The following is a 54090-nucleotide window of genomic DNA, read 5'->3' as shown; positions in this document are numbered from 1 at the left end:
GTGCGCGTTCGCTGGCCGCTCGCGGCGAAGGCGAAAAGCGCAAGGAACAGACCGTGTCCGACTTCCGCGAAGCCATGCAATGGCTGCGCAGCGAAGCCGACCGCAGCATCTCCAAGCAGCGCTACAAGGGTCTGGGCGAAATGAACCCGGAACAGCTGTGGGAAACCACCATGGACCCGAAGGTGCGCCGCCTGCTGCGCGTGCAGATCGAGGACGCCATCGCGGCCGACGAGGTCTTCACCACGCTGATGGGCGACGACGTCGAACCGCGCCGCAACTTCATCGAGACGCATGCGCTGTCGGCGGGGAATATCGACGCCTGATCGGCGCGCGATCCCGCGAAAATCTGGATTCTTCCTGGGAACTCCGGATTGCGTGAAAAGGGGGGCTGCATCGCAGCCCCCCTTTTTTCTTGGCGCAAGCACGCCGGGTTTTGGGCTCTCGGCCTATCCGTGAACTGCCAGGCTGCGCCGGTGCCCTAGCCCGTCAGGGATGCGCGCCAGCCCTGGCTCCAAGTGCTTCAAAGCTTGGACGTTTGTTCAATCGGCCGCTTCGCGAGGCATTCGACGAGCAAGTCTCCCGTTGCTCGGATGTGCTGCGTCAGGAGGCTGCAGGCGTTGTTCACTTCACCCTGTTTGCACATCGCCAGAAGCTCCCAGTGCTCCTGTTGCGAGCGATCCCGGTGGGTCGTGAACTCCCACGTGTAACGCAAATAGCGTTCGAAGCCCAGACGCAATGTCTCGACCATCGTCAGCGTCCTTGGGCGGTTAGCAGCGGCATATAGCCCCCGGTGAAAGCGGGCATTCAGCAGGATGATTTGATCGACGCTGGTTTCGTTGTCCAGCTCCTTGAGCACGCGCTCGGCTGCTTCGAACTGAACCTCTGTCAGCTTGGGGATGGCCCAAGCCAAGGCTTGCGGCTCGACCACGCTGCGCAACGTCGTCATTTCTTCGGCTTCGTCGGCCGACATGGTCGCCACGCTGACGCCGCGACGAGGTTCCGAGACCAGGAAGCACTCGCGAATGAGGTCCTTGAACGCCTCTCGCACGACGGTTTGGCTGACCCGGAAACGCGAGGCCACGGCATCCTGGCGCAGGCGTTCTCCTGGCTTTAGCTGGCCGTGGATGATTTCTCCGCGCAGGGCGTCTACCACCGCGCCAGCGATCGAACGATCCGCCAGGGCCTGCGCCACCGGCGACGCTTCACTGTAGTCCATAGATTTCCTCCTCTTAGGGATTATACGGACTGATCAGGTATTGCCGATTATCGATTATCGATTATAGTTCACGGACTCCTCACTTTTCATCAAGGTTGCATATGACGCTCCGCCTTTCCGATTTCGATGCCGTGACCTTCGACGTGTATGGCACGTTGATTGACTGGGAGCCTTCGATCGCCAAGTTTCTGACGCGCTGGGCGCGCGAGAACCGCATCGAGGCCGACGCCGAAACCCTGATCATGGCTTTCGATGGCGCCCGCGCGGCGATCCAGAAGGAACGCCCGGCGCACCTCTACCCCGACGTCCTGACCAAGTGCTTCGAGCGCATCTGCGCCCAGTTCAAGGTGGCCGTGGACCCGGATCTGCGCCGCCAGTTCGCGGCCGCGCCGCATACCTGGCCGGCATTCGACGACAGCCATGCTGGATTGGTGCGCCTGCAGCAGTCCGCCAAGGTAGGCGCGTTCAGCAACATCGACCAGGCTTCGCTCAATACCGCGTGCGACAACCTGGACTTCCGCTTCGATCTGGTGGTGACGGCACAACGCGTAGGCGCCTACAAGCCCGATTGGCCGCACTTCGACACGGGCATAGGCGATCTCATGCGCATGGGCATCCCGCGCGAACGGATCCTGCACGTCGGCCAAAGCTTGCGGGCCGACATCACGCCGGCAAACCGGCTGGGCGTCCGTTGCGCCTGGGTCAACCGCCCGGGCAGGCTGCTGGGCTTGTCGGGCGAAGGCGCGGCCGAGGCGAAACCCGACCTGACGGTTTCCAGCCTCGCAGAACTGGTTGCCGCCCTGACCGGCGCCGATCAACCCGTCCCAACGCCGGCGTGACAAAAGGAGTGACTCCATGACCACCACAATCCAGTTCGTGCCCCGCGTCCTGCGCGGCGTCCTAGGCGCAGTCCTGCTCGCAGGCAGCTTGGCGGCGATGGCGCAGAGTACCGATCCCATCCTGGAGCGCATCAAGGCAAAGGGAACCATCACGCTGGGTTATCGCGAATCGTCGATTCCCTTTTCCTATCTGGACGACGCCAGGAAGCCTGTGGGTTACGCCATGGACCTGTGCATGAAGGTGGTGGACGCGGTCCGGCAGCGACTGCAGATGCCGGCATTGAAGGTCGATTACATCGCGGTGAACCCGCAAAACCGGATCGCGCTGGTCGCCAACGGCACGGTCGATCTCGAATGCGGGTCGACGGTCAACTCCCTGGGCCGCCAGGCCCAGGTTGACTTCAGCGCCCCGCACTTCATCTCGACCACTCGGCTGCTGGTGCGCAAGGGCGCGGACATCAAGGAGGTTGAGGACCTCAACGGAAAGGCTGTGGCGCTGCCGATCAACACCACTCCCGAACGGCTGATCAAGGCACTGATCGAAGCGAAGAATCTGCAGGTCCGCATCGTTCCGGTGAGGGACAACTCCGAGGGCTTTCTGGCGCTCTCGACGGGCCGGGCCGACGCTTTCTCCACTGACGACATCCTGCTCTATGGATTGCGCAAGAGCGCGCCGACGCCTGTCGACTTTGAAGTGGTCGGCCGGCACCTGTCGTTCGATCCGTACGGCCTGATGCTGCAAAAGAACAGCACCGTGTTCCTCAGCCTGGTGAACGCCACCATCGCGCGCAGTGTGCGCTCCGGGGAACTCAACGCTTCCTACGAAAAGTGGTTCGCGCCCATGGGCGTTCCGCTGTCGAAGGACCTGGCAGCGGCATTCAAATTGGCCGCACTCCCGGAATGACGCGATCCGCTCGGGGCTCATGATGAACTACGCATGGAATTGGAATGTCCTTTTCGAGGAGCCTTACGCGGGCTGGCTGATCTCCGGGCTGCAAGCGACGGTGCTGATCTCGCTCGCAGCCTGGGCCATCGCCGTTGTGATCGGCCTGGCGCTGGGCGTGCTGGGATCGCTGCCCGGCCGCATACGGTGGTTGTTGACGGCCTACGTTTCGGTATTCAGGAACGTGCCGCTCCTGGTGCAGTTGTTCATCTGGTTCTTCGTGGTGCCGGAACTGCTGCCGGGCGAGGCCGGTCGATGGCTGAAGCGTGATCTGCCGATGCCGGAGATCTGGACGGCGATTGCCGCCCTGGGCTTGTTCACCGCCGCGCGCGTGGCGGTACAGGTCCGTTCCGGCATCGCCGCATTGCCGCGCGGACAACGGCTCGCGGCCTACGCCAGCGGCATGACGCTGGCGCAGGCCTATCGCTACATCCTGCTGCCCCAGGCGCTGCGGCTGGTCCTGCCGCCGATGACCTCGGAGTTTCTTACTGTCTTCAAGAACTCCGCCTTGGCGCTGACCATAGGCGTATTCGAGATGACGGCGCAGAGCCGCCAGATCGAGAGCTATACCTTCAGCGGCTTTGAAGCATTTACCGCCGCCACCCTGGTGTACCTCTCCATCGCGCTATGCGTCACCGCAGGCATGCGCAGCCTGGAAAAGAAGCTGCTGATCCCAGGCACCCAAGGAGGACGGACATGAATGGCGTATTCGACGTCTCGGTCATCGTGAAGGCGTGGCCGTTCCTGCTGGAGGGGCTGGGGCTGAGTCTGCTGCTGACCCTGGTGGCGATGGCCGGCGGCCTCGTGCTTGGCCTGCTGCTGGCGCTTGCGCGCCTCTCCAGGCATGCGCTGCTCGCGGGAGCCGCGGCCGTGTATGTGAACGGCTTCCGCGCCGTGCCATTGATCCTCGTCATCTTCTGGTTCTATTTCCTGGTGCCGTTGATCGTCGGCAAGCCCGTGGGAGCGCTACCCTCGGCATTGATCGCCTTCACGCTGTTCGAGGCGGCCTACTACTCCGAAATCATCCGCGCGGGCCTGCAAAGCGTGCGTTCGGGGCAATGGCAAGCCGCGGCGGCGTCCGGCTTGAGCCGTGCGCAGGCGCTGCGCTTCGTGGTGCTGCCACAGGCGCTGCGCAACATGATGCCCGTGCTCATCACGCAGGCGATCGTGCTGTTCCAGGACACCTCGCTCGTCTACGTCATCTCGTTGCGAGACTTCATGACCTCCACCAGCATCGTGGCCAACCGGGACAACCGATTGATCGAGATGTACCTGTTCGCAGCGCTCGTCTACTTCGTGCTCTGCGCATCCCTATCACTGGCGGCACACCTGGCAGCCAAGCGCAGGAGCGCCGTATGACATCAGAACAGCGAGAAGAAGCGCCCATGATCGAAGTATCCGGACTGCACAAATCCTATGGCGCGACCCCCGTGCTCAATGGTTGCGACATGGCGATCCGCCGCGGCGAGGTGGCCGTGATCTGCGGACCCTCGGGTTCCGGCAAAAGCACGCTGATCAAGTGCTTCAACGGTCTGGAGTCGTTCCAACGCGGCAGCGTGCGGGTCGACGGCGTCGATGTGGGCGCCGCTGCCTCCAATCTGAGCGATCTGCGCAGCCGCGTCGGCATGGTGTTTCAGCATTTCGAGCTCTATCCGCACCTGACCGTGCTCGACAACCTCTGTCTTGCCCCCATGAAGGTACTGGGGCGAACGCGGGAGGCTGCGCACGACCAGGCCCGGGAATTGTTGGGCCGTGTCGGGCTGCCTGGAAAGATCGATGCGTATCCGGCCCAGCTTTCCGGCGGCCAGCAGCAGCGCATCGCGATTGCGCGGGCGCTGGCAATGGACCCCATCGTCATGCTCTTCGATGAGCCCACGTCGGCGTTGGATCCAGAGATGATAGGCGAGGTGCTTTCCGTGATGCTGGAGCTTGCCCAGGACGGCATGACGATGGCCGTTGTCACGCATGAGATGGGCTTTGCCAGGCGTGCCGCGGACAACATCATCTTCATGGATGCCGGGAAAGTCGTGGAGAACACGCCGGCGGACATGTTCTTCGCATCGCCCCGTTCCGCGCGCGCGCAGGACTTTCTGTCGCGGCTGGTATCCCATTGAAGCTATCGAATCCGAAAATCCCCATGACACGAAACAGACCGAAGGCCAGACCTGGCGCGTTCATCGCACACGAGTCACTCGGCAAGATGCGTGTGCCCGCTTTTGACGATGTCCGCGCAGCGCTCGAACGCATCCGGCCTCACGTGGTCTCGACGCCGCTCATGCGATCGGCAGCCCTCGATTGCATCGTGGGCGCGCCAGTCTGGATCAAGGCCGAGAACCTCCAGGTGACGGGATCCTTCAAGGCGCGCGGCGCGTTCAACGCCTTGTTGGGCTTGAGCGAGTCCGAACGGCAACGGGGCGTTGTTGCCTATTCCACCGGCAATCATGGCCAGGCCGTGGCCTGGGCTGCACGCTGTCTCGGCATTCCGGCAACGATCGTCATGCCGGCCGACGCGCCTCGCAACAAGGTCGCTCGAGCACTGGCCCACGGCGCACGCGTGGTGCATTACGACCGGCGACGCGAAAGCCGGGAAGTCATCGGCATGCGGTTGTTGCAGGAGTCAGGCGGCACGCTGATCCCTCCTGGCGATCACCCTGACGTGCTGGCGGCACAAGGAACGGTGGCGCTGGAAGCGCTGGACGCGCTTGCGCCTGCGGCCAGGGAAAATCTGGGTACGTTTGCCGCGCCTTGCGGCGGCGGCGGACTGGTGGCCGGCTGCGGACTGGTGCTGGACGCCCTTCTGCCGAACCTGCGAGTGGTGGCCGTGGAACCCTGCGGGTTTGACGACACCGTGCGCTCGCTCGCCAGCGGAACCCGGGAGGTCAACGCGCCCACGGCGACCACGCTGGCGGATGCCTTGCAAGCGGTGACGCCCGCGCAACTGCCGTTCGAAATCAATCGGCATTTTCTTGATGAAGCCTTGGCCGTGACGGACGCAGAAATTGCGTACGCCATCCGGTTTTCGCTGACGGAGTTGGGCATGGTGGTTGAGCCGGGCGGAGCCGTGGCGTTGGCGGCGGTACTGGCCGGACGGCTGCAGTCAGGCGGCAAGGACGTGCTGATCGTGTTGTCCGGAGGCAATATCGACATGCCGTTGCTGGCGCGATTGCTTCAGGAGAACGATGACACTGTCGAGATCGATCGGGATCGAGCCGCCGAACCATCACAAGTCCCCCATTTTGTTAACACGACGAGAACGCCATGAATGCGATTGAAGAAAAGTTCCTGAAGCTGGGCATTGATAACGCGCCAGGCCAGGAGGTGAGGGAAAGCCACGGCGGCGAAGGTCTGCTGCATGAAGGCGCAAGCCTTCCGGGCGTGGCCGTGGATTTCTCGCACGGCGACGTCAATGCCGATGCGTTTGAACCCACGCCGGGGGCGCTTGACGCTTTCGTCCAAGGCGTTCATCGCGGCGGTTCCCAGGCCTATACCGAATACCGTGGCCAGTCGGCCATCCGCGAGAAGCTCGCGCTCGATCTGGCGGCGTTTTCGGGCCATCCCGTTTCGGGCGCCGAAGAACTCATCATTACGCCCGGAACCCAGAGCGCACTATTTCTCGCCGTCGCAAGCACCGTGACTGCCGGCGAAAAAGTCGCGATCGTGCAGCCCGACTACTTCGCCAATCGCAAGCTGGTCGAATTCATGGGGGCGGAGATGATCCCTGTGCAACTCGATTATCTGAACAACACGGCGCATGCCGGCCTGGATTTGCAGCAATTGGAATCGGCATTCAAGGCGGGCGCCAAGGTCTTTCTCTTCTCGAACCCGAACAACCCCACAGGGGCCGTATATTCCCGCAACGAAATCGGGCAGATCGCGGCGCTGGCCGAGAGGTTCGGCGCAACGGTCATTGTCGACCAACTCTACTCCCGTCTGCTGTATGCGGGGCAGCCGTATGTCCATCTTCGAGGCGCCCCGGAGGCGGGAGAAAACGTCGTCACCATCATGGGACCGTCAAAAACGGAATCGTTGAGCGGCTATCGCTTGGGGGTGGCATTTGGCAATGCCCGCATCATCCAGCGCATGGAGAAACTCCAGGCCATCGTCTCGTTGCGCGCGCCGGGGTACTGCCAGGCTGTGTTGCAGACCTGGTTCTCCGAACCCGCCGGATGGCTGGCCGACCGCATCGGAAGGCACCAGCAGATCCGCGACGACCTGCTGTCGCTGTTTCGCGGCATCGATGGCGTGGCGGTCCGCACACCGCAAGCGGGCAGCTACCTGTTTCCGCAGCTGCCCAAGCTACGCATGACTTTGCAGACCTTCATCCGGACGCTGCGGTCGCGGGCTAACGTCACGGTCACGCCGGGGACTGAATTCAGCCCGCACGCCGGTGACAGCATCCGCCTCAATTTCTCGCAGAACCACGAGGCGGCGGTGGACGCCGTCAAACGCATCGCGACCATCCTTGAAGAACAGCGTCTCGCTTAACCCAAGCCACCCGGAAAAATGATCAGAAAAGCGTATTCCAGCGACTCGACGCCGCCGCCAGCCGGCACCTACAGCGTGGCCATGCAGGCTGGCCAACTCCTGTTTCTCTCGGGCCAGACACCGCGCGATCGCGATAACGTCAGACATGGAGACAAGCCCTTTGCCGCCCAGGCGAGAATGGCGCTCGACAATCTCGAGGCTGCCGCGAATGCGGCAGGGGCTAGCCTGCGCGACGCAGTCAAGGTGGGTGTGTTCTTGAGGGACCTGGCCCATGCGCAGGAATTCGACGCGATCTACGCGACCTATGTTGGGGAACCGCCGCCTGCCAGGACCTTGATCCAGTCCGGTTTCAGCGCGTTCGACATCGAGGTCGATGCGATACTCGTTCGAAGTTTCGCCTAATCATTCAATGATGGCGCGCGCCGGTCCCGACTGGCGCCGCTGCCCCGGCGCAGGCCGGGAGCTGCGGGCCAGCTACACCTGCACATCATTGGCCCAGGGTTCGGCCGTCAAGCGCTCCGCCAGATACTCGATGAAGGCCTGCACCCGGGCCGGCCGGCGGCGCCCCGGCGGCGTGACGATATGCAGGGCGATCGGGTCCACTTGCCAGTCATCCATCACGGTCTCCAGCGCACCCGATTGCAGATCCTTCCATGCCAGGAACTCCGGCTGCAACGCCAGCCCCATGCCCGCTTGCAGCGCCGGCGTCAGGGCTTCGGCGTTGTTCACGTTCAGGTGCACGGGCAAGGACTGCGAGAAATCCCCATGCTTTTCATGGCGGAAACGCCAGCTCGAGCCGTTGCGCGCGTACATGTATTGCAGTGCGGTGTGCTGAGCCAGATCCTTGGGATGCTTGGGGCGGCCCGCGCGCTTGAAGTAACTGGGCGCGCCCACCAGCAGGATGCGCACGGAGCACAGACGCCGCGCCAAGAGCGTGGAGTCCACCAGGTTGGAAATCCGTAGCGCCAGGTCGAAGCGTTCCGAAACCAGGTCCGCCTGCTTGTCGCTGAATTCGATTTCCAGGGCGACATCCGGATTGGCCTGCATGAACGGAGGCAACATCGGCGCCAGGTGCGTGACACCGAAGGACATGGGAGCCGACAGCCTGATCTTGCCGCGCAGGCTGCTTGATTTCTCCGTCACCTCGGATTCGACCGCCTCGCCTTCCTCGAGTATGCGGGCCGCGCGTTCCAGCGCCGCGTAACCGGATTCCGTCAAAGTCATGCTGCGCGATGTGCGATGGAACAGGGTTGTTTTCATCCTGGCTTCCAGACGGCTGATGGTCTTGGAAACCGTGGCCTGCGACAGGGCAAACTCGGCCGCCGCCTTGGCGAACGATCCCGTCTCGGCGACCTTGGCGAAGATCGCCCAACCTTCTAAATCCGGCAGCTTGCTCATCTCGTGCTCTCGGGAAATGCCCGCGCCGATGATAGCCCCTGCCTATGGCATGGACAAGAATGGTGTTGAACGCAGCGCAGCAAAAGACTGTCACGCCATCGTCATCATGCAAGAAATGGAAAGGATGGAATTCCTTGCCGCGGGTTCTCAGGATCGCGGCCTCTCTCTACTATGGACACACCTTGATCGTTTTCCTGAAAGAGAGACCTGCCATGTCCGCCAACAAGTACCTCGAAGTCCTGACTCCGCAGAATAGCCAAATCATCTTCATCGATCAGCAGCCGCAAATGGCGTTCGGCGTCCAATCCATCGACCGACAGACCTTGAAGAACAACGTGGTGGGCCTGGCCAAGGCCGCGCGCACCTTCAACATCCCGACCACCATCACCACCGTCGAAACCGACAGCTTTTCGGGCAACACGTATCCCGAACTGCTGGCCGTGTTCCCCGACCACAAGATTCTGGAGCGCACCTCCATGAACTCCTGGGACGACCAGAACGTGCGCGACGCGCTGGCCGCCAATGGCCGCAAGAAAGTCATCGTCGCGGGCCTGTGGACAGAGGTCTGCAACACCACCTTCGCACTGTGCGCCATGCTGGAAGGCGAGTACGAGATCTACATGGTCGCCGATGCCTCGGGCGGCACCTCGGTGGACGCGCACAAGTACGCCATGGACCGCATGGTGCAGGCCGGCGTGGTGCCGGTGACCTGGCAGCAGGTGTTGCTGGAATGGCAGCGCGACTGGGCCCGCAAGGAAACCTACGATGCCGTCACCGCCATCGTCAAGGAACACTCGGGCGCTTACGGCATGGGCATCGACTACGCGGTCACCCACGTGCACAAGCTGGCTGAGCGCGTCCAGCACGGCGAACGCATCGGCCCCAACCCCGCCAAGTAAACCGCAAGCCGGGCCGGCCAGACAGATTCTGGTCGGCCCGGCATTCTGCTTTTGAACACGGCGGGCGGCGGGACTTGCGGGTCCAACAGCTGCCTGGCGCAATCCAGGAGAGTCCCATGCCAGACCAGAAGAGCAACGCGACGCGCGGCACCTTCGCGCCCTTGCGCCAGTCCGTGTTCGCCGTCCTGTGGGCCGCGACGGTGCTGGGCAATGTAGGAAGCTTCATGCGGGACGTGGCCAGCTCCTGGCTGGTGACCGACCTGTCGGCCAGCCCGACCGCGGTGGCGCTGATCCAGACGGCCGCGACCTTGCCGATTTTCCTGTTGGCGATCCCGGCCGGCGTGCTTTCCGACATCTTGGACCGCCGCCGCTTCCTGATATTCGTGCAGTTGCTGCTGGCCTCGGTAAGCGGCACGTTGTTGCTGCTGTCGCACTTCGGCGCGCTGACCGTCGACTACCTGATCGCGCTGACCTTCGTCGGCGGTATCGGCGCGGCATTGATGGGGCCGACCTGGCAATCCATCGTGCCCGAACTCGTGCCCCGCGAGGAGCTCAAGGGCGCTGTCGCGCTGAACTCGCTGGGCATCAACATCGCGCGCGCCATCGGTCCGGCGGCGGGCGGGTTGATCCTGGCCAGCTTCGGCGCGGCGGTCACCTATGGGCTGGACGTGCTGAGCTACGTGTTCGTCATCGCCGCCTTGCTGTGGTGGAAACGTCCGGCGGCCGTCGACAGCGGGCTGTCGGAGAACTTCTTCGGCGCGTTCCGCGCGGGCCTGCGCTATACGCGGGCCAGCAAGGAGCTGCATCGCGTCCTGCTGCGCGCCGCCGTCTTTTTCCTGTTCGCCAGCGCGGTCTGGGCCCTGCTGCCCCTGGTGGCGCGGCAGATGCTCGGAGGCACTGCCGGCTTCTACGGCGTGCTGCTGGGTGCGGTGGGCGCGGGCGCGATCATCGGCGCCCTGGTCATGCCCAAGCTCAGCGCCCGCCTGGATACGGACGGGCTGGTGCTGCTGGCATCCGTGGCCAGCGCGGCGGTCATGGCGGGGCTGGTGTTCGCGCCGCCCCAGTGGCTGGCGGTGCTGCTGCTGGTGGTGCTGGGCATGGGCTGGATCACCGCGCTTACGACGTTCAACGGCGTGGCCCAGGCCATCCTGCCCAACTGGGTGCGCGGCCGCGGGCTGGCCGTATATCTGATGGTCTTCAATGGCGCGATGGCCGCCGGCAGCCTGGGCTGGGGCCTGGTGGCGCGGGAGATCGGCGTGCCCTATGCGCTGGCGGTCAGCGCAGCTGGCCTGGTGGTGGTGGCGCTGTTGTTCCATCGCGTGCGCCTGCCGATCGGCGAAGCAGATCTGCAGGCGTCGAATCACTGGCCGGAGCCGCTGCTCGCCGAGCCGGTCGCCAATGATCGCGGCCCGGTGCTGGTGCAGGTCGAATACCGCATCCGCCAGGAAGATCGGCCCGCCTTTCTCGAAGCGATGAAGCGCTTGTCGCAAGAGCGTTTGCGCGACGGGGCCTATGCCTGGGGCGTGGTCGAGCACACTGGGGATCCTCAGCGGGTGGTCGAGTGGTTCTTCGTCGAGTCCTGGGCTGAACACTTGCGCCAGCATCACCGGGTGTCCCATGCCGATGCTGATCTGCAAACCGAGGCGCTGCGTTTCCACATGGGGCCGGACAAGCCCGAGGTGCATCACTTCCTGGCCTTGAAGCACTGACGGGCCGCATCGGGAGCAAGCTCATGAACCATACGACGCATGCCGTCGCGATGGACGGCAGCCGGGAAGCGGAGGCGCGCCATGGTTGAGCGCCGTCCTCTTGCGAGCCTGGGCCATGCCCGTCGCGGCTGGCTCGACGTGAAGCACCATTTTTCCTTCGCCGCTTACCAAGACCCAGAGCGCATGAACTGGGGCGCGCTGCGCGCATGGAACGACGAAACCATCGCGCCGGGCTCGGGCTTCGCGCCCTTGCTGCATGCGAATGTGGAAATCATCACCTGCGTGCGGGAAGGCGCGCTTACTCATGAAGACGATCTGGGCAACCGCGGACGCACAGGTGTCGGCGAGGTGCAGGTCATGAGCGCGGGCAGCGGCCTGACGCATGCCGAATTCAACATGGAAGGCGGACCCGCGCAGGTGTTCGAGATCTGGATCGAGCCGGATCGCCGCGGCGCGCCGCCGAGCTGGGGCAGAAAGTCGTTTGCGCGCGAAGCCTGCAAGGGCCGGTTCATCACGCTGGCCAGCGGCATGGACGGCGACGAAGACGCGCTGCCGATCCGCAGCGATGCGCGGGTGCTTGCGCTGGCGCTGAAGGCGGGCGAGGCCGCCACCTATCGTTTTGCGCGCGGCGCGCGGCGCGGCTACCTGGTTGCCTCCAAAGGCAGATTGAAGGTCAACGGCGTGGAGATCGGCCTGGGCGACGGCGCCGCCATCCGCGACGAAACGGAGCTGCGCCTCATGGCCCTGGACGACGCGGAAGTCCTCTTGGCCGATACGCATGCCTGAGCGGCATCCATCCCCATCCATCGACACAACGAGGACACATATGAAGATCTATCTGCTTTCCCTGGGCGCGGGGTTGCTGGTCGGCGTGGTCTACAGCCTGCTGCAGGTCCGCTCGCCCGCCCCGCCCCTTGTGGCCCTGATCGGCTTGCTCGGCATATTGGTCGGCGAGCAGATCGTTCCGGTGGGCCGGCAGCTCCTCAGCGGAACCGCCTTCGTTGCCGCCTGCGACAAGGAAAAGGCCGTGAGCCACGTACTCGGGCAATTGCCCGGCCGCCATCAAACCCAAGACAAGGAACACGGCTGAGCCGGTTTCCGCATCAAAGGAGGCATTGCATGCCTACACGTCGCGATCTCATCGGTGTTGCTTCCGCCCTGGCGCTCAACGGCATGTTGGGGCGCCACGCCATCGCCAGTTCCCAAGGAGAACCCAATATGTCCAACGCTACCCCGGATGTCATTTTCCACAATGGCCGCATCACCACGCTGGATCGCAGCAAACCGCAGGCCAGCGCCGTCGCGATCAAGAACGGCAGGTTCGTGGCGGTGGGCAGCGATGCCGAAGTCATGGCGCTGGCAGGCGCTGGCACGCGGGTCGTCGACCTGAAGCGCCGGGCGGCCTTGCCGGGCCTCTACGACAACCATACCCACGTGGTGCGCGGTGGCCTGAACTACAACATGGAACTGCGCTGGGACGGCGTGCGTACGCTGGCCGACGCCATGGCCATGCTGAAGCGCCAGGTCGCCAACACGCCCGCGCCGCAATGGGTGCGCGTGGTGGGCGGCTTCACCGAGCACCAGTTCGCCGAGAAGCGCCTGCCCAGCATCGAAGAGATCAACGCCATCGCGCCCGACACGCCGGTGTTCATCCTGCACCTGTATGACCGCGCATTGCTCAACGGCGCCGCGCTGCGCGCGGTGGGCTATACCAAGACCACGCCCAATCCTCCGGGCGGCGAGATCATGCGCGATGCCCAGGGCAATCCCACGGGCCTGCTGCTGGCCAAGCCCAACGCCACCATCCTGTATGCCACGCTGGCCAAGGGTCCCAAGCTGCCCTTCGACTACCAGGTCAATTCCACGCGCCACTTCATGCGCGAACTGAACCGCCTGGGCGTGACGGGGGTGATCGACGCGGGCGGCGGCTTCCAGAACTATCCGGACGACTACGCCGTCATCCAGAAGCTGGCCGATGAAAACCAGATGACGGTGCGCCTGGCCTACAACCTCTTCACGCAAAAGCCCAAGCAGGAAAAGGAAGACTTCCTCAACTGGACTTCCAGCGTGAAATACAAGCAAGGCACGGACTATTTCCGCCACAACGGCGCCGGTGAAATGCTGGTGTTCTCGGCGGCCGACTTCGAGGACTTCCGCGTCGAGCGTCCGGACATGCCGCCGGAGATGGAAGGCGAGCTGGAAGAGGTCGTGCGCGTGCTGGTGCAGAACAAGTGGCCGTGGCGCTTGCATGCCACCTACGATGAGACCATCTCGCGGGCCCTGGACGTATTCGAGAAAGTGCATCGCGATACGCCGCTGACCGGATTGAACTGGTTCTTCGACCACGCCGAAACCATCTCCGACAAGTCCATCGACCGCATCGCCGCGCTGGGCGGGGGCATTGCCGTGCAGCACCGCATGGCTTACCAGGGCGAATACTTCATCGACCGCTACGGCGCAAAGGCCGCCGAAGCCACGCCGCCCGTCGCCAAGATCCTGCAGCGCGGCGTAAAGGTTTCGGCCGGCACCGACGCGACCCGTGTCGCCTCGTACAACCCCTGGGTCTCCTTGTCCTGGATGGTCACCGGCAAGACCGTGGGCGGCACCCGCCTCTACCCCGCGCGCAACTGCCTGGACCGCGAAACCGCGCTGCGCATGTGGACCGAGAACGTGGCCTGGTTCTCCAACGAGGAAGGCAAGCGCGGCCGCATCGAACCCGGCCAGCTTGCCGACTTCATCGTGCCGGACAAGGACTACTTCAGCTGCGCCGAGGACGAGACTTCCTTCCTGACCTCGGACTTGACCGTGGTGGGCGGCCGCGTGGTCTACGGCGCGGGTGAGTTCGCGCCGCTGGACGACAACCCGTTGCCGCCTGCCATGCCCGACTGGTCCCCTACCCGGCTGTTCGGCGGCTATGGCGCCTGGGGCGATCCGCAGGGCGCCGGCCGCAACTCGCTGGGCTACCGCAACATGGCGGCCTGCGCATGCGCCAGCTCCTGCGGCATGCATGGGCACGACCATGCCCGCGCGTGGGCATCGAATGCGCCCAGCTCGGACCTGCAGGGCTTCTTCGGCGCGCTGGGCTGCTCTTGCTGGGCCGTTTAAGGGGACCCGCCATGAGTACGCCCTTTCAATGGGAACGGCGGCTGGCCGATCTGGCCCGCCCGCTGTTCGGAGCCTCTGCCGTCCGGTTCCTGGCCTATCTGGGCCTGTGCGCCGCCTATTTGCAGGGAGGGGTGGTGAAGCTCACCGACTTTCCCGGCGCGTTGCGCGAAATGGCGCATTTTGGCCTGTCGCCCGAGCCCTTGTTCGCGGTGCTGGTGATTGCGCTGGAACTGGTGGCCTCCGTCATGATCCTGACGGGCAGGCTGCGATGGCTGGGCGCGCTGGCGCTGGCCGCCTTCACGCTGATGGCGACCGGCATCGCGCTGCGCTTCTGGGAGATGCCGATAGGCCAGGAACGCTTCATGGCGGCCAACTCGTTCTTCGAGCATCTGGGGTTGGCGGGCGGGTTGTTGCTGGTGGCGTGGCTGGATCTCAGGGAGACCAGGTCTGGCGGGGTGGCGTCCTGAAGGCAGGCAACATAGCCTGTCTTGTCGGGGCGGACCAAGGTCTGCGTAACCGGCACACCGGAGAGCACGTCGCAGCCATACGGCTACTTGCTGGCGTTGCGCGAGCAATCCCGGTATTTGGCGCGGGCCGCGTCGCTCGCGATTCGGTCACGGTCCTGGCGCGCGGCCTGCACTTCCGCCTGCAACGTCTCGCGGCACGCCAGGACTTTCGCATTGCGCTCGTCCTCGCGCGCCTTGCGGGCATCCATTTTCTGGCGCGCCGCGGTGTTTCGGTCTTGAATTGCCTGGGCCTCGATGGGGTCCAGGGGAATCGAATTTCTTTGCGCGCGGGCGTCGCGAGCCATTTCGGGGGTGATGATTGCCTTGGCTGGCGATGACTCGATGGCGCGCGCCTGCTTGTCGTCCGGCGGGCATTGGTTGACCCCATGGTCTTTCAGCCGCGCAAGGCCGCCAGGATTCATGGCGAGCAGGATGGCAATGTCCTGTGGCGGCTGGCCCTGCCAGAAATAGAACAGCGAAGTCTCTTCCTTGCGGCCCGCGTACATGCAGCGCAGGATCTGATTTTCAGGCTTGGCGACGCGATAGTCGAATCCTCGCATCATCGGCGTTTCGCCGAAGAACAGGCGCGCGGGTATCGCCGTGCCGGGTTCGATCAGCTTGCGGGCCGCGCCGGTTCGTTGCGCTTCCCAGTCGTCGTGCTCGGCCTGATCCCGCAGGCGCCGGTAGGCTTCATACTCTTTCAGGCTGCCGCTGCTGGCCAACGCGGCTGCGGCCTTGATGGGGTCCGGGGTTATTCCAAGTCCCGACCCCACGCCAAAGCCCACGGCGGAAACCCAGCTGTTGAACGCCTTTCTGGCGCTGGGCGGGATGCCGCCATCCAGCGGGCGGCCATTGTTTCCAAGCGTCATCAGGCTGGCGAAGCGTTGGGCCTGGTCGCCGCTGCCTGCGGCGATGCGCGGCCACGCGATCATCAGGTCTTTCTGGAACAGCAGTTCACCAAACAGGTCGCCGGCTGCGGCGCGGTCCGCGGCGGAGGCAGCGAAGTATGCGCGCCGCGCTTCCTCGACCTGGGCCTCGAACCGCGCCATCTGCTGGCGTAGCTCCGCGTAGCCTTCGACAGCCCGCTGGACGTTGAGGGCCAGATAGTCGCGGGCGGAAGGCCGGCCGATCCAGATGACATCCTGTGCGAAAGCGCTGGCGGCCGTCAGCATGCCAATCAGGATCAGGAGCCAGCGAGGTTGGCGCCAGGCCTTCGGATCCGGCCCCCTGCGGACGTATGCAGGTCCAGGATGGTGCATGGCAAGCTCTCCGAATAGGGTCCGGCACAGGCGTCCGGATGGCAAATGCCGCCACTCCTTACGGTGGAGTGCGAAAAACTATAGGCGAACGGGGGGGAGGCGTCTCTCCACTCTTTGGATGGCGTAGCGGCCCCGCTGATCATGCGCATGGCCAGATCCGGACCTGACGGCTGACCGCGAGAAGTTCGCTGGCTACGGTGAAAGCGCTAGGGAAAATACCCATATCCCCTACTCCTTCGTTGCCGGAAAATCGCAAAAATTGTTCAACAATCCTGGTGCGAAGAATACCTCCCGGTATAGGGCAGATCCAATCTGGCCGCGGCTCTCAGGGCGTTCCATAGGGGAAAACATGTTCACTCAGATTCTGGTGGCGTCGCGCCGCAGCGCCGCTCACGCACTGGCCGCGTTCATGTTGTGCACGGCAACTCCCATGGTGTTTGCCGCCGCCACCATCAAGGCGGACAGCCTGACGGTGGGCTCTGACCTCACCTATCCGCCCTATGCGTACATGGAAGGCGGCAAGCCCGCCGGGTTCGACGCGGATTTCTCGCGGCTGCTGGCCTCCAAGCTGTCGCTGCAGCCGGTATTCGTCGATACGCGCTTTCCTGACCTGATCCTGGGCATGCGGGCGCGCCGCTTCGATACGGTCGCGTCGGCGCTTTACGTCACGCCCGAGCGCACCAAGCTGATCGACTTCATTCCGTACCTGAAGACGGGCGCCTCGCTGCTGGTGCTGACCGCCAGCCAGTACGCACCCGCGGGACCGGAGGCGCTGTGCGGCAAGCGCGTGGCATCGATCAAGGGGGCGTCATGGACGCCGAAGTTGCAGAAGGTCTCACGCGAGGCTTGCCAGCCCAAGGGGCTGGGCGAGATCAAAGTGCTGGAGTTCCCGACGTCTCCCGAAGCGATGATGGCGCTGCGTTCGCAGGCGGCGGACGCAATGATCGAAGACGCGGCGGTGGTGCACGGCATGCTGGCGCAGTCCAAGGACAGCTTGAAAGTCACTTCGACCTCCCTGCTCTATCCGATCGTGATCGGGCTGGGGATCAACAAGGAATCGAAAGAACTGCAGAGCGCGCTGAACGGCGCGCTGCAGCGGGCCCGCGATAGCGGCGAGTACCAGGCGCTGCTGGCCCGCTACGGGTTGGAGGAACCGTCCGCCGCCGAAGTCCAGGCCGCTCTGGCAGGCCCGGCGCGATAAGGCCGCGACGGAATCCGCGACCATGCATTTCGATTGGGACTACGCCGTCAGCCTGCTCTGGGACACCGACTTCTGGAAGGCGTGCTGGGTGGTGGTAAAGCTGAGCACGGCAACGTGGGTGATAGGCGTGGCAGCGGGTTTCCTGCTGGCGCTGGGGAAGCAGGCGAAGAATCCGTTCGTCAGCCGCCTGGCGGGTCTGTACATCTGGTTTTTCCGCAGCCTGCCTCTGCTGGTGCTGCTGGTGTTCATCTACAACCTGCCGCAGGTGTTCCCTGCGGCGGGCGCGCTGTTGTCGGACCCGTTCTACGCCGGCCTGACCGCCCTGGTGGTGAGCGAAACGGCCTTCATCGCCGAGATCCATCGCGGCGGCATCCTGGGCGTGCCGCGCGGTCAGATCGAGGCTGGACGGGCGTTGGGCATACGCTATGCCGGCATCCAGCGCATGATCGTGATTCCGCAGGCGTTGCGGATCGCGCTGCCCGCCCTGAGCAACGAGTTCATCACGATCGCCAAGCTGACCTCGCTGGTATCGGTGATCTCGCTGGCCGAGATCCTGCTGGTCGGGCAACGCTTGTACACGCAGAACTTCCTGGTGTTCGAGACCATGCTGGCAGTGGCGCTGTATTACGTGCTGATCGTCACGCTGTTCGACAAGCTGCTGGGCTGGCTGGAGTCGCATATGAACATTCTGCGACGCGCGCCCAAGCCCCTGGCGCTGGACGAAGCGGCGCGGCGCGAGATCCAGGAAGGGCAGTCCGGAGCGGCGCTGACCGCCGCCGGCAACGCGCCTGCGTTGGAAGTGCGGCAGGCTCGCAAGCGCTTCGGCGACCATGAAGTGCTCAAGGGCATAGACCTGACGGTCAAGGCCGGCGAAGTCATCAGCATCATCGGTCCGTCTGGTTCGGGCAAGACGTCATTGATACGTACGTTGAACGGCCTGGAGACGCTGGACGGCGGCGAGGTGCTGTTGCATGGAAAACCCTTCCTGGGATCGCCGGAGGCCGGCGCGCAGGCGGGACCCGGCGACCGCATCCTTGATATCGGCATGGTGTTCCAGAGCTTCAACCTGTTTCCGCACAAGACCGTGCTGCAAAACGTGATGCTGGCGCCGGAGTACCACGGACGCGGCAGCGCCGGCGTATTGCGCCGCGAAGCGCTGGTCCTGCTCAACAAAGTGGGCATGCTGGATCACGCGCACAAGTATCCGCATCAGCTCTCCGGCGGTCAGCAGCAACGCGTGGCGATCGCCCGCGCGCTGGCCATGCGCCCCTCCATCATGCTGTTCGACGAGCCGACATCGGCGCTGGATCCGGAACTGGTGGCCGAAGTGCTCAAGGTAGTGGAAACGCTGGCGCGCGAAGGCATGACGATGCTGATCGTGACACACGAGATGGGGTTCGCATTCAAGGTGTCCGATCGCGTGGTGTTCATGGAGGCCGGCCGCGTCTTGCTGGATGCGCCGCCGGCCGCTGTGCTGGCTAGCGCGGACCCGCGCGTCAAGGATTTCCTGAGCCATGTCCATGTCTCCTGAGCGGTGCGACATATCCCTGCGCGCGGTGTCGGACTGCCTGAAGCGGGCGTCGGCGGATCCCGCTAGCGCGGCTCTCGCCCTGGTGGCGCGCCGCGACGAGGACGCGCTGGCCGAGGCGCGGGCGCGGGACGCCTTGCGCGCAATAGCGCCGGACGACGAGCCGCTGGCCGGCATGGTACTGGGCGTGAAGGCTTGCTTCGACGTGCGCGGATGGACGACGCACGCGGGTTCACGGGTGCTGGCCGATGCGCCGCCCGCCAGGCGGGACGCTGCGCTGGTGCATGCGTTGCGGCGCGCGGGCGCAGTGCTGCTGGCGCAGAACAACATGACCGAATTCGCCTACGGCGCGCTGGGCCTGAACGCCCGCTACGGCACGCCGCTATCGCCGCTGATGGCTGACGAGCCCTGTGTCGCGGGCGGCTCCAGCAGCGGCGGCGCGGTGGCGGTGGCGCAGGGCATGGTGAGCCTGGCTCTGGCCTCGGATACGAGCGGATCGGCGAGGATTCCGGCCGCGTTCTGCGGCGTCGCCGGCTTCAAGCCGTCCCGCGGCCGCTATGAGGACGCGGGCATGATGTACCTGTCGCCCAGCTTCGATGTGCCCGGCATCATCGCCGCGGACGCTGCGCGGTGCCTGCTTGTGGATAAGGTGCTGGCGCCTTGGGATGCCGCCAAGCCGGCATCGGGCGTACACGGCGCGACGCCGCTGGCGAGCAAGGTGTTCGTGGTGCCGGACCACGTGGAGGACCTGCTGGAACCGGAAGTCAGGCACGCCTTCGCCGGATGGCTGGAATGCCTGATGGATGCGGGCGCCGCGCTGCGCCGCGAACCCATGCCTTGCCTGGCCTTGGCCGGCAAGGCGGCGCGCGACGGCGGCATCATAGCGGCCGACGCGTATGCCTTGCATGCGTCCCGCTTGGCGACGGACGCAGCCCGCTACGATCCCCGCGTGGGGCCGCGCATGCTGTTGGGAGCACAGGTGCCGGCGCATGCCTATATAGCGGCGCAAGGCCGGCTGGCGGACCTGCGCCGGGAGTACGACTGCGCCATCGCGGGCGCGGATGCGGTGCTGATGCCGACGGTGCCCATGCTGCCGCCGCCGCTCGCGCGGCTGGACGACAACGACAGTTATCTGCGCGAGAACGGCCGGGCTTTCAGCCTGACGGAATTCGCCAATCGCCTGGACCTGCCCAGTATTTCCATGCCGGGCGATCCGGCCGCGAAACAAGCGGTGGGGCTGATGGCGACCGGCCTGCGCGGCGGTGACCGGGCCTTGCTGCTGGCCGCCGCGCAGATCGAAGACGCGCTCGTATCGGCCTCGCGCCGCCGGCATTGATTTTTTTCACCCATACGCGGACCTGATCCATGATAGTTATCCACAGCGACGACCTGACCGACACCGAACGCCACGCCCGGGGACCGGGCTGGGAGAGCAAGCGCATCATCGTCAAGCGCGACGGCATCGGGTATTCGGTGCACGAAACCCGAGTTTTCGAAGGCGCCGAGCTGCACCTGCACTACAAGCATCACTACGAGGCGAACTACTGCATGGAAGGCGAAGGCGAAGTGCTGGACGTCGCCACGGGCGCGACGCACGCCATACGGCCGGGCACCCTCTACGCGCTGGATAAGAACGACCAGCATGTGCTGCGGGCCGTGAAGGGAGACCTGCGCCTGGTCTGCGTCTTCAATCCGCCTTTGAGCGGACAGGAGACGCACCGGGCGGACGGCAGCTATGCCGAACCTGAAACGGAGGCGCGCGCGTAGGCGCCTGTCCGTCGACCGCGTCCTGCGGTCCCTATTTGGCCTGCTGCTTGAGGCGGGTCAGCACGGCCATCAGCGTGCGTTCGGAATCGTCGAGATAGTCAGTGAGGGCTTGTGCGGCCAGGTCGCGCCGGCCCTCCACCAGCAGGCCGTGGATGCGGCGCTCGCGTTCGATCCAGTCGGGTGTCTGGATCAGGCTTTCGTCGACCTCGGACGCGAATACCAGCCGCAACTGCGCACAGAGCGTATGAAAAAACTCGTCCAGCAGGCGGCTGCCCAGCTGCGCGACGATGTGCTGGTGCACCTGCAGGCTCAGCGTGCCGACATTGCGCCATTTTTTCTTGGACAGCGCGCGCTCGGCGGCGTCAATGGCTGCAAGCATCTTGTCCAGCAAGGCGGGCTGCAACGGCAGGCTGCCGGCGATGGCCTGCAGTTCCAGGGCGCGGCGGGCCGCGTAGATCTCGCGCAGGTCCTTGCGCTCCATGCGGCGGACCACGACCCCCTTGTGGCGGATGAACGTGGCCAGCCCTTCGCGGCCCAATTGATGCAGGACTTCGCGGATCGTGTTGCGCGATGCGCCATAGTCAGCAGCCAGATCGACTTCGACCAGCTGCGTGCCGGGTGGCAACTTGCCTTCCATGATGTCATCGCGCAGTTGGTGGCTGATGCGTTCGGCGATCGAGATTCCGCTGTCGCGTTCGGCGGGCATGATGGCATGGGCTCCTGGCAAGGCGCCGCGGCGGGGCCGGGCGCCTGTTGTTGTTATTTCCACTCGACCTTTTCAGGGTGCAGTCCGTGGACGCCCTTATACGGTGAAACCTCGGGCGGTGTCCAGCCTTGCAGCAGGGCGGAATCCAGCGCATAGACCTCCACGCCCAGGGGACGGCACACATCGATGGGATCGCGCGCATCGGGGCCCCACATCGGCACGGACAGGTCGCCGCCGGGGCAGGTGGACAAGGCGCAGAGCAGGTCCATTTCGGCGAAGAACTCCAGATAGTCGCCCGGCTTGGCAGGACATGCCTTCATGAAGTACTTGTCGTCGTCGTTCAGCCCGGTGACCTGGAACACGTTGAGAACATCGTGGACATCGAATTCTGTCAGGCCATGCGGCGCCACGGCCCGCGTCAGGTTGGAATGGCAATGGAAGTGGAAGTCCTCGCCGCTGAGCAGCTTGTTGACGTAGGGATCGCAGCGCGTGCCCAGCAGATCGTGCACCCGTCCGCCGTCGCTGTCCGTGCCATAGCCGGCCAGCGTGTCATCGGTGATCGTGACCATGGGGCGCAGGTACGGCAGCGTGGACCAGATGCGGTCGTGGGTGCTCACATGCGCCTGTTGCAGCTGGCGGGTCCGGGATGCCCACATGCGTTCGCGCGGGTTGTGCAGGTTCCACATATTGAAGTCCGCGACTTGCGGGCCTTCTAGTGTGACGATGCGGAAGACATGGCCGGCGGGGACTTTCCAGGCGAAGCCGCTGCGGATGGGAACGACGTGCGATTCAACGAGTTTGCGTCGCGCCGGGTCGGCGACGAGTGTCCGGTAGAAATCCCGGTCCACATTCAATACCGAACCCTTGCTCACCTGGTACGCCGCGGGGTAATTCGACATGGCCTGCCTCCTGGAAACGCTCCTGGATCCAATGCCAGGATTGTTGAACAATTGTGAGGCAGTATACAGGAGAGGGAAAGGCCAGGAACCCTATTTTTACGGGGTCGAGGAAGCCTCCGCGGGCGTGCCGCAGACCTGCTTGATCGTCTGCCGCAGCCAACGGTGCGCGGGGTCGCTGTCCAGCCGCGGCGGCCAGGCCTGCACCACGGTGACCGGGTGCATGGGCACCGGCACCTGGAAGGCGCGCAGCTTCAGGCCCAGGCGTTCGACGCCGGGCATCAGGTTCTCGGGCATGGATGGCAGCACCAGGTCGGAATCGGCCAGGGCGAAGATCGCGGCATGGAAAGTGGGCGTGATCAGCGTGACGTGGCGCGCCAGCCCGAGTTCGGCCACGGTGTCGTCGATCGGGCCTTGCGCGCGTCCCCGGCGCGAGACGCTGACGTGGTCGTAGGCGCAGAAGCGCTGCGGGGTGATGGGGGCCTTGAAGATTGGGTGTTCGTTGCGCGCCAGGCCGCAGAAGGCGGTGGTGAACAAGGTTTGCACCTTGATGTCGGCGCCGAACTTCTGCGAAGAACCGATATAGAGGTCGGCGTCGCCGCTGAGCGCGTCGGCGTCGTGATTGCCTTCGGAGACGAACCGCAGCACGGCGCGAGGCGCGTAGCGGCGCAGGTGCTCGCGCAGCCGGCCGCCGTAACCGCCCACGAAAACGTCGTTGGCGCGCAAGGTGAAGACCCGCGTCAGGGTCGCCAGATTGACGTCTTCGCCGAAGGCGGTGAAGACGGCCTGCGCCTGTTCGATCACGTGGCGCAGCTGTTCGTGCAGCGCCAGCGCCCGAGGCGTGGGCGCCAGGCCGCGGCCGGAGCGCACCAGCACGGGGTCGCCGACGGCTTCACGGATGCGCGCCAGGCTGCGGCTCATGGCGGGCGTGCTCAGGTTCAGGCGGCGCGCCGCGCCGACGACGCTGCCTTCCTGGATCAGCACATCCAGGGTCAATAGCAGGTTCAGGTCTAGCGGTTTCATGCGGCCTAGCATAGCGCGGCGGATAAACCGGATGGGCGCTCCAGGGTTGCGTCTGATGCACTTCTCGATTGCGCCGGACGGCATTCCCCGGCGTCCGGGCCGGGACCAACATTCCAGCCTTGGCCGCGCGTGGGCGCAGGCCGATGAAAACCAAGGAGAGACAAATGGCGCTGGAAGTTCTGGAGCTGCATCATCACGCCGTGCGCATGCCGCTGGATAAAGTCGCGGCCATGGGTGTGTTCTATGGGGATGTGTTGGGACTGGACACGGACCGGGGCCGCTGGGAGATTCCGGGCATTGCCGGGTACTTCCTGGACATGGGCAACGACTGCCAGATCCATCTGCTGGGCAGCGACGGGCCGTCGCCCTATTCCCAAGGCCCGGGCTGTGACCCTGTGGAAAACCACGTGGCGCTGGCGGTGCGCGATATCGCGGCGGCCGAGGCGGAACTGCAGCGCCTGGCCGTGGACTACTGGAAGCTGGACAATGTGGCGGCGCCCGAGCTCATGCAGCTGTTTTTGCGCGACCCGGTCGGCAACCTGATCGAGCTGCATCAGATCGGCCGCTGCCGCTGCAAGCGCAGCGACCGCGCCTTCGCCGACGCGAAGGCCGCGCAAGGCGCCGCGCCCAAGCAGGGCCAGGGCTGAGAGGCCTGGGATAAGCCATGTTCATCGATCTGAACGACCTGGCGGGCCCCGCCCGCTACAAGCTGCTGACCGCGGCGATCGTGCCGCGGCCCATTGCCTGGATCGTGTCGCGGGACGCCGAAGGGACGACGAACGTGGCGCCGTTCTCGTTTTTCAACCTGATGTCGGGCGATCCGCCGCTGATCTGCGTCGGTATCGGCGTGCGCGGCGACGCGCCCAAGGACACCGCGCGCAACATCGCCGAACGCGGCGAGTTCACGGTAAGCCTGGTGTCCGCGCCGCAGGCCGGCCGGATGAATGTGACGGCGGTGGATTTTCCCCCCGGCGTGGACGAGTCCCGCGAAGCCGGCCTGGAGCTATCGCCATCGCGGCGCATCGAGGTGCCCTGGGTAGCGCAGTCGCCGGTGGCGTTCGAGTGCCGCGTGCATGAACTGATGCGCATCGACCGCCGCAGCCTGATCGTGGCGCAAGTGGCGGCCATGCACGTGCGCGACGACGTGGTGGCGGACCGGGAACATCTGTATCTGGATGGCCCCGCGATGGACCTGCTGGCGCGCCTGCACAATCCGGGCTGGTATTGCCGGCCGCAGGCGGCCTTTCAGATGCCGCAGCTGACGTTGGCGCAATGGGAGGCGATGAAGCTGTCGGGCGAGGCCGAGCGGTATCTGGAGCGGGGCCGCGGATAGCACTGGAGACTGGGGCGCGGCTGTCAGCGCCCTGATCGCGCCTTCAAATCCCCCATCTCCTCCAGCATCAGCTGATGCGCATAGCGTGAGAACACGCTGACCAGCCGCGTCCGCGTGTGATACGGCGGATAGAGCAGCGCCACCGTCACCGGCACGGCCGGGCTGAAGGGGCGGATCTCGACGTTGTGGGCGGTGTATTCCTCGCGCGCGGCCAGCGGGTTGATGAGCGCCACGCCCAGGCCCGCGCCGACCAGGGCGCAGATGGACGAGCCCAGGCCGGCCTCGGCCACGGTCTGGCGTTCGACCTTGGCCGTCTTGAACACGGCGTCGATCTTCTCGCGCAGCGGCGTGCCGCTGGTAAAAGCCACGAAAGGTTCGCCGGCGAAGTCCGCGGGCTTGAGCTTTTTCAGCTTGGCCAGGCGATGGCCCTTAGGCAACACCGCCACGCAACTCATCGTCAGCACGGGTTCGACCTGGATGCCGGGGGAGTCTCCCGACAGCATGGCTAGCCCCGTGTCGCAAAACCCCGAACTGATCCAGTTGTGCACCGTGCTGGCGTTGCCGGAATGGATAGACACCATGACATCCGGGTATTCCGTCTTGAAGGCGGCGACGATGCGCGCCAGCAGGCCGCCGGCCAGCCGCGGCATGGCGGCCACGCTCAGGCGGCTGGCGCTGAACGAGCGGATGCTGGCCGCCGCCGATTCCAGGCCGGCCAGGCCGATGAAGGTCTTTTCCACTTCCTGGAAGAAGCGCGACCCGTCCTGCGTCGGCGTCAGGCGGCTGCCGTTGCGGTCGAACAAGGCGAACTGGGTAATGGCTTCCAATTGCGCAATTAAGCGGCTAACGTGCGGCTGCGAGGTGTGCACGCGCCGCGCGGCGGCGGTCATTGAGCCGGTCATCATGACGGCGCGGAACGCCTCGATGTGCCTCAGGCCCATCCGTGGAATGGCCATGTCAAATCCGTATAGAGGAATACTTGATTGGAACTGGATAAAACCATACCGCTAGTTGATACTTTTTGCCAGCCGCGGGGCTCATCGCGGGACGAGGCGGTTGCCGGCCTGGCCGGATCCGCTGATCGTGAACATAAGCACGCGCCGCATGAACGGCGCCAAGGGAATCAGATGAAAGCACTTGCTGCGATCTCCGCCGCCGTGGCCCTCTTGGGTAGCGCCGCCTCCGCCCACGCCGAAGGCCCCAGCCGCCTGGACAAGATCAAGGAAACCGGCGTGATCACGCTGGGCCACCCGGAGACCTCGGTCCCCTTCGCCTATCTCGACGGCAACCAGAAGCCGATCGGCTACACGGTGGAGATCTGCCAGGAAGTCGCCCAGTACGTGAAGGCCGCCCTGAAGCTGCCCAAGCTGGAGGTGCGCTACAACCCGACGACTTCCGCCACGCGCATTCCGCTGCTGGCCAACGGCACCATCGACCTGGAATGCGGCAACACCACCAACAACCTGGACCGCCACAAGCTGGTGTCGTTCGCGCCCACGACCTTCGTGGCGCAGGTGGTGCTGGTGGCGCGCAAGGACGGCGGCGTGGACCCCAACAACCTGGAATCCTTCCGCGGCAAATCCATCGCCGCGCAGGCTGGCGGCCAGACCTTCCGGCTGATCTCGCAGCTGAATGCCAAGGGCAACCTGGGCATCACCATGGCGCCGACCAAGGACACCGCCGAAACCATACTGATGGTGGAATCGGGCCGCGCCGCGGGTTCGGCCAACGATGACGGCATCGCCTACGGCGCGGTGGCCTCGTCGAAGAATCCCGACGCCTTCGTGATCGGCACCAAGGGCCTGGAAATGGCGCCCTACGGCATCATGGAGCCCAAGGACGATCCGGCCTTCAAGAAGGTGGTGGACGACGCGGTGCGCGATCTGATCAAGACGGGCAAGGTGGCCGCGATCTACGACAAGTACTTCAATGCGCCGATCCCGCCCAAGCAGATCAACCTGAAGTACCCGATGAGCGATGCCCTGAAGCGCGCGCTGGCCAATCCGACCGATTCCGGCGATCCCAAGGCGTACGAGTAAGCAGGCTGCGCGCGGGACGCCGGACGTCCCGCGCACTGCCGGGCAAGGATGCTGGCCGCCAGGCGCGGCCGGTGTGCTCATCAAGGGACGAGGATGAATTACAACTGGAGTTGGAGCGTCTTCCTGGAAATGTCGCCGAACGGCGTGCATACCTTCCTGGAGACGATCTTCATCGGCGTGGGCTGGACTCTGGCGCTGGCCCTTACCGCATGGGTGTTCTCGCTATTGTTCGGGGCGTGGCTGGGCGTGATGCGCACCGCCAGTTCGCGCCTGCTGAATGCGCTGGGCGCGACGTATGTGGAGGTGTTCCGCAACATCCCGCTGCTGGTGCAGATGTTCCTGTGGTATTTCGTGCTGCCCGAGCTGCTGCCGCATGCATGGGGCCTGGCCATGAAGCAGATGCCGCAGCCCTGGGGCCAGTTCGTGCCGGCGGTGCTGTGCCTGGGATTCTATGGATCGGCGCGGGTGGCCGAACAGGTGCGCGCGGGCATACAGTCGCTGCCGCGCGGCCAGTTCCAGGCGGGTACCGCGCTGGGCCTGACGGAGACGCAGGTGTACCGCTACATCATCCTGCCGGAAGCCTTCCGCATCGTGCTGCCGCCCTTGACCTCCGAGTTCATGGGCACCATCAAGTATTCCTCGGTGGCGCTGACCATCGGCCTGCTGGAACTGACGGGACAGGCCCGTTCCATGCAGGAGTTCAGCTTCCATATCTTCGAGGCGTTTTCTGCGGCCACGGTGATCTACCTGATCATCAACGGCATGGTGGTGCTGGGCATGCGCCTGCTGGAACGCCATGTCGCGGTTCCCGGACTGATCGGTTCGGCGAAAAGGCCCTAGGGTAGCGACATGGGCAAATTCGATTTCGATGTGATCTGGGCGGCGCTGCCCTATCTGTTCAAGACGGGCATGACGTTCACGCTGACGCTGACCGTGCTGGCGGGCGTGATGGGCCTGGCGCTGGGCACGCTGCTGGCGATGATGCGGCTGTCGCGCTTCAAGATACTGTCGGTGCCGGCGGGCATCTACGTGAACGTGATGCGTTCGATTCCGCTCTTGCTGGTGATCTTCTGGTTCTATTTCCTGGTGCCCTACATTGCCGCCTGGGTGGTGGGGTCGCCCACGCCGCTGCGCGTGGGGGCGTTCAATTCGGCGGTGATCACCTTCACGCTGTTCGAGGCAGCGTACTTCTGCGAGATCATGCGCGCGGGCATACAGTCGATCGCGCGCGGACAGGTGTCGGCCAGCATGGCGCTGGGCCTGAATCACTGGCAGGGCATGCGCTATGTGGTGCTGCCGCAGGCCTTCCGCAACATGCTGCCGGCGCTGCTGACGCGCATCATCATCCTGTTCCAGGACACCTCGCTGGTGTATGTGCTGTCCTTGACCGACTTCCTCGGCGCGGCGGCCAAGATCGGCCAGCGCGACGGCCGGTTGGTGGAGCTCTATCTGTTCGTGGCGGTGGTGTATTTCGTGATCTGCTTCACGGCGTCCCGCCTGGTCAAGCTGCTGGAAAAGCGTACGCGGGTGCTGCGCTAGCGCAGCCCTTCCAGTTATCCACAGGTTCCAACAATGCAACTCTCTTCCCAGCCCCCGATGATAGCGATCAAGCAGGTCAGCAAGTGGTACGGCGACTTCCAGGTGCTGGACGATTGCTCCACCACAGTGGACCGCGGCGAAGTCGTGGTGGTGTGCGGGCCGTCGGGCTCGGGCAAGTCCACGCTGATCAAGACCGTGAACGCGCTGGAGCCCTTCCAGAAGGGCGAGATCCAGGTCAACGGCATTTCGGTGGGCGATCCGCGCACCAACCTGCCCAAGCTGCGCGCGGTGGCCGGCATGGTGTTCCAGCACTTCGAGTTGTTCCCGCACCTGTCGGTGACCGAGAACCTGTGCCTGGGCCAGCTCAAGGTGCTCAAGCGCGGCAAGGACGAGGCCCGCCAGCGCGCGCTGGCCCTGCTGGAGCGCGTGGGCCTGTCGGCGCACAAGGACAAGCATCCCGGCGAACTGTCTGGCGGCCAGCAGCAGCGCGTGGCGATTGCGCGCGCCCTGTCCATGGACCCGGTGGTCATGCTGTTCGACGAACCGACCTCGGCGCTGGATCCGGAGATGGTCAACGAGGTATTGGACGTGATGACCGACCTGGCCGCTGAGGGCATGACGATGATGGTGGTGACCCATGAAATGGGGTTTGCCCGCCGCGTCGCCGACCGTGTGATTTTCATGGACGGCGGCAAGATCGTGGAAGACTGCGACAAGGAGCAGTTCTTCGGCGATGTGGAGGAGCGTGCGCCGCGCACGCGCCAGTTTCTTTCCAAAATCCTGCAGCACTGATAGCCATGACCCAGACCCACTCCGCCGCCGCCCGCGCACCCGTCGACCTGCGCAGCGACACGGTCACCCATCCCACCGCGGCCATGTACGAACGCATGCGCACCGCGCCCATCGGCGATGACGGCCTGGACGGCGACCCCACCGTGCGCGAGCTCGAGGCATACGTGGCCACGCAATTGGGCAAGGAAGCCGGGTTGTTCGTGCCCAGCTGCACCATGGCCAACCTGCTGGCGGTGCTGGCGCAGACACAGCGCAATGAACAGGTCGTGCTGGAATCAGCCGCCCATATGTACACGTCCGAGCGCGGCGCGGCTACGTTTACCGGCTCGTTCTATTTGGGCGTGCCTGGTTCTGATGGCGCCATGGACCTGAACCGCCTGGAGGAAGCCTTGCAGTCCGGCGGCCACAGACTGAAGACGGCGCTGGTGACCATGGAAACCTCGCACAACAATGCCGCCGGCGCGGTGCTGCCGCTGGACCACATGCAGGCGGTGCACGGCATGGCGCGGGCGGCAGGAGCGCCTGTGCACCTGGATGGCGCGCGGCTGTATAACGCGGCGGTGGCGCTGGACGTGGCGGCGGGCGAGATCGCCTGCCATGCCGACACGGTGTCCCTGTGCCTGTCCAAGGGCCTGAGCGCACCGGTAGGCGCGGTGCTGGCCGGCAGCCAGCCTGTCATGGCCCGCGCGCGCGTGCTGCGCCGCATGTTGGGCGGCACGCAGCGCCAGTCGGGCATCATGGCGGCGGCTGGCCTGGAAGGCGTGCAGACGATGGGCGGGCGGCTGGCCGAGGACCATGCCCGGGCGCGCCGCCTCAGCGCGGGCATCAACCGCCTGGGGCCGGCCATTTCGGCCACCGAGCCGCAGACCAACATCGTGCAGGTCGAGACTGCCGCTTCTGGCAAGAGCAATACGGAATGGGTCGCGGCGCTGCAGGCGGCGGACCTGCTGGTGCGCCCCTGGGGCCGCACGCGGCTGCGCTGCGTGACCCATCGCCACATCGCCGACATCGACATCGACGCGGCCGTGCGGGCTTTCGAAACGGTGCTGAACGCCGGCTGATCTGCTCCGTTCCGCGGGTTGGGCGCGATGCGATAATGCCGCATGACCACGACCCATCTTTCCCGAAAAGACTATCTCTGCGCACTGGCGGTCGTGGTCATCTGGGGCACCAACTTCGTCGCCATGAAAGTCGGCATGCGGGGCCTTTCCCCCATGCTGCTGGGCGCCCTGAGATTCGCGCTGGCGGCCTTCCCCCTGATTCTCTTCGTGCGCGCGCCGCGCCTGCCGTGGCACTGGGTGGCGGCCTACGGGCTGGTGCAGGGCCTGGGCCAGTTCGGGCTGCTCTTCACCGCGCTGAAGTTCGGCATGCCGGCGGGGATGGCTTCGCTGGTGATCCAGACGCAGGCTTTCTTCACGCTGCTGCTGGCCGCGCCGCTCCTGCATGAGCGTGCGCAGCGCCATCACTGGATCGGGCTGGGCGTGGCGGCGCTGGGGCTGGCGGTCATCGCCGGCGGGCGCGGCGAGGGGCCGGGCCAGATGACCATGCTGGGCTTTGCGCTGACGCTGGGCGGCGCGTTCATGTGGGCCGTGTCCAACATCATCGTGCGGCTGGCCAGTCGCAAGTCGCCCGGCTACGACCCGTTTGCCTTCATCGCCTGGAGCAGCGCCGCGCCGGTGCTGCCCTTCCTGCTGCTGGCCGTGCTGATCGACGGCTGGGAGCCGGTGGCGGGCATGGTTGTCGGCATGGGCTGGGGCGAGGTCCTGTCGGTGTTGTACCTGGCGGTGCTGGCCACGTTGGTGGCCTACACGCTATGGACGCAATTGCTGACGCGCCACGCCGCCGCCAAGATCGCGCCATTCTCGCTGCTGGTTCCCGTGGTGGGACTGTGGGCCGCGTCCATGGCCTTCGGCGAGCGCCTGGAGCCCTTGCAATGGCTGGGCGTGGCTGGCGTCCTGGCCGGCCTGCTTTTCAATCAGCTGGGCGGGCGCTGGCTGCGCACGCGCTGAGCCCTCCGGCAGGCGCCATCTTTTCCCTCGACGGCCTTATCAGCCGACCAGACTAAGCCATAAAGGCGAGCACGGCCGGCGGCCTCACAGCTGCTCGAAACGGATGTAACGCTTATCGCTGTACTCCCGGCGGGTGGTGATCTCTTCCACGCTGGCGCCCGGGGGGCCGCGCCGCAACCATTCCAGCATGTGGTCGACCTGGTCGGCGGTGCCCTGGACCATGGCTTCGACCGTCCCGTTCGGCAGGTTCTGCACCCAGCCCGTGGCGCCCAGCATGTGGGCGCGCCGGACCGTGGCGTGGCGGTAGCCCACGCCCTGCACGGCGCCGGTGACGGTGACGTGCACGGTCTCGATATGGGTATCGGCTTTAGGGTCTTGCATTGTTTCTCTCTTGGATGAGGCGCCGAGCTCGGCGATGTACGTAGACGGTAGTGACTACGGCGGATGGTCTATAGGCCCGGGGGGCGGCTGGCGATACGTTAGAGCTCATGTCAAAACGTGCCAACGGGAACACCGTTACCAGAGCTTGGAGAAGCCATTATGGAAGAGACCAGTTTGTTGTCGGAAGCTGAGACAGCGCGGTACAGGGAACAGGGTTACCTGGCCCTGAAGGACATGTGCCCGCAGGACGAGGTGGGTTACATCCGCAGGACGCTGCTCGACCTGTTCGCGAACAAGACCGGCTACAACGAGGGTGCGCAGTATGACTTTGTGAGCCGCGACGACCCGTCCAAACCCGCCAAGTTTCCCAGTTTGCACGATCCGCGCCATTATGCCCCGGGCCTCCTGAAGACCGAGTACCACGAGCGCACCCTGGAACTGGCGCGCCAGCTGCTGGGGCCGGAAGCCGCCCTGTACGGCGAGCACGCCCTGCTCAAGCCTGGCCCGCACGGACCGGAAACCCCGTGGCACCAGGACGAGGCCTTCCGCTCGCCGGACTTCATCTACAACGAACTCAGCATCTGGCTGGCGCTGCAGCCGGCCACGACGGAAAACGGCTGCATGCAGTTCATCCCGGGTTCGAACAAATGGGATGTGCTGGAGCACCGGTCGCCGGGCGGCGACAAGACCCTGCATCCACTGGAATGCTGCGGCGACTTTGCCCGCGATCAGGCGGTGCCGGAACCGCTGGACCCGGGTGGCATCACGGTGCACGACGCGCGCACCCTGCACTTCACCGGGCCCAACACCTCGCCGTCGCCGCGCCTGGCCTACATCCTTATCTACAACACGCCGCCGGTCTACAAGCCTGGACGTCGCGAGTTCCCGTGGCTGGAAGGCCGCTGGACCGACAGCCAGACCCGCAAGAAGCAGTGGCACAAGCGCGGCGGACTGGCCGTGGACGTGATGCGCCGCCTGCCGGGCGCGCGGCTGACCAGCCCGCGCTGGGTGGCTTGGGCCACGATCCGGGCAGTGTCCAAGGTCTGGCCGCGATAACGGGGGCGCAGGGGCCGCAAGAGTCCCTGCGATAAGGGGGGCGAACGAGGCCGGCAAGCGACGCTTGCCGGCCTCGGCGCGTATACTGGGCGGCGTTGCGGACCCTGGGAGGCCCGCGCAATCGCTGGAGCTGCCCGCAGCTGGCGGCCCGGCGTCTAACAATAATGAGCCGCAGCTGGCGCCCCATCACTCCATAGACCACTCCATGACCGCTAACCTTTCTACGATCACCTGCATCGAAGATCTGCGCGCCATTGCGCAGAAGCGCGTGCCGCGCATGTTTTACGACTACGCGGATTCCGGCGCCTGGACCGAAGGCACCTACCGCGCCAACGAAAGCGATTTTCAGAAGATCAAGCTGCGCCAGCGCGTGGCGGTGAACATGGAAGGCCGGTCGCTGCGCACCACCATGGTGGGCCACGATGTCATCATGCCGCTGGCGATTTCGCCCACGGGCTTGACCGGCATGCAGCACGCCGACGGAGAAATCCTGGCGGCCAAGGCGGCGGCGGATTTTGGCGTGCCCTTCACGCTCTCCACCATGAGCATCTGCTCGCTGGAAGACGTGGCGCACGCGACCAAGAAGCCTTTCTGGTTCCAGCTCTACGTGATGCGCGACCGCGAGTTCGTCGCCAACCTGATCGACCGCGCCAAGGCCGCCGGCTGCTCGGCGCTGGTGTTGACGCTGGACCTGCAGATCCTGGGCCAGCGCCACAAGGACATCAAGAACGGCCTGTCGACGCCGCCCAAGCCGACCTTGCGCAATCTCATCAACCTGGCCACCAAGCCGCGCTGGTGCATGGGCATGCTGGCCACCAAGCGCCGCACCTTCGGCAACATCGTCGGCCACGCCAAGGGCGTGAGCGACCTGTCCTCGCTGTCGGCGTGGACCGCCGAACAGTTCGACCCGCGCCTGAGCTGGGACGACGTCGAATGGATCAAGCAGCGTTGGGGCGGCAAGCTCATCATCAAGGGCATCCTGGACGTCGAGGACGCGCAACTTGCCGCCAATAGCGGCGCCGACGCGCTCATCGTCAGCAATCATGGCGGACGCCAGCTGGACGGCGCCATGTCGTCCATCGCCGCCCTGCCCTCGATCGCCGATGCCGTCGGCTCCAAGATCGAAGTGTGGATGGATGGCGGCGTGCGTTCCGGCCAGGACATCCTGAAGGCCGTGGCGCTGGGCGCGCGCGGCGCCATGATCGGCCGCGCCTTCCTGTACGGCCTGGGCGCCTACGGCCAGGCCGGCGTGACCCGCGTGCTGGAGCTCCTGTACAAGGAAATGGATACGACGATGGCGCTGTGCGGCCGTCGCTCGATCGAGCCCGGCGACCGCAGCATCCTGCTGCCCGGAACCTACCCGAACTGAACGGTTCGGCGGCCCATGAGAAAAAGCCTGGATACGGTAGCGTGCCAGGCTTTTTTCGTTGGCGCACCGCTCTGGAAGAGCGCATGAGCAAACGCAGGAGCCTCCATGACGCGTAACAAACAAGACGAGTCGCGCCGCCCGGGCGCGGGCAAGCGGCTGCTGGGCGCAGCGCTGGCGGCGTTGCTGTCGGCCGGGGCCGCGGCGCAGCAGACCACGCTGCATGTGGGCATGAACGGCGGCGACATGGCGCGGGTGTTCACGCAACATGTGTTTCCGGCTTTTGAGCGTGCCCATAACGTCCGGATCGTGGTGGAGCCGGGCATATCGACAGAGGTGCTGGCGCGGGCCCAAGCCGAAAAGGACAAGCCGCGGTTGCATCTCATGTTTCTGGACGACGGCATCATGGCGCGCGCGATATCCATGGGGCTGTGCGCGCAGCTCGATGACGATCCGGTGTTGAAGGAGCTGTATCCCACCGCGGTGAAGAAGGACCGCATGGCCGCGGGCATCGATATCGGCATGACCGGCCTGGGCTACAACACCAAGGTGTTCGCGGAGCGAGGCTGGGCGCCGCCGACGTCGTGGATGGACCTCGCCGATCCGAAGTACAGGGGCCAGGTCGTGGTCCAGTCGGCTTCGAGCAGCACCTTTGGCCTGCATGCGTTCCTGATGATCAACCGCATCCTGGGCGGCGACGACCGGAACTACGGACCGGGCTTCGCGCAGTGGCCGACCGTGGTCGGCCCGAACGTGCGCGAATACCTGCCGGATTCGGCGCGCCTGGCAGACATGGTGCAGGCCGACGAGGCAGTGCTGTTTCCCTGGACGCCTACGGCCATCACCCGCCTGAAGAAGCGCGGCGTGCACGTCGAATACGCGCAACCCAGGGAGGGCTCGATGATCCTGATGGTGGGCGAGTGCGTCGTCGCCGGCAACAGCGAACCGGAGCTGTCGCAGAAGCTGGCGCTGTATCTGCTGTCCGAGCGGGCGCAGACCAAGGCGCTGGAAATGGGCGGGCACTTTCCATCCAACCGCAACGTGCTGGCGCCCGCCGACCACGCGGACGCGCTGCAGCGATTCCAGGGCTATATGTCGAACGCCAAGATACCGAACTGGGATCAGATCAACGAGACCCGGCCCGCGTTCAACGCGCGCTGGAACCAGGAAATCGGGCGCTGACGGCTCCTGTCCCGGGCGGGCCCAAAAGCGCAAAATCTGCAAAGGCCGGCCCGCTACATTGCTCTCCAAGGAGACCGTATGAAGCCCGCAACCCTGAACCACTATGGCCAGCGCCTGGAGCCCGTCCTGCGCTGGCTGGCAAGCCACCCTGACGCCGACCCGGACCTGTACCGGCTGGCCGAGCTGGCCTGCCTGTCGCCGTACCACTTCCATCGCGTCTACCGCGCCATGATGGGAGAGACGGTGAACGCTACCGTGCAGCGCATCCGCATGCACCGCGCGGCGGTGGCGTTGGGGAATTCCGAGGCTTCCTTGCGCGAGGTGGCGCAGCGCGCCGGCTATGAGTCGGACGCGGCGTTCAACCGGGCATTCGGGGCGACCTTCGGCATCTCGCCGGGGCGCTACCGGGCGGCCCGCTCCCGTCCCTTCGACCCCCAGGAGCTAGGCATGTATCCCATCAAGATCGAAACTTTTCCCGGCGCAACGTTGGCGGTCCTGCCACATCGCGGCAGCTATCAGGAAATCGGCCCGCTGTTCGCGCGCGCCTTCATGCTGGCCGTCAGCCGCGGCCTGGCGCAGCCGGATTCCATCGGCTATGGCGTGTATTTCGACGACCCCGAGCAGGTGCCGGCCAGCCAGCTGCGCTCCATGGCCGGCATGTCGGTGGCGCCCGACGCCGACCTGGGCGCGGAGCTGGAACGCTTCGAGATTCCGGAAGGGCGTTGCGCGATCCTGACCTACACCGGGCCGTACAACGAGATGGACAAGCCCTACAACTGGATGTTCTCGGAATGGCTGCCCGGCAGCGGCGAGGTGCCGGCGGACTTTCCGATGTTCGAGCAGTATCTGAACGATCCCCGCACCACGCCGCCGGCGCAGCTGCAGACGCGCATCTGCCTGCCGTTGAAGTAAGGCGCGGCACGGCCGCCGCGCCTTGCGCGCTCAGCGGGCCAGTGTCTGGAAGCTGACCGAGGCCGGACGGCCGGGCAGGTTCAGGGTCGCGGTGGCGGGCGGCGTGGTCGCCACCACCTGGCCGGCGCGCAGCACCATCAGGCGGGTAGCGCGCAGGCGCAGCGCTTCTACCGCGTCGCGCGCCTGGAGCAGCACCAGGTCGGCGCGCTTGCCGACTGCCAGTCCGGTTTCGTCCAGGCCGAGGATCTGCGCGGGCGTGGTGGTGACGGCTTCGAAACAGGCGCGCATGGCGTCCTGGCCCGTCATCTGGGCCACGTGCAGGCCCATGTGCGCCACTTCCAGCATGTCGCCGGAACCCAGGCTGTACCAGGGGTCCATCACGCAATCGTGGCCGAAGGCCACCGGCACGCCGGCGGCCAGCAGCTCGGGCACGCGCGTCATGCCGCGGCGCTTGGGATAGGTGTCGTGGCGGCCTTGCAGCGTGATGTTGATCAGCGGATTGGCGATGGCGGCCACGCCGGCCTCGCGCATCAGCGGGATCAGCTTGGAGACGTAGTAGTTGTCCATGGAGTGCATGGACGTCAGGTGCGAACCCGTGACGCGGCCTTGCAGGCCCAGGCGCTGCGTGTGATACGCCAGTGTCTCGATATGGCGCGACAGCGGATCGTCGCTTTCGTCGCAATGCATGTCCACGCGCAGGCCGCGCTCGGCGGCCAGTTCACAGAGGATGCGCACCGATTCCGCGCCGTCCTGCATGGTGCGTTCGAAATGCGGAATGCCGCCCACCACGTCCACGCCCATGTCCAGCGCGCGCTTGAGATTGTCCAGGGCGCTGGGGGCGCGCAGCACGCCGTCCTGGGGGAAGGCGACCAGTTGCAGGTCCAGATAGGGCTTGACCTTCTCGCGCACGTGCAGCAGCGCTTCGGTTGCCAAGAGGCGCGGGTCGCACACGTCCACGTGCGAGCGAATGGCCAGCAGGCCGCGCGCCACGGCCCAATCGCAATAGGCCAGCGCGCGCTCGACCAGCGCTTCCTGGGTCAGCAGCGGCTTGAGTTCGCCCCATAGCGCGATGCCTTCCAGCAGCGTGCCGGACTGGTTCACGCGCGGCAGGCCGAAGGACAGCGTGGAGTCCATGTGGAAGTGCGCGTCGACGAAGGGCGGCGCCACCAGTTGGCCCGCCGCGTCCACGGTCTGCGCGGCCTCGGCCTTCAGCGCCGGCTCCATGGCCACGATGCGGCCGTTGGCGATGCCGATGTCGATGTTCTGACGGCCATCGGGCAGCGTGCAGTGTCTGAAAATCAGGTCGAGCATGGTGTTCCCTGCGGAAGGTTTCTGTTGTTCATGGTACTGCGCGCAATCTTCAGCGCTCTCCTTTACGGTAGGGCTTCATCAGCGCCTGCGGGTAGGCGGCGCGGCGCGCCATCACCACCAACGCGAGGATGGACAGCACGTAGGGCAGCATGAGGTAGACCTGATACGGCAATTCGGGCAGGCCGGGCAAGGCCGCGCCGCCCTGTTGCATGCGCAATTGCAGCGCGTCGAAGAAGGCGAAGATCAACGCGCCCAGCAGTGCCTTGCCGGGCCGCCAGGACGCGAACACGACCAGCGCCACGCAGACCCAGCCGCGGCCGTTGACCATGTTGAAGAAGAAGGCGTTGAACGCCGCCAGCGTCAGGAAGCTGCCGGCCACGCCCATCAGCGCGGAGCCCGCCACGATGGCGCCCATGCGCAGGCGCGTCACCGACAGGCCCTGCCCCTCGGCCGCGGCCGGATTCTCGCCCACCATGCGGATCGCCAGGCCGACCGGCGTGCGGTTCAGCACCCAGGCCAGGATGGGCACCGCGGCCAGCGCCAGCAAGGTCATGGGCGTCTGCCCCGCCAGCACCGGGCCGATGAGCGGAATGCCGTCCAGGAATTTCATTTCGGCAAACGGCGTGATCGTGGGCGGCGTGGTCACGCTGGGGAAGGTAACGCGGTAGGCGAAGTAGCTCAGGCTGGTGGCCAGCAGCGTCACGCCCAGGCCCGACACGTGCTGCGACAGGCCCAGCGGCACGGTCAGCACCGCGTGCAGCAGTCCGAACACCGCGCCCGCCAGCGCGGCCGCCAGCACGCCCACATACAGCGGCGCGCCCAGGTACACCACCAGCCAGCCGGTGAAGGCGCCGGCGGCCATGATGCCTTCGATGCCCAGGTTCAGCACGCCCGCGCGCTCGCACAGCAGCACGCCCAGCGTGCCCAGTATCAGCGGCGTCGCCAGGCGCAGCACCGCCACCCAGAACGCCGAAGAACTCATCAGATCCATCCATTCCATGGCGCGTTCCTCAGGCCCGGTTGCGGCGCAGGCGGTACTGCGCGAATAGCGTCGCGACCAGCATGGCGAGCAACGATGTGGCGACGATGACGTCGGCGATGTAGTTCGGCACCGCGATGGCGCGGCTCATGCTGTCCGCGCCCACCAGCATGCCGGCCACGAACAGGCTGGCCAGGATCACGCCCAGCGGGTGCAGGCCGGCCAGCATGGCCACCACCACGCCGGTGTAGCCATAGCCGGGCGACATGTCGAGCGTGACGTAGCCGGTGCGGCCCGCCACTTCGATCGCGCCCGCCAGCCCGGCCAGCGCGCCGGACAGCATGGCGGTGCCCAGCATCACGCGGTTCACCGGCAGGCCCAGGAAGCGCGAAGCGTGCGCGTTGGCGCCGACCGCGCGCATCTGGAAGCCGAATACGGTGTAGCGGTTCAGCAGCCACAACCCCAGCGCCAGGCCGGCGGCCCACAGCAGGCCGGTGTGGGCGCGGGTGCGCTCGATCAGCTTGCCGAGTTCCAGGTCGCCGTTCAGCGCCACCGACTGCGGCCAGCCCATGGCCATGGGGTCCTTCATGGGGCCGTCCAGCATCATCGACACGAACAGCAGCACGATGAAGTTGCCCAGCAGCGTGGTCACCACTTCGTCCACGCCCAGGCGGGTCTTGAGGATGGCGGGAATCAGCAGCAGCAAGGCGCCGGCCAGGGCCGCCGCCAGCATCATCCCGGCGAAGAGCGCAGGCACCGGCAGGTCGAAGCCGGTGCCGTCATGCAGGCCGCCCACCGCCACCGCCGCGAGCGCGCCCAGGTACAGCTGGCCTTCGGCGCCGATGTTGTAGAAGCGCGCCCGGAACGCCACCGCGCAGGCCAGGCCGGTGAGCATCAACGGCGTGGCGCGGGTCAGCGTTTCGGACAGCGCGAAGCGGGAGCCGAACGCGCCATCAAACAGCAAGGCGTAGGTGCGGCCCACGGGGGCGCCGGCCCAGGCCACCAGCAGGGTGCAGACCGCCAGCGTGAAGGCAATGGCTGCGAAGGGCGCCAGGGCCAGCGCCAGGCGGCTGGGCTCCGGACGGCGTTCCAGGATCAGTTTCATGCGAGTAATGCTCGGTAGGGGGTGGAGTCGCGCGGAAGGGAGCGGGTTGTCATCCCTGCGTGCCCGTCATGGCCAGGCCGACCGTGGCGGGCGTCCATTCGGACACCGGCTTCACGGCGATCAGCTTGCCGCCGCACAGCACGGCGATGCGGTCGGCCAGCGCGAAGATCTCTTCCAGGTCTTCCGACACCAGCAAGACGCCCGCGCCGCGCGTGCGCGCCGCCAGCAGCTGCTCGCGCACGTAGGCGACGGCGCCGATGTCCAGGCCCCAGGTAGGCTGGTCGGCTACGATGAAGCGCGGTTCCCGCGCCAGCGTGCGGCCCAGGATCAGCTTCTGCATATTGCCGCCGGACAGGCTGCGCGTGCGCACGTCGAGCGACGCGGCGCGCACGTCGAACTGCTTGGCCAGGGCCTGCGCGTACGCTTTGCCGGCGCGCGCGCGGACCAGGCCCCAGCGCGCGAAACGCCGGTCCTTCAAGTCTTCGACGATGGCGTTTTCCCACAAGGGGCTGTCGCCGATCACGCCCTCGCCATGGCGGTCTTCCGGGATGCGGCCGACGTGGGCCGCGGTCCAGCCGGCCGGCGTCGTGGGGGCGGCTGCATGCTCGGGGCCCAGACGGATGGTGCCGTCGGAGGGCTGGCGCAGGCCGGTCAGCACCGATACCAGCGCCTGCTGGCCGTTGCCGGCCACGCCCGCGATCGCCACGATCTCATGCTTGTGGACCACCAGGTCCAGGCTGTCCAGGCGCGGCGCGCCATCGCGGCCATCGCGCACCGTTACTTGCGATAAGGTCACCACGGGCGCGGCCTGCTCGGCGGCGGCCACGGCTTCGGCGTGCGGCATGACGACCTTGCGGCCCACCATCAGCTCGGCCAGTTCGGCCGGGCTGGTGCTGGCGGTTTCGCGCTCGGCCACCAGCTTGCCCTGGCGCAGCACCGCCACGCGGCCCGACACCGCCATCACTTCGTCCAGCTTGTGCGAGATGAAGATCACCGCCAGGCCTTCGTCGACAAAGCCGCGCAGCGTGGCGAACAGGTCCTGCACTTCCTGCGGCGTGAGTACGGCGGTGGGTTCGTCCAGGATCAGGACGCGCGCGCCACGGTACAGCGCCTTCAGGATTTCGACCCGCTGCTTCTCGCCGACCGACAGCGTGCCGACGCGCGCGTCCGGATCCACGCCCAGGCCGAAGCGCTGGCCGAGTTCAACCAGGCGCTGGCGCGCCTTGCCGCGGCCCGACGCCAGCTTCCACAGCGATTCCGTGCCGACCATGATGTTGTCCAGCACGGTCAGGTTGTCGGCCAGCGTGAAGTGCTGGTGCACCATGCCGACCCCGGCCGCCAGCGCGGCGTCGGGCCGGCCGGCGGGCAAGGGTTGGCCAAAGACTTCGATGTTGCCGGCGTCGGCCAGGTAATGGCCGAACAGGATCGACACCAGGGTCGATTTGCCGGCGCCGTTCTCGCCCAGCAAGGCCAACACTTCGCCCTGGCGCAGCGTGAGCGATATGTCGTCGTTGGCCGTGAGGCTGCCAAAACGTTTGGTGATCCCCGTCAGCTGCAGGGCGAGAGGCGCTGGTTTCATCGTGCCGAGGACTTGGGTTCTTTGTCGTTGACCTTGACGGTGAAGCCGCCGTCCAGGATGGCCTTCTGCTTGGCCTGCACCTTGGCCATCAGGTCGGCGGGGATCTTGCCTTCGAAGGTGCCCAGCGGCGCCAGCGACGAGCCCTTGTGCTTCATCAGCGAGTACTGGCCGTAGTCATCCGCCTTGAACGTGCCGGCGCGGACCTGCTTGAGCGCTTCGTCGATGGTGGGCTCCATGCTCCACAGCGCCGAGGCGACCACGGTTTCGGGATACTGCTGCTGCGTGTCGATCACGTTGCCGATGGCCAGCTTGCCGCGTTCCTTGGCGGCATCCGACACGCCGAAGCGCTCGGCGTAGAGCACGTCCGCGCCCTTGTCGATCATGGCGAAGGCGGCTTCCTTGGCCTTCGGGGGATCGAACCAGGAACCGATGAAAGTCACGGTGAATTCGGCTTGCGGGTTCACTTCCTTGGCACCTTCGATGAAGGCATGCATCAGGCGGTTCACTTCGGGGATGGGGTAGCCGCCCACCAGGCCGATCTTGCCGGTCTTGCTCATGCCGCCGGCGATCATGCCGGTCAGGTAGGCGGGTTCCTGGATGTAGTTGTCGAACACCGAGAAGTTGGGCTGTTGCGGCTTGCCGGAGGAACCCATCAGGAAGGCGGTCTGCGGATAGTCCTTGGCCACCTTCCGGGCCGCGGCTTCCACCGCGAAGGCCTCGCCCACCACCAGCTTGTTGCCTTGCTCGGCGTACTGGCGCATCACGCGTTCGTAGTCGGCGTTGGTGACGTTTTCCGAGAACGTGTATTCGATCTCGCCGCGGTCGCGGGCCGCGACCAGCGCCTTGTGGATGCGCGACACCCATTGCTGTTCGACCGGCACCGTATAGATGGCGGCGACCTTGGTCTTGGCGGGCGCCTGGGCCTGGGCGACGCCCGAGAACAGCAGCGCGCCGGCAGCGGCGGCAGCCAGCTTGAGCAGGCCGCGGCGGGCGATGCCGGCGACGGACGGGGTGGAAAAGGCTTTCATGCGGGTGACTCCTGCGCAGGGAAGGAAAGGGATGGGGATTGAAGGCGATGCGCGCTCGGCGCGGGCCCGCGCGCTGCTGAGGCGCGCACACAGCCGCGGCCCGGTTCCATACGTCGGCCGCCGGCAGGCGTGCCGGGGCTAGCGTACGGAAACGAGGGCTTGGGATCGGTCATCGGACGGGAGCGCCAGGAGGCGCACCCCTCCGAATGGTCGGGTTCGCAGCCAGTCCTGGCGAAGCAATTTGTATGCCATGGGGCATTCCCGCGACAAGTCGGGGAAACCTGATGGCCGGGCAGGATTATAGGCACCCTGGCGGGGATTGGTGGCACCAGAGCGGTGCGTGGCGTTTCAAGGGGTGGACAGACCGCGTGTCAGGTCGAAGTTCAGTGTGTCTGAATTTCACCTGGGCACGGATCGCCGGTCCTGCGGACGCTGCATCATTGAGACTTGAATTTGGTCCGCGTATTGGTGCGCAGCAAACAGAACGGGCAGGTGCGGGCCAGTCTGAGGATAGGCGGGCGCCACGGGCCGATTTGATGAACCGGTTGCTCAAATAGGGAGGCCCCACCGGGGTGGGGCCATCGTTCGGACCTAGTTGCATCACCAGCATTCACATCTGGGAGTGGCTTTTCTAGGGCAGCGTGCCGACTGTAGCGTTTTTGAGCATGGCTTTCAACCAAGTTTTCGGCGGCGCGTGCAGGAGTGCCCTTCTTGAAAGGCGAAATAGGACCAATGGAATGGAAACTGCGTGAAACGGTGTTCTCCGCCCCTCGAATGGGGCGCTACCTGAACAGCTATGGCGGAGACGTGTTACGGGCGGCCGTTGCCTACGATCACAATGTCCTGTTGGCGCAGGCGCTGATGCCTGCCTTGCAGACGATGGAGATAGTCCTTCGAAACGCCATCCATCGAAGCTTGAGCAGGTCGATGGGAAGTGTCGACTGGTGGAATGGTTTGCCCTCCCCTGAGTTCGAGTGGTTGCAAAGGGCGGTGGGCGACGCAGGGGTCAAGATTCAACGACGCCGGGAACGCGTCACCACCGATAAGATTGTTGCCGAGTTGACTTTCGGATCTTGGACGCGGCTGTTCAATGCCCAACATGGGCGCACGTTATGGGGGCGTCTCCTCCTGGCCTTTCCCACCTGTCCCAAAGCCAAGCGTCAGCGCGGCCCGATCAGTTCGTCCCTGAACCGCATTCGCGACTTGCGAAACCGAGTCATGCACCATGAACCGTTGCTGTGGGTAGCGCCTTCGGTGAAGGATATTCACGACGATATCCAGGAGGTCCTGGACTGGATCGATCCGGGCATCAACCGCTGGCTCGTCGATCACGACTCCCTGCCAGCGAGATGGGCTGAATGCGCGGCGATTTGAATGCCGCAGTCCAGGCTCGATGAAATTCGAGGCATGGAACGGCCCGTTGCAGCAGCAGGCGCGCCGCTCGGCGGTCCACGAGCCTAAAATCACCCACATGAACCGCGCGCGTGCGCGGCAAGCTGGAAGACCCCATGCAAGATATACAACTGCTGCTGGAACAGTACGGCGGGTGGCTGGTGTTCGCCAACGTGCTGGTCGAGCAGGCCGGCCTGCCGGTGCCCGCCTATCCCATGCTGATCGCCGCCGGCGCGCTGGGCGGTGCGGGCGGCTGGCTTACGCCCTGGCTGGCCGCCACGGTCGCCTGCCTGCTGGCCGACAGCCTCTGGTACGCGGCCGGGCAGCGCTATGGTTCGCGTCTATTGGGCGTGATCTGCAAGATGTCGCTGTCGCAGGATTCCTGCATCCGGCAGACGCAGCGCCTGTACCTGCGCATCGGCGTGCGCGCGCTGCTGGTGTGCAAGTTCCTGCCGGGCGCGGGCGCGCTGTCCACCGTCATGGCGGGTCTGACGGGCACGCCCTATCGCCGCTTCCTGGGGTATGACCTGGTGGGTTCGCTGATCTGGTCGGGGTCGGCCCTGCTGCTGGGCGGCTTGTTCCACAACGTGGTGAACGACTTCCTGGAAATCCTGGGTACCTATGGCGCCATGGGACTGGGCGTGCTGGCGTCGGTGCTGGCGCTGTACATCCTGGCGCGCTTCCTGCGGCGCCGCATCCTGCTGCGCAGCTTGCGCGTGATTCCGCGCCTGTCGGTGGACGAGTTGATGCAGTGGCGTCAGGACGGCCGCAACGCGCTGGTTTTCGACGTGCGTCCCGAAGCGCTGCGCGAAGAGCAGCGCATTCCCGGCGCGATCGCCGTGGACCTGAAGGCGCCCTTGCCCCGGCTGGATGCCGGGGCGCTGGAATCCGACATCGTCGTGTACTGCGCCTGCCCCAACGAAGTTTCGGCCGCGCTGCTGGCCTCGCGGCTGCGCGCCGCCGGCTATCCCAAGACCTGGGCCCTGCGCGGCGGGTACCAGGCGTGGCAGGAACACGAGCACCCGCTACCCCCGCAAGGCGCATAATTCCGCCATGAGCCCGCGCAGACGGCGGGCAGCCTACAGGAGAGACAGGCATGCGGATTTTGTTCTTGGGCGCCGGCGGCACCGGCGGTTACTTCGGCGGACGCGCGGCCCAGGCGGGCGCGGATGTGACCTTCCTGGTGCGCGAACCGCGCGCCGCGCGGATCCGCGAGCAGGGCCTGCGCATCAAGAGCCCGCTGGGCGACGCGACGCTGCAGCCGCAACTGGCCACGCAGCAGACCCTGCAAGGCAGCTACGACGTGGTGGTGCTGAGCTGCAAGGCCTATGACCTGGCCAGCGCCATAGAGGCCATCCGCCCCGCGGTCGGACCCGATACCGCGGTGCTGCCCATCATGAACGGCGTGCTGCAGTACGACGTGCTGGACCGCGAGTTCGAGCCGCACCGGGTGCTGGGCGGGCTGTGCCAGATCAACGCCACCCTCGGTCCCGAGGGCGAAGTGATTCATCTGGGCAAGTACGCCAACATCGTCTTCGGCGAACGTGCCGGCCCCGCCCGCAGCGACCGCTGCGTAGCGCTGGAACAGGCCCTGGCCGGTGGCGAATACGTCAGCCGCCTGAGCACCTACATCTACCAGGACATCTGGGAGAAATACGTGTTCCTGACGACGCTGGCCGCGGCCACCTGCCTGATGCGCGGCTCGGTCGGGCAGATTGCTTCTACCGACGACGGCATCGACATCATGAGCGGGCTGCTGCAGGAATCGCAAGCCGTTGCCGCCGCCTCGGGCCACGCGGTGCGGCCGGAGGCCGATGCGTCGGCGCGCAAGCTGATTACGGACCGTACCCAGCCCGTCACCGCGTCGATGTTCCGCGACCTGAGCCAAGGCCTGCCGGTCGAGGCGGATCATATCGTCGGCGACATGGTGCGGCGCGCCCGCACCCTGGGCGTGGACGCGACCTATCTGCGCACGGCTTACGCGCATCTGCAGGTCTACCAGGCGCAGCGCGCCGCCGCTGGCTGAGCGCCTCTGCCCCTGGGGCGGCCCCTGTTCAAGCGTGGCCGCCGGGAGCACACTGGCAGGGCAGGTTCCGGGAGTCCGACGGGTGGGTCCGTCGGCCCGTTCCAACTGGGTTTCCTGGCTATTGATGCAAAAAACGCAAAAAACTCATCCATTTTTACGGGTTTTTTGATCGAATTTGAACGAATAGTATGGCTTTGCCTGAGCCAAAGCGCGTAGCGCCGCAAGTTGCGGCGGCCCTGGCTCCCTACCCCAAGGAGCAAGACCATGAAAGTTGCATTGATCGGAATCACCGGCCGCGTGGGTTCACGCGTGGCTGACGAATTGCTCAAGCGCGGCCACCAGGTCACGGGCATCGCCCGCAACCTGTCCGACGTCAATCCCCAGCCCGGCCTGACGGTCAAACAGGGCGACGCCACCGATCCGGAAGCGTTGACCTCGTTGCTGACCGGCCACGACGCCGTGATCAGCGCATCGCGCTTCGTGTCGTCGGACGCCAAGCCGCTTCTGAGCGCGGTGAAGGACGCTGGCGTGCCGCGCCTGCTGGTGGTCGGCGGCGCGGGCAGCCTGCTGGTTGCGCCCGGCAAGATGCTGATCGACACCCCCGAATTCCCCGACGCCTACAAGCCCGAGGCGCGCGCCGGCGTGGTGTTCCTGGATACGCTGCGCCATGAAAAAGTGCTGAACTGGACCTTCCTGTCGCCCTCGGCGCTGTTCGAGCCGGGCGAGCGCACCGGCAAGTTCCGGCTGGGTGACGATACGCTGCTGGCCGATGACGAAGGCAAGAGCTGGATCTCGATGGAAGACTACGCCATCGCGCTGGTCGACGAGCTCGAAGCGCCCAAGCATTCGCGCCGCCGCTACACCGTGGGCTATTGATTCCGGTTGTAGGCGGACTGAAGGGGCCTCGGCGAGAGGCCCCTTTTTCATTCCGGCCAAAAGCCGGAATCCATGTTTTTGTTTGTAAACTGGCGCACCGCCAGCCGGCGTTCCGATACCTGAATCTGCCCTGTATGCGTATGAAGTTGAAATCGTTGGCTTTCTGCCTGCTGGTTGCCGCGTCCTGTCTGGCGGCCGTGCCGGCCGTCGCAGCCGCGCCCCAGTCCAACAAGGACATCGTGGTGGCGTTCTTCCGCATGATGTTCCAGGACCGTGACATCGACGAGGCGGTGCGCCTGTACGTCAGTCCGAACTACATCCAGCACAACCCCTACATGCAGGATGGCGTCGGGCCGCTGGTGGACTTTTTTCCCGCCTATTTCGAGCAGCATCCGCAGTCCATCGTCGAAATCAAGCGGGTGATCGCAGAAGGCGACCTGGTGCTGATCCACAACCTGTGGCGCGACTCGCCGGAAGACCGCGGCCAGGCCGTGATGGACATCTTCCGTGTGGACAACGGCAAGATCGTGGAACACTGGGACGTGAGCCAGGAAATCCCCGAGAACCCGGCCAACAAGAACGGCATGTTCTAGGAAACGCCGCATGTCCAGCATCGAACCCGTAGACCTGTCCCGCGCCTACCTGCTGCTGAACCACGGCCCGACGGTGCTGGTGACCAGCGCGCACGGCGATGCGCGCAATGTCATGGCGGCCGCCTGGGCCATGCCCCTGGATTTCAATCCGCCCAAGATGCTGGTGGTGGTGGACAAGAACACCTACACGCGCGGCCTGATCGAAGCGTCCGGCGAGTTCGCGCTGTGCATCCCGTCGCGCGCGCAAGCCCGCGCCACGCTGCGGGTGGGCACCGATTCCGGGCGCGACGAAGACAAGTTCCTGGCCAGCGGCCTGACGACCTTTCCCGCCAGCAAGATCGGCGCGCCGCTCATCAGCGGCTGCCTGGGCTGGCTGGAATGCCGTGTCGTGCCCGAGCCGCACAACCAGCAAGCCTATGACCTCTTCATCGGCGAGGTCGTGGCTGCATGGGCCGAGCCGGAAGCGTTTTCCGGCAACCGCTGGCATTTTCCCGACGACGAGCGCCGCTCGGTGCATTACGTGGCTGGCGGTTCTTTCTTCGCCACCGGCGAAGCCTTCAACGTTTCCGATCCGGAGTAATCATCATGCGCAGCGTATATCTGGCGGGTTTCGACGTGTTCCTGCCCGATGCGGCGGCGCACGGCAAACGCTTGAAGGCGCTGTGCGCCACTTACGGGTTCGACGGCCTGTTCCCGCTGGACAACGAAGCGCCGCAGGACCTCGCGGGCCAGGCGCTGGCGCAATGGATCTACCGCGAGAACGTCGCGCTGATCCGGCGGGCGGACATGGTGATGGCGAACCTGAATCCGTTCCGCGGCGCCGAGCCCGATTCCGGCACGGCTTTTGAAGTCGGCTATGCCATCGCTTGCGGCAAACCGGTATGGGGCTACACCGGCCAGGCCGGCACGCTGATCGACCAGGTGGCGGTGGGCGCCGCGGCCGACGACGGCGTGTCGCGCATGGTGGATGCGGACGGCTACACCGTCGAAGATTTCGGCTTGAACCTGAACCTGATGCTGGCGTGCAGCGCCCGCATCATTACCGGCAGCGCCGCCGACTGCCTGGCCGAGATGGCCCGGGCTCCGGGCCGCTAGCTGTCCAGCATCGGCGGCATGCCGCCATCCGCGTGGGCCAACCGCCGCCGGCCCGAAATTCGCGGTTAGCGGCGCACGGTTTTTGCCGTCTTCCGTGGCGCCTGGCGGGTGGCCGCTACCGGTTCGCCCAGGTACCCCATCACCGCGTCGACCACCGCCTGCTCCAGCTGCTGCGTCGAGAATCCCGCGGGCGGCTCCAGCGCCGCCGCATGCACCAGCGACTCCATGATGCGCAACACCACATAGGTCGCCAGGTCGCGGTCCTGCTGCGCGATTTCGGCGCGATGCAGCTCCAGCAGATGGCGCATGCGCCTGTGGATATCCTGGTCTGCGCGGCTGTGCTCGTGCGGCAGGTCGAACAGCGGGAACTCCCTTTCCAGCACGCGATGCAGCGCGGGTTCCAGCAGATGGGCGTGCAGCATCGCTTCGACGATGGCCGCGACGCGCTCGCGCAACGTGGCCGCGGGATTGCTGTCCAGGACCCCGTCGATGACGTCCAGCATCTGGTTGTCGTGGCGGTTGTGCAGCGCCGCGATCAAGGCGTTCTTGTTGGGGAAGTACTGGTACAGCGAACCGACGCTGACGCCGGCCGTCTCCGCGATCAGGTTGGTGTTGGTGCCCGCATAGCCATGGGTGGCCAGAACGCGAGCCGTGGCTTGCAGAATCGTCTCTACGGTGTGCTGGGATCTGAGCTGGCGCGGTGATTTCCGGGGCTGTGGGATGGCGGTCATGGGTACTGTGAAAGGCGAGTATCGAATATGAGCAACGGCTCATAAAATTTCCGGCAGGCAATCCGGTTCATCGCCCGCACCCGGCGATTATGCCATCGGCGGTACTCCGACTGGTTCCGGATTGCGCATCTCTCACTTAAGGAAATTCAATGTCGCATTCATCGACGGCCGGGGCCATGCCCGCGGCCCAGGGGCCCGTGCGCTCCGTCTTCGCGCAAGTGCTGCCGCTGGCGCTGGCGGTATTCGTCGGGTTTTTCATGATCGGCCTGCCCATGCCGGTGCTGCCTCTGTATGTGGACGGCACGCTGGCGCTGGGCGCGCTGGTCGTCGGCGTGGTGGCGGGCCTGCAGTTCGCCGCTGCCTTGCTGTCGCGCGCCTATGCGGGTTCACTCGCCGACCGCCGCGGCGCCAAGCGCGCGGTGGTGGGCGGCTTCGCGCTGGGCTCCATCGCGGGCCTGTTCTATCTCCTGGCGGATGACCTGTCGGCGCAACCACAGGCGGCGCTGGCCGCGCTGCTGGCCGGACGGGCACTGATGGGCTGCGCCGAAAGCCTCATCGTCACCGGCGCGCTGAGCTGGGGCGTGGGGCGCGTGGGGCCGCAGAATGCTGGCCGCGTGATGGCCTGGGTCGGCGTGGCGATCTACGCCGCCTATGCGCTGGGCGCGCCCGCCGGCATGCGGCTCTACGGCGTCACCGGCTTTGCGGGCATCGCCTGGGCCACCGCGCTGATTCCGCTGGCGGCTCTGGCGCTGGTGTTGCCTTTGCGCGGGGTGCGTGCGGCAGGCGGCGTGCGCACGCCGTTTTACAAAGTGCTGGGCTTGGTGCTGCTGCCCGGCGCTGGCCTGGCGCTGGCCAGCGTCGGCTTCGGCGTGATCACCGCGTTCGTGAGCCTGTTGTTCTCGCAGCGTGGCTGGGAGGGCGCCGCGTGGATGTTCACCGCGTTCGGCGCCGGCTTCATCCTGGCCCGCGTGTTCTTTGCCGGCCTGCCGGACAAGCTGGGCGGCGCGCGCGTGGCGCTCGTGTGCGTGCTGATTGAAGCCGCGGGGCAATGGTTGATCTGGACTGGAGCCACGCCGGCCTGGGCCTTTGCAGGCGCGCTGCTGACGGGCGCGGGCTACTCGCTGGCATTCCCCGCCTTCGGCGTCGAGGCCGTGCGGCGCGTGCCTGCGGCAAGCCGGGGCGCGGCCATGGGAGCGTATGTGGCCTTCCTGGACGTGGCCTTGGGGCTGAGCAGTCCGGCAGCCGGCTGGCTGGCCGGCGAGCAAGGCTATGGCGCGGTGTATGCAATGGGTGGCGCTTGCGCGCTGGCGGCGATGGTCGTCGCCATGGCGCTCAAGGGACGGCGCTGAAATACTGGGCGGCGCCGGTTCCGGCGCCGCCTGCGCAAGGATCAGACCGTCGCGGCCATCTCCAGCACTTCATCGTCGATCGCTTCGGCCTGGCCGTCCTTCAGCTGTTGCAGATGGTCGGCCAGTTCGGCGATGGTCAACGCCACCAGCCCGTGCTGGGCGGCGTAGCGCTCAAGCGCGGCGCCGCGCATCATGGTGCCGTCGGCATTCATCAGTTCGCACAGCACGCCGGCCGGACGTAGGCCGGCCAGCACCGCTAGGTCCACCGAGCCTTCGGTGTGGCCGCGGCGGGTCAGCACGCCGCCCGGTTGGGCCCGCAGCGGAAACACGTGGCCGGGGCTGACGATGTCTTCGCTTTGCGCGGAGGGCGAAATGGCCGCGCGGATGGTGGTGACGCGATCCACGGCCGACACGCCGGTGCTGACGCCTTCGCGCGCCTCGATGGAAACCGTGAAGGCGGTGGCAAAGCGGCTCTGGTTGCGCTGGACCATGGGCGGCAGTTCCAGCCGGTCCAGGGTTTCGCCGGGCAGGCACAGGCAGACGATGCCGCTGCCGTCGCGGATCAGCTGCGCCATGACGGGCACGGTCAGCTTGTCGGCGGCCACGATCAGATCGGCCTCGTTTTCGCGGTCGAAGTCGTCCATGACGATGACCGGACGGCCCAGGCGCAGATGATGCAGGGCGCGCTGCAAACGAGCGGCGAAGGGCTGCGAAGCCAGGCTGGGGATGGGGGACTGCGGGGTAAGGGTAACGTTGGACATTTGAAACGCTCTCGCAAGTTAAAAGGGGCGAAAAACGTTTCAGGGCTACTCGACAGCCGAACGCAATACAGCAGTCCAGACGCAGTTGCGCCCGGTATACCGTTGTGCCGGCACATCTTCTCTCATCCGGACTATGACCGTCGGCCCTGGCATCTCACCAGATCTGCTGACCCCGGTGTCCTGGAAGGACGCCGGGCGCTCGCGGGCTCGCCACATTGCATGGCATACCGCCGGTGGGGAATTGCACCCCGCCCTGAAGACGTACTGCATGTCGTGTTAACGACCTGGAGGATTGTACGCCTGTCCGCAGCGGAGGGCCGGAATACGCCGGCCGCGCCCGGGGTCTTCGGAACAAGGCGGGGTCCGACCCCGCCAGGATCAGGAGGCCGCTTCGACGGTTTCGGGCTGGTCGGCCGTTTCTTTCTTCTTCTTTTTGGCCGGCAGCGCCAGCATCGTGCCGCGGCACGGCGGCGTGCCGCAGAGGCAGCGGTAGCCTTCCTTCAGCTTCTTGGTGATGCGGCCGTCCAGCACCAGGCCGTAGTCGTACGACAGCTCGGTGCCGCGCGGGATGTCCTGCAGCGCGACGATGTAGACGCGCTTGCCGTGCTTGCCTTCCTGCGCCTCGCAGTTCGGTTCGCAGGAATGGTTGATCCAGCGGGCGTCGTTGCCGTTGTCGCCGCCGTCGATCACGCGGCCGGAGCTGAGCGCGAAGAAGAAAGTGTGGAAGGGATCGTCCGGATTGGTCGGATGGCGGCGGTCGGCTTCCTTGGCGCTGATGCGTTCGCCGCCGTACTCGACGATGCGCGTGCCCGCGGGAATCTTGCGCGCGGCGAAGACGCCGTTGCCGTGCAGCTTGGAGCGGCGGACGGCATACCAGGGCTTGATCGGAGTGTCTTCGTTGGTCATTGATGAGTGGAAGTGGCGGTGAGACGAAACAGAATTATATCGGCGCGTTTTTGACAGCTTGATGGGCGTATAGTGTGCGCCGCCCTGTCCTTCCCCGGTTACGCACCATGATTGTCCGTCCGCGTCCTTCCGCGCTGGCTTTGTTCTTTGTCTTGCGCGGCTCCATCATCCCTCGGATCCTCAGCCGCATCCTGGTCATCACGGCGCTGTCCTGCCTGGTGGTGTGGATGTACCACCAGGAATGGTTCTCGCCCGCCCACTTGTCCGCGGTGCCGTTTTCGCTGTTCGGCCTGGCCTTGTCCGTGTTCATGGGCTTTCGCAACAACGTCTGCTACGACCGCTGGTGGGAAGCGCGCAAGCAATGGGGCGAACTGATCGTGCAGGCGCGCAGCCTGGCGCGCGAAAGCGCGGTGCTGTTGGCAGCCAGTACCGCCAACCCGGTACAGGAACGCATCGTGCGCCGCTGCATCGGCTTCGGCTACGCGCTGGCGGCGCGGCTGCGGCAGGAAGATATGGCTGCTGCTGCGCGCCCCTGGGTGCAGCAGGACGAGGCCGAGATTCTGGCTGGCTGCCGTAACGTGCCCGATGCGCTGCTCATGGCCATCAACCGCGACCTGGCGGCCTGCCTGCGGCGCGGCGAACTGAGCGACATCCTGTACCAGGCGCTGACCCAGCGCGTGGCCGCCTGCGCCGCCATCCAGGCGGCCTGCGAGCGCATCAAGTTCACACCCTCGCCCTTCGCCTATTCGCTGCTGCTGCATCGCACGGCCTGGCTCTTTTGCCTGCTGTTGCCCTTCGGCCTGGTGGGCACGCTCGAATACATGATGCCGGCGGCCGTGACCATCGTGGCCTATACCTTCTTCGGCCTGGATGCGGTGGGCGACGAGCTGGAAGACCCGTTCGGCTCGGATGAGAACGACCTGCCGCTGTCGGCGCTGGCCCGCGTGATCGAGATCGACCTGCTGGAAGGCCTGGGCGTGCGGCCGCTGCCCGAGCCCGCCGAGCCGGTGGACTTCGTGCTGCGCTGAGGCGCGCCTATTCCGCCATGCCGGTCAGCGGCAACTTGGTTTCCTTCAACCGGCGCAGCACGAAGCAGGATTTGCTGTGTCGGATGCCCGGGATGCGGTAGAGCTGTTCGCGCAGCAGCCGTTCGTAGTCGCGCGTGTCGCGCACGGCGATGCGGATGTAATAGTCGTAGTCGCCCGAGACCAGGAAGGCTTCCAGGACCTCGGGAATCTGCGCCAGCGCCCGGCCGAACTCGTACAGCGTCTCCTCGCTGTGGCTTTCCAGGGTGACGTGGACGATCACCGTGTCCATGAAGCCCAGGCTGGCCGGGTCGATGTCCACGGTATAGCCGCGGATCACCCCGGCGCTTTCCATGCGCTTGATGCGGTTCCAGCACGGCGTGGACGACAGGCCCACGGCCGCGCCGATGTCGTTCAGGCTGGCGCGCGCGTTGTCCTGCAGCACCTTCAAAATGGCGAGATCAAATTTGTCCAGGGTCATTTTCTTTGATTCCTCGAAATCAAAGATAAATTTACTCTGTCCGGCGGTTATTCGTGGAAAAGAAGATAAATATTCTTCCGATCTACGAATAAGATGGATAGCATGAACGATCGCCTGCATCCCACCGCCGCCGCCGCGCTTGCCGCCACTGAACGCCCCGCTCACAACGGGGCGAAAATTCTGCTCGACACGCTGATTGCCCACGGCGTGGATACCGTCTTCGGCTATCCCGGGGGCGCGGTGCTGCCGTTGTACGACGCCCTCTACGCCGAGCCGCGCCTGCGCCACGTGCTGGTGCGCCACGAGCAGGCGGCCGTGCATGCCGCCGAGGGCTATGCCCGCAGCACCGGCCGCACGGGCGTGGTCTTCGTCACGTCCGGCCCCGGCATGGCCAACACCACTTCCGGCCTGCTGGACGCCATGTGCGATTCGATCCCGTTGCTCTGTATCAGCGGCCAGGTCGCGACGGCGGCCATCGGCACCGACGCTTTCCAGGAATGCGACGCCATCGGCATCTCGCGCTCGGTGACCAAGTGGAACACCCAGGTCCGGGCGGTAGACGACGTGGCCGCTGTTGTCGCCCGCGCCTTTGAGCTGACCCGTCAGGGTCGCCCTGGCCCAGTGTTGCTGGATTTTCCCAAGGACGTGCAGTTGGCTGTTCCGCGCGACGCGGACGACGATGCCGAGCCCTCGCAACAGCGGCTGGCCGCGCTGCGCGCGCGCCGCCAGGCGGGCAAGCTGGCGCCCAAGCTGCCGCAGTCGGC

At 65.8% G+C, this 54090-nt stretch carries 58 protein-coding genes and 1 riboswitch (1 of these 59 only partly in view); of the genes, 41 read left to right on the top strand and 17 right to left on the bottom strand.

Annotated elements, in window-relative coordinates; all coding sequences use genetic code 11:
- Positions 1-323, top strand: the 3' end of a protein-coding gene (gene gyrB, locus WBB14_RS16665; RefSeq protein ID WP_332012275.1) for a DNA topoisomerase (ATP-hydrolyzing) subunit B. The gene continues 2125 nt to the left of window position 1, outside the view; 323 of the gene's 2448 nt are visible here — the last part of the coding sequence; the start codon falls outside the window, past its left edge; the stop codon is at positions 321-323.
- A 197-nt stretch (positions 324-520) separates the two neighbouring features.
- On the opposite strand, the gene WBB14_RS16660 is transcribed toward gyrB, so the two are convergent.
- Positions 521-1216 carry a GntR family transcriptional regulator gene (locus WBB14_RS16660; RefSeq protein WP_013390768.1) on the bottom strand — a complete coding sequence of 232 codons (696 nt, stop codon included), beginning with the start codon at positions 1214-1216 and terminating at the stop codon, positions 521-523.
- Positions 1217-1317: 101 nt separating this feature from the next.
- Here WBB14_RS16660 and WBB14_RS16655 point away from each other — a divergent pair, with 101 nt between their 5' ends.
- From WBB14_RS16655 to WBB14_RS16620, 8 genes are read left to right on the top strand one after another with little or no spacing between them, the layout of a single operon-like run.
- Positions 1318-2055: an HAD family hydrolase gene (locus WBB14_RS16655; RefSeq protein ID WP_424240825.1), complete on the top strand. Its 738-nt coding sequence runs from the start codon at positions 1318-1320 to the stop codon at positions 2053-2055.
- Between the two features lie 16 nt (positions 2056-2071).
- On the top strand, positions 2072-2959 hold the full coding sequence (locus tag WBB14_RS16650) for an amino acid ABC transporter substrate-binding protein (RefSeq protein WP_424240824.1): 888 nt from the start codon (positions 2072-2074) through the stop codon (positions 2957-2959).
- A 22-nt stretch (positions 2960-2981) separates the two neighbouring features.
- A complete protein-coding gene (locus WBB14_RS16645; RefSeq protein WP_207467453.1) occupies positions 2982-3698 on the top strand; it encodes an amino acid ABC transporter permease in 717 nt (238 codons plus the stop codon).
- Positions 3695-4357 (top strand): amino acid ABC transporter permease, encoded by a 663-nt coding sequence (locus WBB14_RS16640; RefSeq protein WP_013390772.1) that lies wholly within the window; start codon positions 3695-3697, stop codon positions 4355-4357. The genes WBB14_RS16645 and WBB14_RS16640 overlap by 4 nt, the downstream gene beginning before the upstream one ends.
- 26 nt (positions 4358-4383) lie before the next feature.
- The gene (locus WBB14_RS16635; RefSeq protein WP_424240823.1) at positions 4384-5112 is read left to right on the top strand and encodes an amino acid ABC transporter ATP-binding protein; all 729 of its coding nucleotides are present in this window, start codon (positions 4384-4386) and stop codon (positions 5110-5112) included.
- A 23-nt stretch (positions 5113-5135) separates the two neighbouring features.
- On the top strand, positions 5136-6260 hold the full coding sequence (locus tag WBB14_RS16630; RefSeq protein WP_424240822.1) for a threonine ammonia-lyase: 1125 nt from the start codon (positions 5136-5138) through the stop codon (positions 6258-6260).
- Positions 6257-7483, top strand: coding sequence for a pyridoxal phosphate-dependent aminotransferase (locus WBB14_RS16625; RefSeq protein WP_424240821.1), 1227 nt, complete (start codon positions 6257-6259; stop codon positions 7481-7483). Before WBB14_RS16630 ends, WBB14_RS16625 begins: the two co-directional genes overlap by 4 nt.
- Before the next feature lie 18 nt (positions 7484-7501).
- The gene (locus tag WBB14_RS16620; RefSeq protein ID WP_424240820.1) at positions 7502-7885 is read left to right on the top strand and encodes a RidA family protein; all 384 of its coding nucleotides are present in this window, start codon (positions 7502-7504) and stop codon (positions 7883-7885) included.
- Between the two features lie 72 nt (positions 7886-7957).
- Here the strand turns inward: WBB14_RS16620 and WBB14_RS16615 are convergent, their stop codons facing one another.
- On the bottom strand, positions 7958-8881 hold the full coding sequence (locus WBB14_RS16615; RefSeq protein ID WP_424240819.1) for a LysR family transcriptional regulator: 924 nt from the start codon (positions 8879-8881) through the stop codon (positions 7958-7960).
- 212 nt (positions 8882-9093) lie between these two features.
- Here WBB14_RS16615 and WBB14_RS16610 point away from each other — a divergent pair, with 212 nt between their 5' ends.
- The 6 genes from WBB14_RS16610 (at position 9094) to WBB14_RS16585 (ending at position 15061) form a co-directional block, all read left to right on the top strand.
- Positions 9094-9780, top strand: a complete 687-nt coding sequence (locus WBB14_RS16610) for a hydrolase (protein ID WP_207467174.1) — start codon at positions 9094-9096, stop codon at positions 9778-9780.
- Between the two features lie 116 nt (positions 9781-9896).
- Positions 9897-11489, top strand: coding sequence for an MFS transporter (locus tag WBB14_RS16605; RefSeq protein ID WP_424240818.1), 1593 nt, complete (start codon positions 9897-9899; stop codon positions 11487-11489).
- Between the two features lie 81 nt (positions 11490-11570).
- Positions 11571-12275, top strand: coding sequence for a pirin family protein (locus tag WBB14_RS16600; protein ID WP_424240817.1), 705 nt, complete (start codon positions 11571-11573; stop codon positions 12273-12275).
- Positions 12276-12315: 40 nt separating this feature from the next.
- A complete protein-coding gene (locus WBB14_RS16595) occupies positions 12316-12579 on the top strand; it encodes a XapX domain-containing protein (RefSeq protein WP_332012270.1) in 264 nt (87 codons plus the stop codon).
- A gap of 128 nt (positions 12580-12707) precedes the next feature.
- Entirely contained in the window at positions 12708-14594 is a 1887-nt protein-coding gene (locus WBB14_RS16590) for an amidohydrolase (RefSeq protein ID WP_424240828.1), read from the top strand.
- An 11-nt stretch (positions 14595-14605) separates the two neighbouring features.
- Complete coding sequence (locus WBB14_RS16585) at positions 14606-15061, top strand: DoxX family protein (RefSeq protein ID WP_424240816.1); 456 nt, start codon at positions 14606-14608, stop codon at positions 15059-15061.
- Positions 15062-15144: 83 nt separating this feature from the next.
- Here WBB14_RS16585 and WBB14_RS16580 read toward each other — a convergent pair whose 3' ends face one another.
- Complete coding sequence (locus WBB14_RS16580) at positions 15145-16359, bottom strand: hypothetical protein (protein WP_424240815.1); 1215 nt, start codon at positions 16357-16359, stop codon at positions 15145-15147.
- Between the two features lie 349 nt (positions 16360-16708).
- On the opposite strand from WBB14_RS16580, the gene WBB14_RS16575 reads away from it, so the two are divergent.
- The 4 genes from WBB14_RS16575 to WBB14_RS16560 are packed head-to-tail and all read left to right on the top strand — an operon-like array spanning position 16709 to position 20855.
- Positions 16709-17560: an ABC transporter substrate-binding protein gene (locus WBB14_RS16575; RefSeq protein WP_424240814.1), complete on the top strand. Its 852-nt coding sequence runs from the start codon at positions 16709-16711 to the stop codon at positions 17558-17560.
- A 22-nt stretch (positions 17561-17582) separates the two neighbouring features.
- Positions 17583-19091, top strand: coding sequence for an amino acid ABC transporter permease/ATP-binding protein (locus tag WBB14_RS16570; RefSeq protein ID WP_424240813.1), 1509 nt, complete (start codon positions 17583-17585; stop codon positions 19089-19091).
- Positions 19075-20424, top strand: coding sequence for an amidase (locus WBB14_RS16565; protein ID WP_424240812.1), 1350 nt, complete (start codon positions 19075-19077; stop codon positions 20422-20424). The genes WBB14_RS16570 and WBB14_RS16565 overlap by 17 nt, the downstream gene beginning before the upstream one ends.
- Positions 20425-20453: 29 nt before the next feature.
- On the top strand, positions 20454-20855 hold the full coding sequence (locus WBB14_RS16560) for an ectoine synthase (RefSeq protein ID WP_332014467.1): 402 nt from the start codon (positions 20454-20456) through the stop codon (positions 20853-20855).
- A gap of 31 nt (positions 20856-20886) precedes the next feature.
- On the opposite strand, the gene WBB14_RS16555 is transcribed toward WBB14_RS16560, so the two are convergent.
- The 3 genes from WBB14_RS16555 to WBB14_RS16545 all read right to left on the bottom strand — a co-directional run bounded on the left by WBB14_RS16555 (position 20887) and on the right by WBB14_RS16545 (position 23480).
- Entirely contained in the window at positions 20887-21561 is a 675-nt protein-coding gene (locus WBB14_RS16555; protein ID WP_332014466.1) for a GntR family transcriptional regulator, read from the bottom strand.
- Positions 21562-21614: 53 nt separating this feature from the next.
- Entirely contained in the window at positions 21615-22460 is an 846-nt protein-coding gene (locus WBB14_RS16550) for an urea carboxylase-associated family protein (RefSeq protein WP_424240811.1), read from the bottom strand.
- Positions 22461-22556: 96 nt separating this feature from the next.
- Positions 22557-23480, bottom strand: a complete 924-nt coding sequence (locus tag WBB14_RS16545) for a LysR family transcriptional regulator (protein WP_424240810.1) — start codon at positions 23478-23480, stop codon at positions 22557-22559.
- A gap of 164 nt (positions 23481-23644) precedes the next feature.
- Here WBB14_RS16545 and WBB14_RS16540 point away from each other — a divergent pair, with 164 nt between their 5' ends.
- Positions 23645-24127, top strand: a complete 483-nt coding sequence (locus WBB14_RS16540) for a VOC family protein (RefSeq protein ID WP_424240809.1) — start codon at positions 23645-23647, stop codon at positions 24125-24127.
- 17 nt (positions 24128-24144) lie between these two features.
- A complete protein-coding gene (locus WBB14_RS16535) occupies positions 24145-24813 on the top strand; it encodes a flavin reductase family protein (protein WP_424240808.1) in 669 nt (222 codons plus the stop codon).
- Positions 24814-24836: 23 nt separating this feature from the next.
- On the opposite strand, the gene WBB14_RS16530 is transcribed toward WBB14_RS16535, so the two are convergent.
- Entirely contained in the window at positions 24837-25769 is a 933-nt protein-coding gene (locus WBB14_RS16530) for a LysR substrate-binding domain-containing protein (protein WP_424240807.1), read from the bottom strand.
- A gap of 171 nt (positions 25770-25940) precedes the next feature.
- Here WBB14_RS16530 and WBB14_RS16525 point away from each other — a divergent pair, with 171 nt between their 5' ends.
- The 6 genes from WBB14_RS16525 to WBB14_RS16500 all read left to right on the top strand — a co-directional run bounded on the left by WBB14_RS16525 (position 25941) and on the right by WBB14_RS16500 (position 31192).
- The gene (locus WBB14_RS16525; protein ID WP_424240806.1) at positions 25941-26852 is read left to right on the top strand and encodes an amino acid ABC transporter substrate-binding protein; all 912 of its coding nucleotides are present in this window, start codon (positions 25941-25943) and stop codon (positions 26850-26852) included.
- Positions 26853-26945: 93 nt separating this feature from the next.
- Positions 26946-27692, top strand: coding sequence for an amino acid ABC transporter permease (locus WBB14_RS16520; RefSeq protein ID WP_424240805.1), 747 nt, complete (start codon positions 26946-26948; stop codon positions 27690-27692).
- 9 nt (positions 27693-27701) lie between these two features.
- Positions 27702-28391, top strand: coding sequence for an amino acid ABC transporter permease (locus WBB14_RS16515; RefSeq protein WP_424240804.1), 690 nt, complete (start codon positions 27702-27704; stop codon positions 28389-28391).
- A 57-nt stretch (positions 28392-28448) separates the two neighbouring features.
- Complete coding sequence (locus WBB14_RS16510; protein ID WP_207467447.1) at positions 28449-29183, top strand: amino acid ABC transporter ATP-binding protein; 735 nt, start codon at positions 28449-28451, stop codon at positions 29181-29183.
- A gap of 5 nt (positions 29184-29188) precedes the next feature.
- A complete protein-coding gene (locus WBB14_RS16505; protein ID WP_424240803.1) occupies positions 29189-30244 on the top strand; it encodes a threonine aldolase family protein in 1056 nt (351 codons plus the stop codon).
- Between the two features lie 42 nt (positions 30245-30286).
- The gene (locus tag WBB14_RS16500; RefSeq protein WP_424240802.1) at positions 30287-31192 is read left to right on the top strand and encodes an EamA family transporter; all 906 of its coding nucleotides are present in this window, start codon (positions 30287-30289) and stop codon (positions 31190-31192) included.
- An 84-nt stretch (positions 31193-31276) separates the two neighbouring features.
- Here the strand turns inward: WBB14_RS16500 and WBB14_RS16495 are convergent, their stop codons facing one another.
- Entirely contained in the window at positions 31277-31573 is a 297-nt protein-coding gene (locus WBB14_RS16495; RefSeq protein WP_424240801.1) for an acylphosphatase, read from the bottom strand.
- A gap of 159 nt (positions 31574-31732) precedes the next feature.
- Between WBB14_RS16495 and WBB14_RS16490 the strand changes: the two genes are divergently transcribed.
- The 4 genes from WBB14_RS16490 to WBB14_RS16475 all read left to right on the top strand — a co-directional run bounded on the left by WBB14_RS16490 (position 31733) and on the right by WBB14_RS16475 (position 36089).
- A complete protein-coding gene (locus WBB14_RS16490; protein WP_424240800.1) occupies positions 31733-32629 on the top strand; it encodes a phytanoyl-CoA dioxygenase family protein in 897 nt (298 codons plus the stop codon).
- Between the two features lie 205 nt (positions 32630-32834).
- Positions 32835-33998, top strand: a complete 1164-nt coding sequence (locus WBB14_RS16485; RefSeq protein ID WP_424240799.1) for an alpha-hydroxy acid oxidase — start codon at positions 32835-32837, stop codon at positions 33996-33998.
- Positions 33999-34103: 105 nt separating this feature from the next.
- Positions 34104-35177, top strand: a complete 1074-nt coding sequence (locus tag WBB14_RS16480) for an extracellular solute-binding protein (RefSeq protein ID WP_424240798.1) — start codon at positions 34104-34106, stop codon at positions 35175-35177.
- 78 nt (positions 35178-35255) lie between these two features.
- The gene (locus WBB14_RS16475) at positions 35256-36089 is read left to right on the top strand and encodes an AraC family transcriptional regulator (protein ID WP_424240797.1); all 834 of its coding nucleotides are present in this window, start codon (positions 35256-35258) and stop codon (positions 36087-36089) included.
- Between the two features lie 30 nt (positions 36090-36119).
- On the opposite strand, the gene WBB14_RS16470 is transcribed toward WBB14_RS16475, so the two are convergent.
- The 5 genes from WBB14_RS16470 to WBB14_RS16450 are packed head-to-tail and all read right to left on the bottom strand — an operon-like array spanning position 36120 to position 42091.
- Complete coding sequence (locus tag WBB14_RS16470) at positions 36120-37400, bottom strand: amidohydrolase family protein (protein WP_424240796.1); 1281 nt, start codon at positions 37398-37400, stop codon at positions 36120-36122.
- A 49-nt stretch (positions 37401-37449) separates the two neighbouring features.
- On the bottom strand, positions 37450-38400 hold the full coding sequence (locus WBB14_RS16465) for an ABC transporter permease (RefSeq protein ID WP_424240795.1): 951 nt from the start codon (positions 38398-38400) through the stop codon (positions 37450-37452).
- Between the two features lie 10 nt (positions 38401-38410).
- Positions 38411-39484 carry an ABC transporter permease gene (locus tag WBB14_RS16460; protein WP_424240794.1) on the bottom strand — a complete coding sequence of 358 codons (1074 nt, stop codon included), beginning with the start codon at positions 39482-39484 and terminating at the stop codon, positions 38411-38413.
- 49 nt (positions 39485-39533) lie between these two features.
- Positions 39534-41063: an ABC transporter ATP-binding protein gene (locus tag WBB14_RS16455; RefSeq protein WP_424240793.1), complete on the bottom strand. Its 1530-nt coding sequence runs from the start codon at positions 41061-41063 to the stop codon at positions 39534-39536.
- Positions 41060-42091, bottom strand: coding sequence for a BMP family protein (locus WBB14_RS16450; protein ID WP_424240792.1), 1032 nt, complete (start codon positions 42089-42091; stop codon positions 41060-41062). Before WBB14_RS16450 ends, WBB14_RS16455 begins: the two co-directional genes overlap by 4 nt.
- A 732-nt stretch (positions 42092-42823) precedes the next feature.
- On the opposite strand from WBB14_RS16450, the gene WBB14_RS16445 reads away from it, so the two are divergent.
- From WBB14_RS16445 to WBB14_RS16415, 7 genes are all read left to right on the top strand, one after another.
- Positions 42824-43465, top strand: a complete 642-nt coding sequence (locus WBB14_RS16445) for a hypothetical protein (RefSeq protein WP_424240791.1) — start codon at positions 42824-42826, stop codon at positions 43463-43465.
- A 134-nt stretch (positions 43466-43599) separates the two neighbouring features.
- Positions 43600-44529, top strand: a complete 930-nt coding sequence (locus tag WBB14_RS16440; protein ID WP_424240790.1) for a DedA family protein/thiosulfate sulfurtransferase GlpE — start codon at positions 43600-43602, stop codon at positions 44527-44529.
- 50 nt (positions 44530-44579) lie between these two features.
- Positions 44580-45509, top strand: coding sequence for a 2-dehydropantoate 2-reductase (gene panE, locus WBB14_RS16435; RefSeq protein ID WP_424240789.1), 930 nt, complete (start codon positions 44580-44582; stop codon positions 45507-45509).
- Positions 45510-45773: 264 nt separating this feature from the next.
- Positions 45774-46385, top strand: a complete 612-nt coding sequence (locus WBB14_RS16430; protein ID WP_424240788.1) for an NAD(P)-dependent oxidoreductase — start codon at positions 45774-45776, stop codon at positions 46383-46385.
- 134 nt (positions 46386-46519) lie between these two features.
- On the top strand, positions 46520-46978 hold the full coding sequence (locus WBB14_RS16425) for a nuclear transport factor 2 family protein (protein ID WP_424240787.1): 459 nt from the start codon (positions 46520-46522) through the stop codon (positions 46976-46978).
- 10 nt (positions 46979-46988) lie between these two features.
- A complete protein-coding gene (locus WBB14_RS16420; RefSeq protein ID WP_424240786.1) occupies positions 46989-47558 on the top strand; it encodes a flavin reductase family protein in 570 nt (189 codons plus the stop codon).
- 5 nt (positions 47559-47563) lie between these two features.
- Positions 47564-48073: a nucleoside 2-deoxyribosyltransferase gene (locus tag WBB14_RS16415; RefSeq protein WP_424240785.1), complete on the top strand. Its 510-nt coding sequence runs from the start codon at positions 47564-47566 to the stop codon at positions 48071-48073.
- A 65-nt stretch (positions 48074-48138) separates the two neighbouring features.
- Here WBB14_RS16415 and WBB14_RS16410 read toward each other — a convergent pair whose 3' ends face one another.
- On the bottom strand, positions 48139-48804 hold the full coding sequence (locus WBB14_RS16410; RefSeq protein WP_424240784.1) for a TetR/AcrR family transcriptional regulator: 666 nt from the start codon (positions 48802-48804) through the stop codon (positions 48139-48141).
- A 149-nt stretch (positions 48805-48953) separates the two neighbouring features.
- Here WBB14_RS16410 and WBB14_RS16405 point away from each other — a divergent pair, with 149 nt between their 5' ends.
- Positions 48954-50153: an arabinose transporter gene (locus WBB14_RS16405; RefSeq protein ID WP_424240783.1), complete on the top strand. Its 1200-nt coding sequence runs from the start codon at positions 48954-48956 to the stop codon at positions 50151-50153.
- 41 nt (positions 50154-50194) lie between these two features.
- On the opposite strand, the gene ribB is transcribed toward WBB14_RS16405, so the two are convergent.
- Both ribB and WBB14_RS16395 read right to left on the bottom strand, forming a co-directional pair.
- Entirely contained in the window at positions 50195-50914 is a 720-nt protein-coding gene (gene ribB, locus WBB14_RS16400; protein WP_424240782.1) for a 3,4-dihydroxy-2-butanone-4-phosphate synthase, read from the bottom strand.
- A 110-nt stretch (positions 50915-51024) separates the two neighbouring features.
- Positions 51025-51179, bottom strand: a riboswitch (FMN riboswitch).
- Between the two features lie 113 nt (positions 51180-51292).
- On the bottom strand, positions 51293-51820 hold the full coding sequence (locus tag WBB14_RS16395; RefSeq protein ID WP_424240781.1) for an SET domain-containing protein: 528 nt from the start codon (positions 51818-51820) through the stop codon (positions 51293-51295).
- A 107-nt stretch (positions 51821-51927) separates the two neighbouring features.
- On the opposite strand from WBB14_RS16395, the gene WBB14_RS16390 reads away from it, so the two are divergent.
- A complete protein-coding gene (locus WBB14_RS16390; RefSeq protein WP_424240780.1) occupies positions 51928-52848 on the top strand; it encodes a bestrophin family protein in 921 nt (306 codons plus the stop codon).
- Positions 52849-52855: 7 nt separating this feature from the next.
- Here WBB14_RS16390 and WBB14_RS16385 read toward each other — a convergent pair whose 3' ends face one another.
- Positions 52856-53326 carry an Lrp/AsnC family transcriptional regulator gene (locus WBB14_RS16385; RefSeq protein WP_424240779.1) on the bottom strand — a complete coding sequence of 157 codons (471 nt, stop codon included), beginning with the start codon at positions 53324-53326 and terminating at the stop codon, positions 52856-52858.
- A gap of 93 nt (positions 53327-53419) precedes the next feature.
- Here WBB14_RS16385 and WBB14_RS16380 point away from each other — a divergent pair.
- Positions 53420-54090 (top strand): thiamine pyrophosphate-binding protein (locus WBB14_RS16380; protein WP_424240778.1); only part of this gene is annotated, 671 nt, incomplete at its 3' end.

It is taken from the genome of Achromobacter sp. (assembly GCF_049647645.1).
Lineage (GTDB): Bacteria > Pseudomonadota > Gammaproteobacteria > Burkholderiales > Burkholderiaceae_B > Achromobacter.
The sequence above is the reverse complement of the archived record's forward strand: the minus strand, read 5'-3'. Positions and strand labels throughout refer to the sequence as shown.

What these genes read in the sequence shown, in the direction of transcription:
- WBB14_RS16660 (WP_013390768.1), bottom strand. Translation starts at nt 1,216, where the DNA reads ATGGACTACAGTGAAGCGTCGCCGGTGGCGCAGGCCCTGGCGGATCGT.
- WBB14_RS16655 (WP_424240825.1), top strand. Translation starts at nt 1,318, where the DNA reads ATGACGCTCCGCCTTTCCGATTTCGATGCCGTGACCTTCGACGTGTAT.
- WBB14_RS16650 (WP_424240824.1), top strand. Translation starts at nt 2,072, where the DNA reads ATGACCACCACAATCCAGTTCGTGCCCCGCGTCCTGCGCGGCGTCCTA.
- WBB14_RS16645 (WP_207467453.1), top strand. Translation starts at nt 2,982, where the DNA reads ATGAACTACGCATGGAATTGGAATGTCCTTTTCGAGGAGCCTTACGCG.
- WBB14_RS16640 (WP_013390772.1), top strand. Translation starts at nt 3,695, where the DNA reads ATGAATGGCGTATTCGACGTCTCGGTCATCGTGAAGGCGTGGCCGTTC.
- WBB14_RS16635 (WP_424240823.1), top strand. Translation starts at nt 4,384, where the DNA reads ATGATCGAAGTATCCGGACTGCACAAATCCTATGGCGCGACCCCCGTG.
- WBB14_RS16630 (WP_424240822.1), top strand. Translation starts at nt 5,136, where the DNA reads ATGACACGAAACAGACCGAAGGCCAGACCTGGCGCGTTCATCGCACAC.
- WBB14_RS16625 (WP_424240821.1), top strand. Translation starts at nt 6,257, where the DNA reads ATGAATGCGATTGAAGAAAAGTTCCTGAAGCTGGGCATTGATAACGCG.
- WBB14_RS16620 (WP_424240820.1), top strand. Translation starts at nt 7,502, where the DNA reads ATGATCAGAAAAGCGTATTCCAGCGACTCGACGCCGCCGCCAGCCGGC.
- WBB14_RS16615 (WP_424240819.1), bottom strand. Translation starts at nt 8,881, where the DNA reads ATGAGCAAGCTGCCGGATTTAGAAGGTTGGGCGATCTTCGCCAAGGTC.
- WBB14_RS16610 (WP_207467174.1), top strand. Translation starts at nt 9,094, where the DNA reads ATGTCCGCCAACAAGTACCTCGAAGTCCTGACTCCGCAGAATAGCCAA.
- WBB14_RS16605 (WP_424240818.1), top strand. Translation starts at nt 9,897, where the DNA reads ATGCCAGACCAGAAGAGCAACGCGACGCGCGGCACCTTCGCGCCCTTG.
- WBB14_RS16600 (WP_424240817.1), top strand. Translation starts at nt 11,571, where the DNA reads ATGGTTGAGCGCCGTCCTCTTGCGAGCCTGGGCCATGCCCGTCGCGGC.
- WBB14_RS16595 (WP_332012270.1), top strand. Translation starts at nt 12,316, where the DNA reads ATGAAGATCTATCTGCTTTCCCTGGGCGCGGGGTTGCTGGTCGGCGTG.
- WBB14_RS16590 (WP_424240828.1), top strand. Translation starts at nt 12,708, where the DNA reads ATGTCCAACGCTACCCCGGATGTCATTTTCCACAATGGCCGCATCACC.
- WBB14_RS16585 (WP_424240816.1), top strand. Translation starts at nt 14,606, where the DNA reads ATGAGTACGCCCTTTCAATGGGAACGGCGGCTGGCCGATCTGGCCCGC.
- WBB14_RS16580 (WP_424240815.1), bottom strand. Translation starts at nt 16,359, where the DNA reads ATGCACCATCCTGGACCTGCATACGTCCGCAGGGGGCCGGATCCGAAG.
- WBB14_RS16575 (WP_424240814.1), top strand. Translation starts at nt 16,709, where the DNA reads ATGTTCACTCAGATTCTGGTGGCGTCGCGCCGCAGCGCCGCTCACGCA.
- WBB14_RS16570 (WP_424240813.1), top strand. Translation starts at nt 17,583, where the DNA reads ATGCATTTCGATTGGGACTACGCCGTCAGCCTGCTCTGGGACACCGAC.
- WBB14_RS16565 (WP_424240812.1), top strand. Translation starts at nt 19,075, where the DNA reads ATGTCCATGTCTCCTGAGCGGTGCGACATATCCCTGCGCGCGGTGTCG.
- WBB14_RS16560 (WP_332014467.1), top strand. Translation starts at nt 20,454, where the DNA reads ATGATAGTTATCCACAGCGACGACCTGACCGACACCGAACGCCACGCC.
- WBB14_RS16555 (WP_332014466.1), bottom strand. Translation starts at nt 21,561, where the DNA reads ATGCCCGCCGAACGCGACAGCGGAATCTCGATCGCCGAACGCATCAGC.
- WBB14_RS16550 (WP_424240811.1), bottom strand. Translation starts at nt 22,460, where the DNA reads ATGTCGAATTACCCCGCGGCGTACCAGGTGAGCAAGGGTTCGGTATTG.
- WBB14_RS16545 (WP_424240810.1), bottom strand. Translation starts at nt 23,480, where the DNA reads ATGAAACCGCTAGACCTGAACCTGCTATTGACCCTGGATGTGCTGATC.
- WBB14_RS16540 (WP_424240809.1), top strand. Translation starts at nt 23,645, where the DNA reads ATGGCGCTGGAAGTTCTGGAGCTGCATCATCACGCCGTGCGCATGCCG.
- WBB14_RS16535 (WP_424240808.1), top strand. Translation starts at nt 24,145, where the DNA reads ATGTTCATCGATCTGAACGACCTGGCGGGCCCCGCCCGCTACAAGCTG.
- WBB14_RS16530 (WP_424240807.1), bottom strand. Translation starts at nt 25,769, where the DNA reads ATGGCCATTCCACGGATGGGCCTGAGGCACATCGAGGCGTTCCGCGCC.
- WBB14_RS16525 (WP_424240806.1), top strand. Translation starts at nt 25,941, where the DNA reads ATGAAAGCACTTGCTGCGATCTCCGCCGCCGTGGCCCTCTTGGGTAGC.
- WBB14_RS16520 (WP_424240805.1), top strand. Translation starts at nt 26,946, where the DNA reads ATGAATTACAACTGGAGTTGGAGCGTCTTCCTGGAAATGTCGCCGAAC.
- WBB14_RS16515 (WP_424240804.1), top strand. Translation starts at nt 27,702, where the DNA reads ATGGGCAAATTCGATTTCGATGTGATCTGGGCGGCGCTGCCCTATCTG.
- WBB14_RS16510 (WP_207467447.1), top strand. Translation starts at nt 28,449, where the DNA reads ATGATAGCGATCAAGCAGGTCAGCAAGTGGTACGGCGACTTCCAGGTG.
- WBB14_RS16505 (WP_424240803.1), top strand. Translation starts at nt 29,189, where the DNA reads ATGACCCAGACCCACTCCGCCGCCGCCCGCGCACCCGTCGACCTGCGC.
- WBB14_RS16500 (WP_424240802.1), top strand. Translation starts at nt 30,287, where the DNA reads ATGACCACGACCCATCTTTCCCGAAAAGACTATCTCTGCGCACTGGCG.
- WBB14_RS16495 (WP_424240801.1), bottom strand. Translation starts at nt 31,573, where the DNA reads ATGCAAGACCCTAAAGCCGATACCCATATCGAGACCGTGCACGTCACC.
- WBB14_RS16490 (WP_424240800.1), top strand. Translation starts at nt 31,733, where the DNA reads ATGGAAGAGACCAGTTTGTTGTCGGAAGCTGAGACAGCGCGGTACAGG.
- WBB14_RS16485 (WP_424240799.1), top strand. Translation starts at nt 32,835, where the DNA reads ATGACCGCTAACCTTTCTACGATCACCTGCATCGAAGATCTGCGCGCC.
- WBB14_RS16480 (WP_424240798.1), top strand. Translation starts at nt 34,104, where the DNA reads ATGACGCGTAACAAACAAGACGAGTCGCGCCGCCCGGGCGCGGGCAAG.
- WBB14_RS16475 (WP_424240797.1), top strand. Translation starts at nt 35,256, where the DNA reads ATGAAGCCCGCAACCCTGAACCACTATGGCCAGCGCCTGGAGCCCGTC.
- WBB14_RS16470 (WP_424240796.1), bottom strand. Translation starts at nt 37,400, where the DNA reads ATGCTCGACCTGATTTTCAGACACTGCACGCTGCCCGATGGCCGTCAG.
- WBB14_RS16465 (WP_424240795.1), bottom strand. Translation starts at nt 38,400, where the DNA reads ATGGAATGGATGGATCTGATGAGTTCTTCGGCGTTCTGGGTGGCGGTG.
- WBB14_RS16460 (WP_424240794.1), bottom strand. Translation starts at nt 39,484, where the DNA reads ATGAAACTGATCCTGGAACGCCGTCCGGAGCCCAGCCGCCTGGCGCTG.
- WBB14_RS16455 (WP_424240793.1), bottom strand. Translation starts at nt 41,063, where the DNA reads ATGAAACCAGCGCCTCTCGCCCTGCAGCTGACGGGGATCACCAAACGT.
- WBB14_RS16450 (WP_424240792.1), bottom strand. Translation starts at nt 42,091, where the DNA reads ATGAAAGCCTTTTCCACCCCGTCCGTCGCCGGCATCGCCCGCCGCGGC.
- WBB14_RS16445 (WP_424240791.1), top strand. Translation starts at nt 42,824, where the DNA reads ATGGAATGGAAACTGCGTGAAACGGTGTTCTCCGCCCCTCGAATGGGG.
- WBB14_RS16440 (WP_424240790.1), top strand. Translation starts at nt 43,600, where the DNA reads ATGCAAGATATACAACTGCTGCTGGAACAGTACGGCGGGTGGCTGGTG.
- panE (WP_424240789.1), top strand. Translation starts at nt 44,580, where the DNA reads ATGCGGATTTTGTTCTTGGGCGCCGGCGGCACCGGCGGTTACTTCGGC.
- WBB14_RS16430 (WP_424240788.1), top strand. Translation starts at nt 45,774, where the DNA reads ATGAAAGTTGCATTGATCGGAATCACCGGCCGCGTGGGTTCACGCGTG.
- WBB14_RS16425 (WP_424240787.1), top strand. Translation starts at nt 46,520, where the DNA reads ATGCGTATGAAGTTGAAATCGTTGGCTTTCTGCCTGCTGGTTGCCGCG.
- WBB14_RS16420 (WP_424240786.1), top strand. Translation starts at nt 46,989, where the DNA reads ATGTCCAGCATCGAACCCGTAGACCTGTCCCGCGCCTACCTGCTGCTG.
- WBB14_RS16415 (WP_424240785.1), top strand. Translation starts at nt 47,564, where the DNA reads ATGCGCAGCGTATATCTGGCGGGTTTCGACGTGTTCCTGCCCGATGCG.
- WBB14_RS16410 (WP_424240784.1), bottom strand. Translation starts at nt 48,804, where the DNA reads ATGACCGCCATCCCACAGCCCCGGAAATCACCGCGCCAGCTCAGATCC.
- WBB14_RS16405 (WP_424240783.1), top strand. Translation starts at nt 48,954, where the DNA reads ATGTCGCATTCATCGACGGCCGGGGCCATGCCCGCGGCCCAGGGGCCC.
- ribB (WP_424240782.1), bottom strand. Translation starts at nt 50,914, where the DNA reads ATGTCCAACGTTACCCTTACCCCGCAGTCCCCCATCCCCAGCCTGGCT.
- WBB14_RS16395 (WP_424240781.1), bottom strand. Translation starts at nt 51,820, where the DNA reads ATGACCAACGAAGACACTCCGATCAAGCCCTGGTATGCCGTCCGCCGC.
- WBB14_RS16390 (WP_424240780.1), top strand. Translation starts at nt 51,928, where the DNA reads ATGATTGTCCGTCCGCGTCCTTCCGCGCTGGCTTTGTTCTTTGTCTTG.
- WBB14_RS16385 (WP_424240779.1), bottom strand. Translation starts at nt 53,326, where the DNA reads ATGACCCTGGACAAATTTGATCTCGCCATTTTGAAGGTGCTGCAGGAC.